Source organism: Hydrogenophaga sp. (genome assembly GCF_018780385.1).
GTDB lineage: Bacteria > Pseudomonadota > Gammaproteobacteria > Burkholderiales > Burkholderiaceae_C > Hydrogenophaga.
Window position 1 is genome coordinate 1 of record NZ_JADMJO010000010.1, and the last position, 48,523, is coordinate 48,523.

The 48,523-nt window shown below is 66.9% G+C and carries 40 protein-coding genes and 1 pseudogene; 20 read left to right on the forward strand and 21 right to left on the reverse strand.

The genetic code is table 11. The annotated features are described in order from the left end of the window. Nucleotides 1-125 precede the first annotated feature (125 nt). Together IV113_RS06340 and IV113_RS06345 are read right to left on the reverse strand one after the other, a co-directional pair. Nucleotides 126-3,290 carry an efflux RND transporter permease subunit gene (locus IV113_RS06340; RefSeq protein WP_291081883.1) on the reverse strand — a complete coding sequence of 1,055 codons (3,165 nt, stop codon included), beginning with the start codon at nt 3,288-3,290 and terminating at the stop codon, nt 126-128. Between the two features lie 7 nt (nt 3,291-3,297). Continuing rightward, on the reverse strand, nt 3,298-4,416 hold the full coding sequence (locus IV113_RS06345) for an efflux RND transporter periplasmic adaptor subunit (protein ID WP_291081885.1): 1,119 nt from the start codon (nt 4,414-4,416) through the stop codon (nt 3,298-3,300). Nucleotides 4,417-4,537: 121 nt separating this feature from the next. Here IV113_RS06345 and hpnC point away from each other — a divergent pair, with 121 nt between their 5' ends. Beyond that, nucleotides 4,538-5,482 carry a squalene synthase HpnC gene (gene hpnC, locus IV113_RS06350; RefSeq protein WP_291081887.1) on the forward strand — a complete coding sequence of 315 codons (945 nt, stop codon included), beginning with the start codon at nt 4,538-4,540 and terminating at the stop codon, nt 5,480-5,482. Between the two features lie 30 nt (nt 5,483-5,512). Here the strand turns inward: hpnC and IV113_RS06355 are convergent, their stop codons facing one another. The 4 genes from IV113_RS06355 to IV113_RS06370 all read right to left on the reverse strand — a co-directional run bounded on the left by IV113_RS06355 (nt 5,513) and on the right by IV113_RS06370 (nt 9,256). Next, nucleotides 5,513-6,322, reverse strand: coding sequence for a DUF4198 domain-containing protein (locus IV113_RS06355; protein ID WP_291081890.1), 810 nt, complete (start codon nt 6,320-6,322; stop codon nt 5,513-5,515). A gap of 59 nt (nt 6,323-6,381) precedes the next feature. Then, nucleotides 6,382-6,624 (reverse strand): hypothetical protein, encoded by a 243-nt coding sequence (locus IV113_RS06360; RefSeq protein ID WP_291081892.1) that lies wholly within the window; start codon nt 6,622-6,624, stop codon nt 6,382-6,384. 29 nt (nt 6,625-6,653) lie between these two features. Beyond that, on the reverse strand, nt 6,654-8,252 hold the full coding sequence (locus IV113_RS06365; protein WP_291081894.1) for a DUF4331 domain-containing protein: 1,599 nt from the start codon (nt 8,250-8,252) through the stop codon (nt 6,654-6,656). 125 nt (nt 8,253-8,377) lie between these two features. Beyond that, nucleotides 8,378-9,256: an NUDIX hydrolase gene (locus tag IV113_RS06370; protein ID WP_291081896.1), complete on the reverse strand. Its 879-nt coding sequence runs from the start codon at nt 9,254-9,256 to the stop codon at nt 8,378-8,380. A gap of 205 nt (nt 9,257-9,461) precedes the next feature. Between IV113_RS06370 and IV113_RS06375 the strand changes: the two genes are divergently transcribed. The 5 genes from IV113_RS06375 (at nt 9,462) to IV113_RS06395 (ending at nt 14,153) form a co-directional block, all read left to right on the forward strand. Continuing rightward, a complete protein-coding gene (locus IV113_RS06375; protein WP_291081898.1) occupies nt 9,462-9,878 on the forward strand; it encodes a DUF4148 domain-containing protein in 417 nt (138 codons plus the stop codon). A 165-nt stretch (nt 9,879-10,043) separates the two neighbouring features. Then, nucleotides 10,044-11,237 (forward strand): Fic family protein, encoded by a 1,194-nt coding sequence (locus IV113_RS06380; protein ID WP_291081900.1) that lies wholly within the window; start codon nt 10,044-10,046, stop codon nt 11,235-11,237. A gap of 90 nt (nt 11,238-11,327) precedes the next feature. Next, entirely contained in the window at nt 11,328-11,864 is a 537-nt protein-coding gene (locus IV113_RS06385; RefSeq protein ID WP_291081902.1) for a chemotaxis protein CheW, read from the forward strand. A 6-nt stretch (nt 11,865-11,870) separates the two neighbouring features. Further along, nucleotides 11,871-13,640, forward strand: coding sequence for a methyl-accepting chemotaxis protein (locus IV113_RS06390; RefSeq protein WP_291081904.1), 1,770 nt, complete (start codon nt 11,871-11,873; stop codon nt 13,638-13,640). A gap of 45 nt (nt 13,641-13,685) precedes the next feature. Further along, nucleotides 13,686-14,153: an EVE domain-containing protein gene (locus IV113_RS06395; RefSeq protein WP_291081906.1), complete on the forward strand. Its 468-nt coding sequence runs from the start codon at nt 13,686-13,688 to the stop codon at nt 14,151-14,153. 15 nt (nt 14,154-14,168) lie between these two features. On the opposite strand, the gene IV113_RS06400 is transcribed toward IV113_RS06395, so the two are convergent. The 7 genes from IV113_RS06400 to IV113_RS06430 all read right to left on the reverse strand — a co-directional run bounded on the left by IV113_RS06400 (nt 14,169) and on the right by IV113_RS06430 (nt 22,005). Further along, nucleotides 14,169-17,363: an error-prone DNA polymerase gene (locus tag IV113_RS06400; protein WP_291081908.1), complete on the reverse strand. Its 3,195-nt coding sequence runs from the start codon at nt 17,361-17,363 to the stop codon at nt 14,169-14,171. Between the two features lie 189 nt (nt 17,364-17,552). Beyond that, nucleotides 17,553-18,854, reverse strand: coding sequence for a DNA polymerase Y family protein (locus IV113_RS06405; protein ID WP_291081910.1), 1,302 nt, complete (start codon nt 18,852-18,854; stop codon nt 17,553-17,555). Next, nucleotides 18,802-19,641 (reverse strand): translesion DNA synthesis-associated protein ImuA, encoded by an 840-nt coding sequence (gene imuA, locus IV113_RS06410; protein ID WP_291081912.1) that lies wholly within the window; start codon nt 19,639-19,641, stop codon nt 18,802-18,804. Before imuA ends, IV113_RS06405 begins: the two co-directional genes overlap by 53 nt. 96 nt (nt 19,642-19,737) lie before the next feature. Continuing rightward, nucleotides 19,738-19,980, reverse strand: a complete 243-nt coding sequence (locus IV113_RS06415; RefSeq protein ID WP_291081914.1) for a hypothetical protein — start codon at nt 19,978-19,980, stop codon at nt 19,738-19,740. Nucleotides 19,981-19,989: 9 nt separating this feature from the next. Further along, entirely contained in the window at nt 19,990-20,385 is a 396-nt protein-coding gene (locus IV113_RS06420; protein WP_291081916.1) for a nuclear transport factor 2 family protein, read from the reverse strand. A gap of 5 nt (nt 20,386-20,390) precedes the next feature. Then, nucleotides 20,391-21,287 carry an MBL fold metallo-hydrolase gene (locus tag IV113_RS06425; protein WP_291081918.1) on the reverse strand — a complete coding sequence of 299 codons (897 nt, stop codon included), beginning with the start codon at nt 21,285-21,287 and terminating at the stop codon, nt 20,391-20,393. Nucleotides 21,288-21,366: 79 nt separating this feature from the next. Further along, nucleotides 21,367-22,005, reverse strand: coding sequence for a DsbA family protein (locus IV113_RS06430; RefSeq protein WP_291081920.1), 639 nt, complete (start codon nt 22,003-22,005; stop codon nt 21,367-21,369). Nucleotides 22,006-22,085: 80 nt separating this feature from the next. Here IV113_RS06430 and IV113_RS06435 point away from each other — a divergent pair, with 80 nt between their 5' ends. After that, entirely contained in the window at nt 22,086-23,027 is a 942-nt protein-coding gene (locus tag IV113_RS06435; protein WP_291081922.1) for a LysR family transcriptional regulator, read from the forward strand. Between the two features lie 26 nt (nt 23,028-23,053). On the opposite strand, the gene IV113_RS06440 is transcribed toward IV113_RS06435, so the two are convergent. Then, nucleotides 23,054-24,040, reverse strand: coding sequence for a tripartite tricarboxylate transporter substrate binding protein (locus IV113_RS06440; RefSeq protein WP_291081924.1), 987 nt, complete (start codon nt 24,038-24,040; stop codon nt 23,054-23,056). A 104-nt stretch (nt 24,041-24,144) separates the two neighbouring features. Further along, complete coding sequence (locus IV113_RS06445; protein ID WP_291081925.1) at nt 24,145-25,236, reverse strand: tartrate dehydrogenase; 1,092 nt, start codon at nt 25,234-25,236, stop codon at nt 24,145-24,147. A gap of 117 nt (nt 25,237-25,353) precedes the next feature. Here IV113_RS06445 and IV113_RS06450 point away from each other — a divergent pair, with 117 nt between their 5' ends. The 4 genes from IV113_RS06450 to IV113_RS06465 all read left to right on the forward strand — a co-directional run bounded on the left by IV113_RS06450 (nt 25,354) and on the right by IV113_RS06465 (nt 29,831). Further along, nucleotides 25,354-26,277 carry a LysR substrate-binding domain-containing protein gene (locus tag IV113_RS06450; protein ID WP_291081927.1) on the forward strand — a complete coding sequence of 308 codons (924 nt, stop codon included), beginning with the start codon at nt 25,354-25,356 and terminating at the stop codon, nt 26,275-26,277. A gap of 185 nt (nt 26,278-26,462) precedes the next feature. Further along, nucleotides 26,463-26,912, forward strand: coding sequence for a FecR family protein (locus IV113_RS06455; RefSeq protein ID WP_291081929.1), 450 nt, complete (start codon nt 26,463-26,465; stop codon nt 26,910-26,912). A gap of 125 nt (nt 26,913-27,037) precedes the next feature. Further along, nucleotides 27,038-27,556, forward strand: coding sequence for an OmpA family protein (locus IV113_RS06460; RefSeq protein WP_291081931.1), 519 nt, complete (start codon nt 27,038-27,040; stop codon nt 27,554-27,556). A gap of 280 nt (nt 27,557-27,836) precedes the next feature. Then, complete coding sequence (locus tag IV113_RS06465; RefSeq protein ID WP_291081933.1) at nt 27,837-29,831, forward strand: TonB C-terminal domain-containing protein; 1,995 nt, start codon at nt 27,837-27,839, stop codon at nt 29,829-29,831. A gap of 123 nt (nt 29,832-29,954) precedes the next feature. Here IV113_RS06465 and IV113_RS06470 read toward each other — a convergent pair whose 3' ends face one another. Both IV113_RS06470 and IV113_RS06475 read right to left on the reverse strand, forming a co-directional pair. Next, nucleotides 29,955-31,076, reverse strand: a complete 1,122-nt coding sequence (locus IV113_RS06470; RefSeq protein WP_291081935.1) for a DUF2855 family protein — start codon at nt 31,074-31,076, stop codon at nt 29,955-29,957. Between the two features lie 366 nt (nt 31,077-31,442). Then, entirely contained in the window at nt 31,443-32,678 is a 1,236-nt protein-coding gene (locus IV113_RS06475; protein ID WP_291081937.1) for a multidrug effflux MFS transporter, read from the reverse strand. 134 nt (nt 32,679-32,812) lie between these two features. Here IV113_RS06475 and IV113_RS06480 point away from each other — a divergent pair, with 134 nt between their 5' ends. From IV113_RS06480 to IV113_RS06490, 3 genes are read left to right on the forward strand one after another with little or no spacing between them, the layout of a single operon-like run. After that, complete coding sequence (locus tag IV113_RS06480) at nt 32,813-33,550, forward strand: ABC transporter ATP-binding protein (RefSeq protein ID WP_291081939.1); 738 nt, start codon at nt 32,813-32,815, stop codon at nt 33,548-33,550. A gap of 7 nt (nt 33,551-33,557) precedes the next feature. Then, nucleotides 33,558-35,927 carry an ABC transporter permease gene (locus IV113_RS06485; protein WP_291081941.1) on the forward strand — a complete coding sequence of 790 codons (2,370 nt, stop codon included), beginning with the start codon at nt 33,558-33,560 and terminating at the stop codon, nt 35,925-35,927. After that, nucleotides 35,924-37,138 carry an HlyD family efflux transporter periplasmic adaptor subunit gene (locus IV113_RS06490; RefSeq protein WP_291081943.1) on the forward strand — a complete coding sequence of 405 codons (1,215 nt, stop codon included), beginning with the start codon at nt 35,924-35,926 and terminating at the stop codon, nt 37,136-37,138. Before IV113_RS06485 ends, IV113_RS06490 begins: the two co-directional genes overlap by 4 nt. Here IV113_RS06490 and garD read toward each other — a convergent pair. Then, a complete protein-coding gene (gene garD / locus IV113_RS06495) occupies nt 37,131-38,744 on the reverse strand; it encodes a galactarate dehydratase (protein WP_291081947.1) in 1,614 nt (537 codons plus the stop codon). The two genes, IV113_RS06490 and garD, sit on opposite strands and share 8 nt — an antisense overlap. Before the next feature lie 107 nt (nt 38,745-38,851). On the opposite strand from garD, the gene IV113_RS06500 reads away from it, so the two are divergent. The 5 genes and pseudogenes from IV113_RS06500 to glxR form a co-directional block, all read left to right on the forward strand. Continuing rightward, nucleotides 38,852-39,880, forward strand: a complete 1,029-nt coding sequence (locus tag IV113_RS06500) for a LacI family DNA-binding transcriptional regulator (protein ID WP_291081949.1) — start codon at nt 38,852-38,854, stop codon at nt 39,878-39,880. A gap of 213 nt (nt 39,881-40,093) precedes the next feature. Continuing rightward, the gene (locus IV113_RS06505; protein ID WP_291081951.1) at nt 40,094-41,044 is read left to right on the forward strand and encodes a tripartite tricarboxylate transporter substrate binding protein; all 951 of its coding nucleotides are present in this window, start codon (nt 40,094-40,096) and stop codon (nt 41,042-41,044) included. A 132-nt stretch (nt 41,045-41,176) separates the two neighbouring features. Continuing rightward, nucleotides 41,177-42,523: a glucarate dehydratase gene (gudD, locus tag IV113_RS06510; protein WP_291081953.1), complete on the forward strand. Its 1,347-nt coding sequence runs from the start codon at nt 41,177-41,179 to the stop codon at nt 42,521-42,523. A 25-nt stretch (nt 42,524-42,548) separates the two neighbouring features. Beyond that, nucleotides 42,549-43,337: an aldolase/citrate lyase family protein gene (locus tag IV113_RS06515; RefSeq protein ID WP_291081955.1), complete on the forward strand. Its 789-nt coding sequence runs from the start codon at nt 42,549-42,551 to the stop codon at nt 43,335-43,337. A gap of 25 nt (nt 43,338-43,362) precedes the next feature. Then, a pseudogene (glxR, locus tag IV113_RS06520) lies at nt 43,363-44,250 on the forward strand (2-hydroxy-3-oxopropionate reductase); the annotation flags it as partial. A 25-nt stretch (nt 44,251-44,275) separates the two neighbouring features. Here glxR and IV113_RS06525 read toward each other — a convergent pair. Together IV113_RS06525 and IV113_RS06530 are read right to left on the reverse strand one after the other, a co-directional pair. After that, complete coding sequence (locus IV113_RS06525; protein WP_291081958.1) at nt 44,276-44,830, reverse strand: glycine zipper 2TM domain-containing protein; 555 nt, start codon at nt 44,828-44,830, stop codon at nt 44,276-44,278. 110 nt (nt 44,831-44,940) lie between these two features. Then, nucleotides 44,941-45,798: a Crp/Fnr family transcriptional regulator gene (locus IV113_RS06530; protein WP_291081960.1), complete on the reverse strand. Its 858-nt coding sequence runs from the start codon at nt 45,796-45,798 to the stop codon at nt 44,941-44,943. A gap of 199 nt (nt 45,799-45,997) precedes the next feature. Here IV113_RS06530 and IV113_RS06535 point away from each other — a divergent pair, with 199 nt between their 5' ends. After that, nucleotides 45,998-46,483 carry an acyl-CoA thioesterase gene (locus IV113_RS06535; protein WP_291081962.1) on the forward strand — a complete coding sequence of 162 codons (486 nt, stop codon included), beginning with the start codon at nt 45,998-46,000 and terminating at the stop codon, nt 46,481-46,483. 34 nt (nt 46,484-46,517) lie between these two features. On the opposite strand, the gene IV113_RS06540 is transcribed toward IV113_RS06535, so the two are convergent. Beyond that, nucleotides 46,518-48,523 (reverse strand): copper-translocating P-type ATPase (locus tag IV113_RS06540; protein ID WP_291081964.1); only part of this gene is annotated, 2,006 nt, incomplete at its 5' end.

Sequence of the window (48,523 nt, forward strand, 5' to 3'; positions counted from 1 at the left end):
CCTTGATTTCGCTGCGCCGTGCCCCATGGCCGCCGATGACCTCGTTGGCACTCGGTCTGTGCGGACACCAACATCACTTCAGGCTCGTGAGCGCCATGCGTTCACGAGCCCGCGAGGTGCATCGCTTACAAAACGTCAGGCTCCCTCTTCACCCGAAACCAGGCCGCATACATCGCAGGCAAAGCCAGCAAGGTCAGCACTGTCGCAACGACCAGCCCACCCATGATCGCCACCGCCATCGGGCCCCAGAACACACTGCGCGACAACGGAATCATCGCCAGCACAGCCGCAGCGGCGGTCAGCACGATCGGCCGCATGCGCCGCACAGCCGATTCGACCACCGCGTCCCAGGCCGGCACGCCACGCGCGCGGTCCTGCTCGATCTGGTCGATCAGGATCACCGAGTTGCGCTGGATCATGCCCATGAGCGCAATCACGCCCAGCAAGGCCACGAAGCCGAACGGCCGGTTGAGCAACAGCAACGCGCCCGCCACACCCGCCAGGCCCATCGGGCCGGTGAGGAACACCAGCACCGAGCGGCTGAAACTCTGCAGCTGCAGCATGAGCAAGGTGAAGACGATGAACAGCATGAGCGGAATGCCCACCACGATCGACGACGAACCCTTGCTGCTCTCGGCCACGGCGCCCGCCACCTCGATGCGGTAGTCGGAGAGCCCGCGCGCCGCCCAGCCATCGCTGATCTGCTTGAGCACCGGCTGCAACTCGGCCGTGACGGTGGCACCCTGCAGGCCTTCCACCACATCACCCTGCACGGTGATGGCGTAGTCGCGGTTCTCGCGCCAGAGCACACCGGCCTCCCAGTCAAACACCGGCCTGGCAATCTGCAGCAAGGGAATGCTCTGCCCGCTGCTCGTGGCCAGGTAGGTGTTGGCCAGATCACTGATCGCATCGCGCTCGCTCAATGGCTGGCGCAGCACGATGTCGATCAGCTTGTCGCCGTCGCGGTACTGGCCCACGGTGCTGCCGGTGAGCAGGGTGCGGGCGCCCAGCGCGATCGACTGGCTGGACACACCCAGCGCACGCGCCTTGGCCTGGTCCACTTCCAGCCGCAAGCGCTTGACCGACTCGTTCCAGTTGTCGTTCACGCCGCGCATGTTGCTGTTGGCACGCATCGCCACTTTCACCTCGTCGGCCAGCGTGCGCAGTTGCGTCGGGTCGGTGCCGACCACGCGGAACTGCACCGGATACGGCACGGGTGGGCCGTTGGGCAGCAGCTTCACGCGGCCACGCAGCTCGGGGAACTCGGTCGCCAGCAAGGCCGGCAGCGCCTTGCGCAGGCGCTCGCGGGTCTTCAGGTCTTTCGGCAGCACGATCATCTGAGACACGTTGGTCTGCGGGAAAATCTGGTCCAGCGGCAAATAAAAGCGCGGCACGCCCGAGCCGATCCAGGTGCTCACGCTGGTCACGCCCTCTTCCGCCGTCATGCGTGCCTCCAGGCGCTTCGTCACCTCGTCCATGGCCTTGATGCTGCTGCCCTCGGGCAGCCACACGTCCACCAGGATCTCGGGACGGCTTGAATCCGGAAAGAACTGCTGCTGCACCTGGCCCATGCCGACGATGCCCAGCACGAAGGTGAGCACGGTGGCGCCGATGGTGATCCAGCGGTGCTGCACGCACCAGTCCACCACGGCGCGAAAACGCACGTAGAACGGACCGTCGAACACCTCATGCACTTCACCCACATGGGGTTTGACCTTGAGCAGACGCACGCCCAGGTAGGGCACAAAGAACACCGCCACCACCCAGGAGAGCAACAGCGCGATGACGGTCACCGCGAAGATCGCGAAGGTGTATTCACCGGTGGTGGAGTTGGCCAGGCCGATCGGCAGGAAACCGGCGGCCGTGATCAGCGTGCCGGTGAGCATGGGCATGGCCGTGGCCTCCCAGGTGAAGGTGGCCGCGCGCACCATGCTGTAGCCCTCTTCGAGCTTGCGCACCATCATCTCCACCGCAATGATCGCGTCGTCCACCAGCAGGCCCAGCGCAATGATCAGCGAGCCCAGCGAAATCTTGTGCAGGCCGATCTTGAAGTAGTTCATGGCCAGGAAAGTCATGGCCAACACCAGCGGAATGGTGATGAAGACCACCAGGCCGGGGCGCATGTCCAGCGTGTAGCCGCGCAGGCCCTTGCTGCCCGCGCGCCTGTGCAGTCCGAGCGCCAGAAAACTCACCACCAGCACGATCACCACCGCCTCGATCAGCACCGTCACGAACTCGTTCACGCTCCGGGTCACCGCGCTGGGCTGGTCCTGCACCTGCGCCAGCACCATGCCCGCGGGCAGCGTGGCCTCGATGCCGGCCACCGTGGTCTTGAGTGCCTCGCCCAGCGCAATGATGTCGCCGCCCTTGGCCATGGAAATGCCCAGGCCGATACTGTCCTTGCCGTTGTGGCGCACCAGAACCTGAGGGGGATCCACATAGCCCAAGCGGATGTCGGCGATGTCGCCCAGGCGGATCTGCGTGCCGTTGGCCGCGCGGATCGGCATGGCACCGAGCTGCTCCACCGAATTGAAGGCACCCGCCACACGCACCTGCACCACGTCCTGCGGCGCCTGCACCGCGCCGGCCGAGGCCACCGCGTTCTGCTGCCCCAGCGCGTCAAACACCTGCTGCAGGTTCAGCCCCAGCACCGCCAACCGCTTCTGCGAAATCTCGATGAACAGCTTCTCGTCCTGCGCGCCGAAGAGTTCAACCTTGCTCACATCGGGCACACGCAGCAATTGCTGGCGCACGTTGTCGGCCACCTCTTTCTTGTCGGCGTACGAGAAGCCGTCGCCCTGCAGCGCGTAGATCACGCCGAACACGTCGCCGAACTCGTCGTTGAAAAAGGGCCCCACCACACCTTGCGGCAACGTGGCCTGCATGTCGCCGATCTTCTTGCGCGCCGTGTACCAGATCTGCGGCACCTCCTTGGCGGGTGACGAGTCCTTCAGCTGAAAGATCACCAGCGTTTCACCGGGCTTGGAGTAGCTGCGGATCTTGTCCGCGTAGGGCACCTCCTGCAGCGTCTTCTCGATGCGGTCGGCCACCTGTTCGGCCACCTGCTCGGCGGTGGCGCCGGGCCAGTAGGCCCGCACCACCATGGCGCGAAAGGTGAACGGGGGGTCTTCGTCCTGGCCGAGCTGGAAGTACGCCGCCACGCCCAGCAGCATGAGCACGATCATCAGGTACCGGGTGAAGGCCTGGTGATCCAGCGCCCACTGCGAGAGGTTGAAGCGGGAGACCCAGGAGGCGGTCTGGTCGGGGGAGGAGTAGTCGGACGAACTCATGCCGACCTCACTTCGTGGCCGCGCCAACAAAGCGCGTGACCGTCTGCCCTGGCGACAACACATGCACGCCCGCAGCCACCACCTCGTCGCCCGGCTTGAGCCCCGAGACAATCACCATCTCGTTGCCGTCGGCACCGGCCACCACCACCGGGCGCGGCTGCACCGTGTTGCTGGCGGCGTCAAACACCCAGACCGCGCTGCCACTGCGGTCTCCCGCGTCCGAACGCATGAGCGCCGAGGTCGGCAGCTTGATCGCGGCTGTGGGCGCACCGGCGGGTGACGCCATGCTCACATAGGCGGTGGCCCCCAGCGGCGCGGCCGCGCCTTCGGGCAAAGCCAGCTTCACCTGGTAGGTGCGGGTGACCGGGTCGGCGCTGGCCGCGACTTCGCGCACCACGGCGTCCAGCGGCGTGGCCGCGCCCGCCGGTCCATTGGGAGCGCCGGCCCACAGGCGCACCTGCGCAGCCTGGCCCACACGCAGCAGCGCCAAGCGGTCTTCGGGCACAGCAAACACCACATCGCGGGCACCATCACGCGCCAGGCGAACCACCGGCGCACCGGCCGCCACCACCTGCCCCACTTCCGCCTCGACCGACACCACCACGCCAGCGCCGTCGGCCAGCAGGCGGGTATAGCCGGCCTGATTGCCTTGCACCGCGCCCTGGGCACGCGCCTGACGCAACGAGGCATCGGCCGACTGCAGCGTGGCCTGGCGGCGCTCGATCTCGGCACCACTCACGAAGCCCTGGGCCAGCAACTCCTGAAAACGCTTGAGGTCGGCCGCGGCCAGATCGCGCTGGGTCTGCGCCGCGCTCACCTGGGCCTGCGCCGCCTGGCTCGACAACGCAAGATCCTGCGCATCCAGCTGGGCCAGCAACTGACCCACCTGCACCCGTTGTCCCACCTCGGCCGGTCGCTGCACCAGCTTGCCCCCGACCCGGAAACCCAGGCGCGACTCGGTGCGCGCACGCACCTCGCCGGCGTACTCGGTCTGGGCCCCCAGTGCACTCGCACCCACGGTCATCAGCTTGACCGAACGGATCGGCTCAACAGGCGCGGGCGCGGGAGAACAGGCCACCAAGGCAAGCGTGGCGGTCACGATCAGGACAAAATTCGGCGTTTTCATGGTGATCTGGGCGAGGTGAAAATGGAGGGCACGCGGCGCATTCAGGCACCGCGGATGCCCGTATATTACTGACTGACCGGTTAGTAACCAAAATTATCGATCAAATCCGTTTTCATTTCTCATGACGCAGCGCCCCCCGTCGACTCAACCCCCCCCTCCTGACGACCGCGCCCACGGCCTGGCGCAGGCCGACGCACTGGGCGCACTGGGCGGCGGCGTCGAGCATTACGAAAATTTCCCGGTCGCGTCCTGGCTCTGCCCGCCCCAGCTCCGGCCCACGGTCGTGGCCATTTACCGTTTCGCACGCACCGCGGACGACATCGCCGATGAAGGCACCGCCAGCGCGGCAGAACGGCTGGCCGATCTGGCCGCGTACCGAGACGAACTGGCGCAGTCCATCCTCAAGGCCGAGGGCGGCGCGGTCGCCCCCTCAGTGCAGCGCTGGCCCGCCGTGTTCGGACCGCTGAGCCTGGCGATTGCCCGCCACGCACTGCCGAACGATCTGCTGCACGACCTGCTGAGTGCCTTCGAGCAGGATGTGCGCTACACCGAGCAACAACACCGCTACGCCAGCACCGAGGAGTTGCTGGGCTACTGCCGCCTCTCGGCCAACCCGGTGGGGCGCCTTTTGCTGCACCTGTACGGTGTGCACGACGCGCGATCGCTGCAGCAAAGCGACCAGATCTGCAGCGCCCTGCAGCTCATCAATTTCTGGCAGGACATCAGCCGCGATCTGCCCAACGGGCGCTGCTACCTGCCGGCCAACACCTTGCAACGCCATGGACTGCAGGTGAGCGATTTCGAGAGTTCGCAGCTGGAGGCCACGCCCGACAGACGCGCCGTGGTGGCCGAGCTCTGCGCCTACGCGCGCGCCCTCATGCAGCTCGGCGCACCACTGGCGCGCCGCGTGCCGGGGCGCGCCGGCTGGGAACTGCGGCTGGTGGTGCAAGGCGGCTTGCGCATCCTCGAACTCATCGAAGAGCAGGACCACCGCAGCTGGCAGACCCGCGTGAAGCTGCAGCGTGCCGATCTGCCCCGGCTGGTCTGGCGCGCGCTCTGGATGTGAACGCCGCTCCTTCGACGCCACAGAACCGGGTCACCCTGGCCTCGAGGGCATTTCGAATGTGAGGTTGCCCCAGTGGCTGTCCCAATCCTGGCCCTGCCCATCGGTGGTGGGCACCATGTGCACCACGCTGACCATCCAGACGCCACCCCACGGCAAGGTGGTGGAACTCTTTCCTGCAGCATCGGTGCGCGTGCGCAACACGTTGAGCTGCGACCCGCGCAGGTTCCAGACCTTCACCAGCGCGCCTTGCAGCGGCACGCCCATGAACAGAACCTCCACGGCGAGTGCGTCTCCGGGGTTCAGTAACTGTGGATTCGCCAGCGGCACGATCTCCAGCGTCTGGCCGGTGCGCACACCAGAAACCGCGTCGGTCCTGCCGCCCACGCTCAACAAGGTCTTCACGTGGCGGCGGTAGCGCTCGCGTCCGGGCTGCGCGCTCTGTCCGCTGGCCTTGCGCTGCGCGATCACGCGCTCCAGACCTTCCTCCCGCAGATAAGCAGTGAAGGTGTCGGCCGAGAGTTCGATGGTGAATGGCTGCGTGTCCAGTGCGATGAGCTGTGTGCCGGCTTGCTCGAACGCCAACGCCACGCTGCCCTGATCGAGGCTGTCCGGCAGTTGAGGGGTGAGCTGGACTTCCCCGCTCCGGCTGTACCAGCGCAGCGAAGCGGCCATGGGACGTCCGAACCCCACCGGGTCGCCCTGAAAGTTTTCACCCACCCACAGCGACAGGTCGACGGCGCCACGCACAGAGGGCGAGAAGCGGTCCGGGGTCATCCAGAATTCGTGCGCCTGCGCGGCCGAGGTCAGCCACAAGGCGCCCAGGAAAAACCATTTGTTCATCTGACAACGGGTCGACACATCCGATGCGCCGACCCGCCTCTTTTCGTTGAATGACGTGCTCAGACCGTGTCGTCCACCGGCAGCGGTGTGTTGTCCACCGGCTCCGGTTCGCTGGTCTCGCTGGTCTGGGCAATCAGCTGGTTCATGTAGTCCAGCAGCGACTGCACGGTGGTGCCCATGAAGGGTGTGGTGGCCTGGGGTTGGACGGGTGTGGGGTCGTCACCACCGCCCCCGCCACAACCGGCCAGGGCGGTGGTGGCAACGGCCACCACCAGCAGGGATGTCGCGAGATGTTGTCTCATGGTGTTTCCTTGGGTGAGGGTGGACGACATCACAGGTTCGTCGAGCCGGGGTTGGGCGTGTTCAGGTACGGGAAGCCCGGCAGGAACGGCACAGTGGCCTGGTCAACGGCATCGTGGATCTTGGCCGAATCGGCACCCAGTGGCACGCTCGAAGGCTGGCATGCCGAGGTGAGCGAAGGCACGCCCGGCACGTTGTTGAGGCCCAGCGCGTTGCCGTCGCCGTTGATCACACACAAACCACCGAGCACAGCCACCAGAGCGATGTCGACCACGTCGTCTTTTGGACGGCGGCCGTTGGGGAAACCGGCGTTGTCATTGACCTTGGCTGGGTCGGCGTTGAGCGCGTTGCCAGCCACGCCCAGGCGGTTCTGACTGGCGAACTGCACCGGTGGCACCGCGGTGTTCAGACGCAGCATCTCGGACGGCTTGGGGTTGACGGCAGGCTTGTTCACCCCCGTGATGCCGGTGAGGAACGTGGTGGCCAGGTCGGTGCGCGGCAGGTTGGTGGGCGCCAGCGCGGCGGCATTGCCAGCGAGCACGAGACCCAGCAACGCAGGCAGCGTGGGGTTGGTCACATAGGTCAGAAACTGGCCGTCGTCCTTGGGCTGCGAAGCGTTGAACTTGTCCTTGTCGCCCAGTCCGATCACCACTTCGTTGACCAGCGGATTGCCCAGGCGGGAGACCTGCGTCCAGGCACCACCGGCCTTTTCGCTGGCCTGATGGCCCGATGACGGATTGCCATTGAGCAGACGCGCCTGGCGCAGGCTTGCGGTGGTCCAGCCACCGATGACGGGTTCGCCGCCAGCGGTCAGGCAGTTCTTGTGCACTTCCAGCGCAATCGAGGTCACGTTCTGCTTCTGGATGTAGTGGGTGCCACCGCCGCCTTCTGCATCTTTGGCCGCTGGGTTCAGCAGCAAACTCGATGGTGCGTTGACCAGATCGAAGATGCGGCCGAGGTTCACCGCAAAGCCCTCCTGGCGCTGACCCACAAACACCTTGGCGGGCGCGCTGCAGCCGGGAATGGTCACGGTCTGGATGTGCTTGTCGGCGTAGGTCTTGTAGGCCGCGGCGTTGCCCAGGGTTTTCTCGCCGATGTAGTCCACCGGCTTGGGCAGATCGCTCGCAATGGTCTGTGCCGAGCCCTTGCGGCGGCCGTCGCGCACGACGGTCAGGCTGTAGCTTTCGTTGAGGTTGAGGTTGGGGTCGTTGACGTTGGACACGCCACCGGCCTGGATCAGCGGGATCGCAACACTCTGCGCGCCGATCGGCAGCGCAACGTTGTTGAGCTTGTTCTTGAAACGGAACTGGAACGTGATGTCCTCTTCCGCGTCGCCGTCGTTGTCCACATGGATCTCATACAGCGCGTTGGGATCCATCGAAAAGTAGTTGGGGCCGCCGTAGGGACCTTGCAGCGGCTGGTAGTTGGCAATCAGCGTGACGTAGTCGGAGCGCCCGCCCGTGCCGTCTGCGGCAACGCCTTCGTAACTGCGAAACATGTAGAAATCGGTGCCATCCACCTTGGGCGTGGTGGTGATGAAGGGTGCTTCACGGTGGCTCGACGCGATGGCCGCGCCGGCAACGGCCATCAACAAACATCCTCTGGCGATGGATGTGGGTTTCAGTTTCATGGGGTGCTCCTGGTTGGGTGGTGCAGACAACTGCATACCCAATACGTACCCAGGAGCGTGATGGATTCAACGAAATTAATTCCCGAGCAGCACCAAAGGACAAACCCGCCCCCGGCGGGCGCCGACTATCCCAACAGTGCCGCCAGACCACCCTCGGCCTCGAAGCGGTGGTTGCGGTAGGCCAGCCGGGTCGGGCCGGTCCACGCGCGCTGCGCGATGCTGTGGGCCGGGTCGCCGGGGTAACAGATCACGCGCACGCCGTCCTGGTCGAACGGCTCGGGCTCGATCAGCGCGGGTGGGCGGCTTCGGGCGGTGTCCATCACCTGGGCAGCAGTGCTCAGGTGACTGAGCTGCCCCAGGCTCATGATCTGGGGCGGCGCCAGATCGATCTCGCCCGCCCAGTAACGCTCCAGCCCCAGACGCGGCGCCAGCCACACCGCTTCGGTGGCCTCGAAGGTGCAGTGCTCGGCCTCCTGGCCGTGCGGAGCGGTCGCCACGAAGAAGCGCGTGTCAAAACGCTTGTTGGTCACCGAGGGCACGCGTGGCGTGACCCAGCGCGACCACGGCAACACGCTGGCGGTGGACACCGGGCAACCGAGTTGATGCAGGGCGGTGGCAAAGCCGGTGCCCGCGGCGGTGAGCTCGCGCACGCGCGGGACCAGATCGGCGCGATGCACCTGGCCCAGGAGCAGGCCGCATTCTTCAAACGTCTCGCGCAAGGCCGCCACATGCAGACCCAGCGCTGTCTCTGCGTCCAGTCCCGGCTCGTTCAAGCCCAACGCGCAATCGAGCGCCGAACGGTCCAGTGCCGCGGCATCCACCTGGCGATCGGCGGCATCGAGCTTGCCACCGGGAAACACGTGCACACCGCCGAGCACGCCCGAGTTGCCGTGCCGGCGCACCAGCAGCACCTCCAGCCCCTGGGATCCGTCGCGCACCACCATGACGGTGGCAGAAGGCACGGGCGGTGTGTGAACGGTGTCTGAATTGATCGTGAGGGCCATGCGCGCATTGTCGGCGAGGGCTCGCCCAGCGGGTGTCGCCATGAAGGCCCGACCTGCACAACCAGCTTCTGCGGGTTAACCCACCGTAAGAAAGTGTTCTTTTTGAAGCGAGGCTGAATCCGATCACGAACTTGCCCCGTATTCAGTGTGTCCCGCTCGAAAAGCCAGGCTCTCTGGCTCCTCCCAACCACTTCAAGGATTCCTCATGAAAAACGTTCGCACCTCCATCATTGCCCTCGCCCTGACCGCCCTTTCCGCTGGTTCGGTCTTCGCTGCCGACATGACCCCCAAGACCCGTGAGCAGGTTCGCGCCGAACTGATGCAGGCCCAGCGCGACGGCACCCTGATCGCCGACGGCCAGACTGGCGCCACCTTCCGCCAGGTGTTCCCGGGCAGCTACATGCAGCCTGCCGCAGCCGGCACCACCTCACGTGACCAGATCCGTGCCGAACTGATGGAAGCCAAGCGCAACGGCACCCTCGTGGCCGACGGCCAGACCGGTGCCACCTTCCGCGATCTGTCTCCCCAGCGCTACCCCACGAACACCATGCAAGCCATGGGCGCCAGCAGCGGCACGACCGTGGGCATGGGCCAGAGCACCAGCACGATGAAGTCGAACTGATCAACCGGGTCTCATGAACCCCCCGGGGCTGCGTGTCGGCCCCGGGGGTTTTGCATTCAAAGTCGCAAAATAAACCGCATTATTTGAATAATTTCCTTTGAAAGCATAAACTTAGCCATGGTTTCAAAGTCGCAAATTTTTCCCCTTTACGATAACCCTTCGCAGATGGAGCCCTTGCTGCCGGGCGAGCATCGCCTGGGCCCTCTGCTGGAACATGCGCACGACCTCATCCGTCGCGCCGACCAGCTCTCGGGCCTGTGCCAACCCGGCGCGCTGGGCGGGTTGCGCCGTCTGCTGAGAGCGATGAATTCGTACTACTCCAACAAGATCGAAGGGCAGCACACGTTTCCACTGGAGATCGAGCAGGCGCTGCGCAACGACTACGCACAAGACGCGGACAAGGCACGCCGCCAGCGACTCGCCCTGGCCCACATGGACACCGAACAACAACTCGAAACCCTGTGGCCCCAGTGGGACACGGCGCGCGTGTGGTCGCCACAAACCGTGCAGGACATCCACCAGGACCTGTTTGCCCGCCTGCCCCGGGCCGATCTGGCCATCCCCCCCGCCGAGTTGCCTCAAGGCGCCGCGCCCGCCTGGCTGCAGCCGGGCGAACTGCGGCTGCAACAGGTGAGCGTGGGCCGGCATGCCGCGCCTGCCGCCGAACACCTGCCCGCCTTCCTGGCCCGGTGGTCCCAGGCGTACGCTCAGGTTCGACGGGGTGAGATGCAGGTGGTGGCCATGGCCGCTGCGCACCAGCGGCTGGCCTGGATTCACCCGTTTCGCGATGGCAACGGCCGCGTGGCACGCCTGCACAGCCAACTGGTGCTCGGACACCTGGGCCTGACGAACGGACTGTGGTCACCCTTGCGGGGCTTTGCACGCAGCCACGACCGTTACTACGCCCTTCTCGCGGTGGCCGATGAACCGCGAGCGGGTGATCTGGATGGGCGCGGCAACCTCACCGAGCGCGGACTGGAGCAGTGGATCACCTATGTATTGACCCTCTGCCAGGACCAGGTGGATTTCATGGCGGGCGCGCTCGCGCTGGGCGGCATGAAAGACCGCATGGCCGCCTGCCTGAACTTTGAAGAGCACGTGGTGAAAGCGGGCGTTCGCACCGAAGCGCTGCGCGCCCTGCACTACCTCTTCGCCACCCAGGGCGAACTCGACCGCAACGACTTCAAGGCCATGCTCGGCTTGGGCGAGCGCCTGGCCACGGCGCAAGTGAGTGCATTGCTAAAGCGCGGCTTGCTGGAATCCGATTCCCCCCATGGCAGGCTGCGCCTGGGCGTGCCGCAGCACGCCTTGCGGTTTTATTTCCCCAAGCTGTGGCCCGAAGCGGAATCGCAAGACTGAAGCAGGGCAAGCCGCCCAAAGGTGTCAACCCAGGCTCAAGAAGCCGGGGCAGGTGTCGATACGCTGTTATCAACCCAACACCCTGGACCCATGGACGCCCTCAACACCCCCACCCCCGCGGTCGTTTCTCCCAGCGCGCCCACGCGCCGCCACGCTCCGGCACTGGCGGGTGCGGGTGAGTTCCTGAGCTTTCGCCTGGGCGCCGAGGAGTACGGCATCGACATCCTGCGTGTGCAGGAAATCCGCTCGTACGAAGAGCCCACCCGCATCGCCAACGCGCCCGAATCCATCAAAGGTGTGGTCAACCTGCGCGGGGTGATCGTGCCGGTGGTGGACATGCGCATCAAGCTGGGTTGCGCCAAGGTGGAATACAACGCCCTGACCGTTGTGATCGTGCTCAGCGTGCACAACCGCGTGGTGGGCCTGGTGGTCGACTCGGTGAGTGATGTGATCCGGCTCAGCCAGGAACACATCAAGGCCGCGCCACAGATCAACACCTCCCTGGACGCGGGCTTCATCACCGGCATCGCCAGCGTGGGCGAGCGCATGCTCATCCTGGCCGACATCGAAGCCCTGCTCGGCAGCTCCGACCTGGGCCTGGTCACTCCCACCGAAACCATTCAGTAAACCGCCATGAACTTCTTTCGCAACCTCTCCGTGGGCGCCAAGCTGTGGGCTGGTGTCATCGTCATCATCGTGGGTCAGTTCGTTGTCGTTGGCACCGCCGGATCGCGTTCGACCCAGCTCAACAAAACGTCTGAACAAACGCTGGCCAAGCTGGCTGAGAAGACCACGCTCGCCAGCGAGTGGGCCGCGCTGACCGAACTCGCGGTCACCCGCACCCAGGCCGCCGTGGTCAGCAGCGACCCCGCCGTGGCCGAGATGTACAAGGACCTGGTCCCCGCCGCCATCGCCACAATCAACGAACTTCAAAAGAAGCTGCAGGCGATGGAGCTGAACGACGCGGAGAAAGCGCAACTGGAGAAGATCGCCGAACTGCGCAAGAGCGTTCTAGCCTCACATGCCAAGGCAAACGAGATGAAGAAAGCCGGCGATGCCGCCGGTGCCGCCGAGGAGATCCGGGCGCGCTTCAACCCTGCCGTAACGCCCTACGTAGGCGGCTTGCGCGAATTCACGCGCATGCAATCCGACATCCGCGCCAAAGCCCAGCAGGGCTTCGACGAGCAACGTGCCACCAGTCTGAAGATCGCAACCATCCAGGTCGCTCTCTTGGTCGCGGGCATCGTCGCAGGCGCGTTCTTCCTGATCCGCAACATCCGCAACCCGCTGCGCGAAGCGATGGCATTCGCCGAGCAGATCGCCGGCGGCGACCTCACCGCCCGCATCAACAACGACCGCAAGGACGAGTTCGGCGCCATGATCGCGTCGCTCGTCGCCATGCGCGAGCGTCTGGTGAATGTGGTGGCCGACGTGAAGCGTGGCACCGACAACATCACCGTGGCCGCCAAGGAAATCGCCACCGGCAACCACGACCTTTCGGCCCGCACCGAGCAGACCGCCTCCAACCTGCAACAGACCGCTGCCAGCATGGAGCAGATGTCCGGCGCGATCCGCCAGTCGGCCGACTCGGCGCGCGTGGCCAACCAGCTCGCGGACGTGGCCGGCCAAAGCGCCCAGAAGGGTGGCGAGGTCGTCAGCCAGGTGATCTCCACCATGGAAGAGATCAACCAGTCCTCACGCAAGATCAACGACATCATCGGCGTGATCGACGGCATCGCGTTCCAGACCAACATCCTCGCGCTGAACGCAGCGGTGGAAGCCGCCCGTGCTGGTGAGCAAGGCCGCGGTTTCGCGGTGGTGGCCGCCGAGGTGCGCAACCTGGCCCAGCGCAGCGCGCAGGCCGCCAAGGAAATCAAGGTTCTGATCGGCACCAGCGTGGACAAGGTCACCGCCGGCACCGACCTGGTGAACCAGGCCGGCAAAACCATGGGCGAGATCGTTGACAACGTGGTGCGTGTGCGCGACATGATCGGCGAGATCGCCAGCGCCTCGGGCGAGCAGGCCGACGGCGTGAACCAGATCAACACGGCCGTGGCCAACCTGGACCAGCTGACCCAGCAGAACGCCGCCCTGGTCGAAGAAAGCGCCGCAGCCGCCTCCAGCATGAACGAGCAGGCAGACCGCCTGGCCGAGGTGGTGCGCGTGTTCCGCGTGGACGCACACGCCGCCGCACAAAGCTCGATCACACAGATCCGTTCGACCGACCTGCACAAACCGGGTGCCGCCAGCGTGAGCAGCACGCCCGCGAAAAAACCGACACCCGTCAAGACCGTGTCGACCGCCCCGAAAGCCACATCCGCTGCGCCCGTGAAGCCAGCGCCCAAGCCGGTGGCCAAAGTCGCCGAGAAGGCTGGCGCATCGGACGAGTGGGAGTCCTTCTAAAGGCCTGCTTGCAAAGCCTGGGGGTTGTCGTCGCAAAATAGCGCGATGACCCAATACTGGCTGATGAAATCCGAACCGGACGAGTGCTCGATCGACGATGCACTCGCCGCACCCGGCGCCACCGTGGCCTGGACCGGCGTGCGCAACTACCAGGCGCGCAACTTCATGCGCGACGGCATGCACATTGGCGACGGCGTGCTGTTCTACCACTCAAGTTGTCCGCAGCCCGGCATCGTCGGCATCGCGCAGGTCGCCTCCAGCACCCGACCCGACCCCACGCAGTTCGACCCCAAGTCGCCCTACTTCGACGCCAAGGCCAAGCCTGAGGCACCGCGCTGGCTGCTGCTGGATGTGAAGGCGCTGAGCAAGACGAGGCTGCTGGGCCTGCCCGAGTTGCGCGCCACACCGGCGCTGGCCGACATGACGTTGCTGCAGCGCGGCAGCCGGTTGTCGATCACGCCGGTGAGCGAGGCGCATTGGCGAATCATCACCGGCGACTTGCTCGGGACTTGAAACTCGGCTCCGTCCTCAATGAAAATCCCGGCTCACCGTCGACAGCCCGCGCAGGAGCGGCGTGAGGTCTTCGAGGTGGCCGGCGATCAGGTTCGTGGCTTCGCCTTCGCGCTGCCACACGCCGTGCACCGCCAGCAGGCGTGATTGCGTGAGCACCGTGCGCTGGCGTTCGCGCAGGTGTTTCCACACGATGACCTGCACCACGCCGGTCTCGTCTTCCAGGCTCACGAACACCACGCCCGAGGCGGTCTCGGGTTGCTGGCGCAGGGTGACGATGCCGCAGTGGCGCACCAGCCTTCCGTTGGGCGCGTCCTTGAGTTCTTCGGCACTCATGAGCCTTCGTTTCGTGAGCTCGGGCCGCAGCAGCGCCAGCGGGTGACGGCGCAAGGTCAGGCCCAGGCTGCCGTAGTCCCACACGATGGCTTCGCCCTCACTGGCCTCGGGCAAATGCAGCGGGGCTTCGTCGACCGGGGCGTCCTTCATCAGTTCGGGTGCGACCTTAAGCGCGGCGGCGTCCCACACCTGCTGGCGGCGGTGGCCGCTCAGGCCCATGAGGGCATCGGCGGCGGCGAGCGACTTCATCTGCGACTGGTCGAGGCCGGCGCGGCGGGCGAGGTCCTGGGTGCTGCTGAAGGGTTTGCTCGCGCGGGCGGTGATCAGGCGCTCGGCTGCTTCGGCTTTGAGACCTGAGACCAGGCGCAGGCCGAGGCGGACAATGGGCGGGGCTTCGACAGGCTCAGCCCGAACGGATGTGGGCTCAGCCCGAACGGATGTGGGCTCAACGCGAACGGATAGCGGCTCAGCGTGAACGGAAGATGGCTCTTCGAGCGTGCAGTCCCAGTCGCTGTGCACCACATCCACCGGCCGCACCTCGACACCATGGCGTTTCGCGTCCTGCACCAGTTGGCTGGGTGTGTAGAAGCCCAGTGGCTGGCTGTTGAGCATGGCCACCAGGAACTCGGCCGGGTGGTGGCGCTTGATCCAGCAGCTCACGTAGACCAGCAGCGCAAAACTCGCGGCATGGCTTTCGGGAAAGCCGTAGCTGGAGAAGCCCTTGATCTGTTCGTACACGCTTTGCGCGAATTCGGTCGTGTAGCCGCGCGCGGTCATGCCGTCGACCAGGCGCCGTTCGTACTTGTGCAGATTGCCGTTGCGCTTCCACGCGGCCATGGCGCGGCGCAGGTCGTCGGCCTCGCCGGGTGTGAAGCCCGCGGCCAGCACGGCGATCTGCATGCACTGCTCCTGGAAGATCGGCACGCCCAGCGTGCGGCCCAGGGCTTCCTTCAGGTCCTGCCCGCCTCGCGGGCCGGGGTAGTCCACCGGTATCAGACCGCGCCGCCGGTCCAGGTAGGGATGCACCGCGCCGCCCTGGATCGGGCCGGGCCGCACCAACGCGACCTCGATCACCAGGTCGTAGTAGCTGCGGGGTTTCAGGCGCGGCAGCATGCTCATCTGCGCGCGGCTCTCGATCTGGAACACGCCCACGGTGTCGGCCGCGCAGATCATGTCGTAGGTGGCCTCGTCCTGGGGCGGGATGTCCGGCATCTCGATCACCCGCCCTTCCTTGGCACCGATGAGGGCGAGCGCCTTGCGGATGGCGGTGAGCATGCCCAGGGCGAGCACGTCCACCTTGAGCAGACCCAGGGCATCGAGGTCGTCCTTGTCCCACTCGATCACGGTGCGGTCTTTCATGCTGGCGTTCTCGATCGGCACCAGACGCGAGAGCGGCAGCTGGGTGAGCACGAAGCCGCCGGTGTGCTGCGAAAGGTGGCGCGGAAACCCCATGAGCTGCGCGGTGAGGTTCAGCAGCTGGCGCACCGCCAGGTCGTCGGGGTCGAGCCCGGCCTCCAGCAGCCGCTCGGTCTCGATCGCGCGCCCGTCCCACCAGCGCGTGCTTTTGGCCAGCACCGCGAGCGCGCCGTCGGCAAAGCCCAGTGCCTTGCCCACGTCGCGCAGAGCGCTGCGCGGGCGGTAGCTGATCACGGTGGCGGTGAGCGCGGCGCGTTCGCGACCGTACTTGTTGTAGAGGTACTGAATGACCTCCTCGCGCCGCTCGTGTTCAAAGTCCACGTCGATGTCGGGCGGCTCGTTGCGCTCGCGCGAGATGAAGCGCTCGAACAGCAGGCTCGTGCGCTCCGGGTCCACGGCGGTGATGCCCAGGCAGTAACACACCACGCTGTTGGCCGCCGAACCCCGGCCCTGGCACAGGATGTTCTGCGAGCGCGCGAAGCTCACGATGTCGTTGACCGTCAGGAAGTAGTGCTCGTACTGCATGTCGGCGATCAGCTTGAGCTCGTACTCGATCTGCTTCGCAAAACGCGGCGGTGTGCCCTGCGGCCAGCGCCAGGCCGCGCCCGCCCACGCCAGGCGGTGCAGGTAAGAAGACGGTGTCTCGCCCTCGGGCACCACTTCGCTGGGGTACTGGTAGCGCAACTCGTCCAGCGAGAAATGACAGCGCGCAGCCACCGCCAGCGTCTCGGCCAGCAGCTCGGGCGGGTAGCACTGGCCCAGCGTCAGGCGCGAACGCAGGTGCTGCTCGGCATTGGGCTCGAGCGCCAAACCGCAGGCGGTCAGCGGCTGGCCGATGCGCGTGGCGGTGAGCACGTCCTGCAGCGGTTTGCGCGAGCGCACATGCATGTGCACGTCGCCCACGGCCACCAGCGGCACGGCGGTGAGCGCGCTGCTCTGGCGCAGCTTGTGCAGCAGCATCTCGTCGTCGAGCCGGCGCAGCTGCGTCACGCCCAGCCAGCAGCGGCCGATGAAATGCTGCAGCAGCCAGCGCGCCACGGTGTCCATCTGGTCCTGGTCACACGCGCGCTCGGGCACGGCGACCACCACACAGTCGGCCAGCGCCTCGGCTCGGATGGCGGCCAGCGTCAGGTGGTACGTGCCCTTGGGTGACGTGCGGCGCAGGCGCGTGATGAACTCGCACAGGTTTCCGTAGCCGTTGAGGTTGCAGGCCAGCACGATGAGTGTGAACGGCGCGTCGCATTGCACCTGGAACTGGCTGCCCACCAGCAACTTGAGCTGGTGTTTTTTGGCGGCCACGTGGGCCCGCACCACACCGGCCAGGGAACACTCGTCCACCAGCGCCAGCGCGCTGTAGCCCAGGGCCTTGGCCCGCTCCACCAGCTCTTCGGCGTGGCTGGCGCCGCGCAGGAAGGTGAAGTTGGAGATGCAGCGCAGCTCGGCGTAGTCGGGCAGGGTCATGGCGGGGGAGCCCCCATCCCTGCCTTCCCCCAGAGGGGGAAGGAGCAAGACACCTCACCGGCGTGTGTTCTGCAACGCACGAACCCACGCCCATCCAAGGACACCGAGGAACCGGCTTTGCCGGGCCTCAGGTGTCGCCCCCCTTCCAGGGGGGTGGCGCCGAAGGCGACGCGGGGGGTATTCATAGTCCTAGGCGAAGTGCCCATGCAGATACCACGCGGGGGTTTCTTCCAGCCGGGTCTGGAAGATCCACAACACCCCCGCCTTCGCCGACAGCGCGACCCAGTAGTCCCGCACCACGTTGCGCGTGGTGCCCACATCGTCCACCCGGTCCCACCAGCCGCCCTCCACCCGCTGCGGGCCGGCGAGCAGTTGCAGTTCGCCCTGGTAGATCGGCCGGTTGCCGCGCACCAGCAGCTTCAGCGGCTCGGGCAGCACGAAGGTGGGTTGCGGCAGGCCGGTGTCGGGCACTGGCTTGCGCGGCAGCGGCTCGGGCGCGCTCTGCCAGCGGCACATCCATTCCTGGCGATGGTCGGGCAGCACCACCGGGCGCAGCACGCGCCCGGGTCCCAGGCGCGCGGCCAGCCGCTCCAGCACCAGGTGCAGCGTCTCGCCCTGGCGCACGGTGTCGGGCAGCAGCGAGGCGCTCACCTCGTGCAGTGGGTGCACCTCGGTGGCCAGCAGTTGCAGGTCGCCCACGGGGGCGAGCAGTTGCACATGGGCCAGGTGCTCGGCGAGCAAGCGGCAGAGGTGTTCGGTGTCGCGCGTGGGCTCGGCCGTGCGCACCGTGATCTCGCCGCCCTCGCCCGCGTCGCGCGCACGCATGGCGTCGTGCGCCCAGCGCAGCGTGAAGGCCGTGACACCCGCGCGCCGCGCCGCCAGCCAGCCGCGCATCACCAGCAGCAGGCGCCGTGCGCCCCACAGCAGGGCCGGCGCCTGCTCCACCCGCGCCATGAGCTCCAGCCGCTCGTCAAAGGACTCGGGCAGCGCCACCCACACATGGGCCTCGGGCTCGGCGCCGTAGGCCTGGTCCAGCGCCTGCAAGAGCTGCTTGTCAAACCGACGACCCACACCACCACGCGGCAGCGCGCGCACGTCGCCCAGCGTGCGGCAGCCGATGTGCGCCAGCGTGAGCTGGTGTGGGTGCACGGCGTTCAACACGACCATGGGCAAGGCATCGAGCAGCACCGGCAGCGCTTGCCTGAAACCGTTTTCAAGTCCGGCGCGCGCCAGCGCCAGCGCGGCCAGGCTGTTGGGCGCCCAGGCCACCTGGGTCACACCGACTTCCGCGCTCTCGGCCACCACGCGGTCGCGCAGCGCGCGCCGGCCACCAAACAGGCGCACGCTCGCCGCCACCTCCATGAGCACCGCGCCGTCGGCCAGCGCCACGCGGGGCGTGAACTGCAACGCCCAGGTGGCCACGGCCCGGCGCGCCGCCTCAGTGGACGGCGCGGTGGGGGCGGTCGGGAGCAGGAGTGCTGACCACAACATGGTCGGCCTCTCGGGGCAACGCTGGGGGCAACAGGCGGCTGGGGAAACGCAACCGCGGCGTGAGGATGGCGCGCAGGCCTCCGGGCACCGAGCCCAGGCGCAGCGTGCCTTCAAGCGGCGGGCCCTTGCGTTTGAAGATGTCCAGGTGCAGTTCCCAATCAAGCCCCACGCGGGCCTGCAGCCGCAACGGCGCGGCCGACGATTCGCGCGCCGCCGCGCTGGGCCGGCAGAGAAACACCGGACCTTCACAGCTGGCGGCCAGCACCTGCAGGCGGCGCACCTGCTCGGCGCGCGCCTGCGGCAGCCACACCACCAGCGCACCGCAGGCGTTGGCCTTGATCAGTTGTTCGGCCGACCACAGGCGCTCTGCGGCCGTGTCGGCCCGCACCCACACCAGATGGCGCTCGTCGATGCCCTCGAAGCGCAGGCCCGGCAGGTGCGGCGCCTTGGGCGGGCCCACCACCACCACCGCGCGGCCGGCGGCACACACCTGGCGCAGCGCGGGCCCGAGCAGGCGCCACTCCAGCATGCCGCTTTGCGACGCGAGGATTTCAATGACGCCGTGGCACGGCCAGCCGCCGCCAGGCAACTGCGCGTCCAGCACCTCGAAGCCACTGGCCAGCACGGCCGAGACCGGGCCGCCGAGCTGATCGCCGCGCCAGATGGCTGCGGCCACGGCCATGGGCAATTCACCGGGCAGGCGGGCCGGCCGCGGTGGCCGGGGGGAAGGTGACGGCATGAAGGCGGAAGACAGATCGTCCTCCTGCCAGTCGAGGGCGGGATGCATGGCGGGGTGTTCGGGTGGGGTTTGAGAGATCAAACAAATACTGTATGCACGTACAGTATATGAAAGACCCACCCGTGTCCAGCGGTGGCTCCCCGCTCAGCGCCCGGACTCCAATGTGGCCTCGAACAGCGCCAGCTCCTCCTCCAGCGTCCCTCGGCTGCGAAAGTGCCGGTTGGCGTTGCCGTACCAGTACTCCGCGTCCTCCAGATCACCCTCCTGGATGTGCAGGATGCCGTGCAGCCAGGCGGCCAGCGGCGATCCGTCGTCCTGAACGAGGTCGTGCGCCTCCTTCCAGTGTCCCTGGCGCATGAGGTCCACGATGTGACGCAGGGTGACCATCACTCGCCTTCAGGCACCCTGGATCGCCAACTGCACCTTGTGGCTGTCCACGTACTGTTCCATGGTGGCGATCTTGCCATCCTGGATGCGGTAGAGATGCGCAAACGTCGCCGTCATGGCTTTGCCCGTTGCCCGGTAGGTGCCGGAGTAGACGCCGAAGGCGGCCACCCGGTCGCCATCGGCCAGGTAGGTGTGGACCTTGGCCTGGTAGCCCTCCCATTCGGTCGCCAGGCGCTTGAACACGCCGGCGACGATGGCCTCGGGTCCGATGTAGGTCCCGGCATAAGGGAAGCCGGCGGCCTCGGTCCAGCTGGCGTCGGGCGCCAGCACGGCCAGCAGGTTCCTGCCGTTTTCCTCCGACGGGCCTTCGTAGGTCGAGCGGATGATGTCCAGGTTGGTCGGCATCGCGATCAACCCCACTTCATCTCGCCCTTGGCCACCTTGGCGCCGATCTGCAGCGCAGGGGCCAGGCCGGCGTCGGGGTAGCGTTTGGTCATCGCGGCGATCAGGGCGGCAGCGTCCACGGCTTTGGCCAGTTCTTCTTCGAAGGCGAGCAGGTAGCTGCGGGTGTAGGCGATGGCGGAGACATCCAGCGCACCCTTGACGGCCATGTGCCCCGGCACAACCACGGCGGGCTTGCGCGCGGCCATCGAGTCCAGCGTCTTGATCCACGCCGCGCGGGCTTGTGGCGTGGGGGTGTCGGCGGTCCAGACGTGCAGATCCGAGAACACCACGCCACCGAACACGGCGTTCAGCGACGGCACCCACAGGTAGCGGCGGTTCTCCAGTCCAGCGGCGTCCACGATCTCGATGGTGTGGCCTTCCAGACTCAGCGAGGCGCCATCGAAGGCTTCGGGGAAAACGATGTCCGAGAGCTGTTGCGGGCCGTTCTCCTTCAACTGCGGCGCCCACGTGGCGATCTTCTTTTCCACGTTGCCCTTGATGGCCGTGATCGTGGCGGACGCCGCGATCACCTTGGCCGCCGGGAAGGCCGCCTTGATGGGGCCCAGGCTGAAGTAGTAGTCCGGATCGCTCTGGCTGATGTAGATCGTGGTCAGCGTCTTGCCGGAGGCCTTGATGGCCTCGGCCACGGCGCGGCCGTCGGGCAGGGAGAAGCCGGCATCGATGAGGATGGCTTCCCTGGCGCCGGACAGCAGCACCGGCGCGCGGAAGAAGCCGCGCTCGCCGGCGGGGAAGTGCTGCCATTGCAGCGGGGTGGCGGCCAGGGCGCTGGCGCCGGTGCCGGCGAGTGCTGAGGCAGCACCAGCTGCGGCGGCGGTTTGAACGAAGTCTCTGCGAGTCATCATGGTCTTCCTTGTGTGAGGTGGAGTGAGGTGAAGTGATTCAGCGAACGGGGAAAGCGGTGAAGGGCCAGCGAGCCAGCCCTCAGGCGGTGGCGAACTGGTCCACGAAGGCCTGGGGATCCGAATAGACCGAGCCGGCGGGCAACAGCTCGCGACGCCCGTCCTCCTCCAGGATGAAGGTGGGCACGCCGCGCGCACCGAACGTCTGCAGCAGGGCCTGCGCCTGGTCGATGCGTGCGCGGTTGGCCTGGAGCAGTGCCGCGTCGGGCATGGCCATCCGCGCTGCGGCTCGATCCAGACCGAGCGCTTTCAACACCGTGGCCAGCGTGTCCGCTCGCGTGACGTCCAGGCCATCGACGTAGCGGGCGCGCTGGATGACCTTGAGCGCATCCAGTTCGCGCTGCGGCGCCGTCAGCGCGACGGCGCTCAGGGCCACGGTGGCGGGACCGCTGTCGAACACCTGCTGGCGATCGGCCAGCACCTCGCTGCGGTAGCGATCGCTGAAGGTCTGGCCCGTCAGGCTCGCGATGCGCTGGTCATTGGCCCACGCGTAACTCGCGAAGTCCTCGTCCATCGATCGCGCGCCCTCGCCGCAGAACAGGCCGCTGGGCAACAGGCGCAACTGGATCCCGGGGTTCCTGGACAGGGCCGACACCGTGGCGCTGGCGCCGTAGCACCAGCCGCACAGGGGGTCAAAAACATAGTGGAGGGTCTTGCTCATGGGGCACCTTCGGTGGTTCGATGGCACGACTTTAGGCAAGAAGCATTGACAAATAAAGTCCGATGAAATAGATACACCGTATGTCAAAAGCAAACAATAACAATGAGCCGGTCCTCGGCAACTTCGCCAACCTCAAGCGGTTGGCGTACTTCGCCGCGGTGGTGGAAACGGGGTCGTTCACGGCCGCGGCCGATCGCATGGGCATCACCAAGGCCGTGGTCAGCCAGCAGGTGGCGCGGCTGGAGGGTGATTTCCGAACCACGCTGCTGACGCGCACCACACGCAAGGTGCTGCCGACAGAGGCGGGCAAGGCCTTCTACCAGCGCTGCGCGCTGATCCTGCGCGAGGCGGGCGACGCCTTCGACGAACTGGCCGAAACGGCGGAAGAACCCGCCGGGACCCTTCGGCTCACCGCGCCGCTGGACTATGGCATCAGCACCCTGGTGCCTGCGATCGCGGCCTTCACACAGCAACACCGCCAATGCAAGGTGGACGCCATCTTCACCGACCAGTCACTGGACCTGATGTCCGGCCAGGTGGAGCTGGCCATCCGCGTGGGCTGGTTGACGGAACTGCACTTGCAGGCGCGGCAGATCGGCACGTTCAGACAACTTCTGGTTGCGGCGCCGAGCTGGCGGGAGCGGGTGGCGCGGCTGGCCGGACCCGAAGACATCGCCACGCTGCCGTTCGTGGCCAACACCGCCTTGCGCGATCACTCGAACTGGAGCTTCAAGCGCACTGAAACCCAGCAGCGCCAGGTGCGTGTGCACCCCCTCATTTTTCTGGACGCGACACTCGCCGTTCGCGAGGCCGTGCGGGAGGGGGTCGGGCTGTCGGTGCTCCCGGACTTCGCCATCGCGAACGATCTGGCCACGGGACGGCTCATCCAGGTGTTGCCGCACTGGGGTCTGCCGTCGGGCGGCATCCATGCCGTGTTTCCAACGTCACGCTTTCGGCCGGCGAAGGTGCGGGCCTTCGTTGACTTGCTGGTGGAGCGCGTGAGGATGTCCGCAGCGGATTGAGCCGACCCTGTCTATGCCCCGCGGATTCAGTCGATCACGACTTTTGCTTCCCTCACCAGCTTGCCGAATTTTTCGGTCTCGCTGGCAATCTGCTGAGCCATCTGGGCGCTGGTGTCGCCAATCGGCTCGGCACCAATCTCCGCCATGCGGCCGCGGAACTCGGGCGACTGGATCACCTTGACCATCTCGGTGTTGAGGCGGGTCACGATGTCCTGGGGAGTGGCGGCCGGAGCCAACACGCCAAACCACGTGCCGATGTTGAAGCCCCTGAGGCCAGCCTCTTCCAGGGTGGGCACGTCGGGCAGGGCCGCCGAGCGCTTGGCCGTGGTCACCGCGAGCGCTCGCAGCTTGCCCGCCTTGATGTGCGACAGCACGGGCGTGATGGTGTCGAAACTCATCATGATCTGACCGCCCAGCAGGTCGGTCGACAAGGGGCCGCTGCCTTTGTACGGGATGTGGATCACGTCGGTGCCGGTCTGGTTCTGGAACTGGGTACCGATCAGGTGTTGTGCCGTGCCGTTGCCGTTGGAGCCATAGGCCAGCTTGCCAGGGCTGGCCTTGAGCAGCGTCACCAGTTCGTTCACGTTCTTCGCCGGCGTGCTGGCGTTGACCACCAGCACGTTGGGCACGAGGGCCACGGTGGTGATGGGGGCCAGGTCTTTGGAGAAGTCGTACGGCAGCTTCTTGTAGACGCTGGACGCAATGGTGTGGTGCACCGCACCCATCAGCAGCGTGTGACCGTCGGGCTTGGCCTTGGCCACAAAGTCGGCGCCGATGGTCGCACCTGCGCCGGGCTTGCTTTCCACCACCACCGGCTGACCCAGGCTTTGCGAAAGTTTGTCTGCCAGCGCACGGGCCAGCACATCGGTGGTGCCGCCCGCCGCGAACGGCACGATCAGGGAGATCGGCCGGGTGGGCCAGCTCTGGGCCAAGGCACTGGTGCCAGCCACGGCGAGGCTCAGTGCGAGGGCTTGCACGACACGGCGACGGTTGAGGGAATGAATGGCTTGCATGCTTGTCTCCAAAAACGGCGCGGTCTGCGCTCTGATGAACCGGACTCTGCGATCCGGTGGGGTCGCCGAATCACTTGGAAAGTGCATCCGGCATGAACGTCAGGTCAGGCGGCCAGGCGTTGTTGATGGCTCACGCAGACGAGATCGCACACCGCCTGGGTCACCTGCGCCGTGGTGGCCCGGCCACCCAGGTCGCCGGTGTGCAGCGCGGGGTTGGCGGTGACTTGTTCGATGGCGCTCATCAGGCGCCGGGCAGCGTCCATCTCGCCCAGGTGTTCGAGCAACATGACACAGCTCCAGAAGGTGCCGATCGGGTTGGCCAGGCCCTTGCCCATGATGTCGAACGCCGAACCGTGGATGGGCTCGAACATGCTGGGGTAGCGGCGCTCCGGGTCGATGTTGCCGGTGGGCGCTATGCCCAGGCTGCCCGCCAGCGCGGCGGCCAGATCGGAGAGGATGTCGGCGTGCAGGTTGGTGGCCACGATGGTGTCCAGAGTGGCCGGGCGGTTCACCATGCGGGCGGTGGCGGCGTCCACGATTTCCTTGTCCCACTTCACGCCGGGGAACTCCCGGGAAATCTCCAGCGCGATCTCGTCCCACATCACCATCGCGTGGCGCTGGGCGTTGCTCTTGGTGATCACGGTCAACAATTTTCGGGGCCGCGATTGCGCCAGCTTGAAGGCAAAGCGCATGACGCGCTCCACCCCCACGCGGGTCATCATGGTCACGTCGGTCGCGGCTTCAATGGGGTGGCCCTGGTGAACCCGGCCGCCCACGCCGGAGTACTCGCCTTCGGAGTTCTCGCGCACGATGATCCAGTTCAGGTCTTCGGGCTTGCAACGCTTGAGTGGTGCGTCGATGCCGGGCAGGATGCGCGTGGGGCGCACGTTGGCGTATTGGTCGAAGCCCTGGCAGATTTTCAGGCGCAGGCCCCACAGGGTGATGTGGTCAGGGATGTCCGGGTCGCCCGCGGAGCCGAACAGGATGGCGTCCTTGTTGCGCAGCGCGTCCAGACCATCGGCCGGCATCATCACGCCATGTTCGCGGTAGTAGTCACCGCCCCAGTCGAAGTCCTCGAACGCAAATCGGAAGCTGCTGCCGGATGCGGCGATGGCCTCCAGCACCTGCTGGCCGGCAGGCACCACTTCCTTGCCGATGCCGTCTCCGGGAATCGTTGCGATGGCGTAGGTTTTCATGGCTTGTCTCCTCATCGGGTGTTGGGTCAATGGAAGTGAATGTAGGTCTTGCACGGCGTGTTCATTCACCGCTAAAGTGAATCCATTGTTTACTTTCATTCAACAATTGAGACCCCTATGAGCAACGCCATTCAACCCGCCGACCTGGGCTTCTTTTCCGTGCTGGCGGGGGCGGGCAGTCTGAGTGCCGCGGCCCGCGAACTCGGTGTCACCACGCCCGCGGTGAGCAAACATCTGGCGCAGATGGAGGCGCGCCTGGGCGTGGTGCTGGTCAACCGCACCACCCGGCGCATGGGCATGACGCCCGAGGGTGAGCTCTACCTGGAGCATGCGCGCCGCATCCTCGGCGAGATTGACGGCATGCAGGAGCTGCTGGGTGTGTCCAAAGGAACACCCAAAGGCTTGCTGCGCGTGAATGCGACGCTGGGCTTCGGTCGCAGTCATGTGGCGCCACTGATCTCACGCTTCGTTCGCAAGCACCCGCAGATGGAGGTGCAGTTGCAACTCTCGGTCAACCCGCCCGCGCTGACCGACGACTCGTTCGATGTCTGCATTCGCTTCGGCGCGCCGCCCGACGCACGCGTGATCGCCCGCCACATCGCACCCAACCGGCGACTGCTCTGCGCCTCGCCCGCCTACCTGGCCAGACACGGCACACCCAGGGTGCCCAACGATCTGGTCAAACACAACTGCATCGGCATCCGCCAGGGTGAAGAGGCCTACGGGCTGTGGCGACTGAGCAGCGGACGCGGCAAGAACGTCACCACCGAAGCCATCAAGACACGCGGCAACCTGACCACCAACGACGGCGAGATCGCGGTCAACTGGGCACTCGATGGCCACGGCATCCTCATGCGGGCCGAGTGGGACATCGAGCGCTACCTGGCCAACGGGCGCCTCATCCAGGTGCTGCCTCAGCACGCCACACCCGACGCCGACATCTACGCCGTCTACCCACAACGCCACCAACTGGCGGTGCGTGTGCGGGCGTTTGTTGATTTCGTGGCGCTGTCGTTCAAGAAGCAGGCGGGCGCAGCGTAGGTGGACGGATCGCCATCATGGCGCTGGGCGAGTGTGGATTTCCTCACACTCTTCTCTGAAGAGATGCGCTTGAGCATCCCTATGTTGGACACCGAACATACGAGCAGCGAGGGGGTCCGTACTGTCCGCCGCAGACCAGGGTGCGCCGGGTCTGTTTTTCGACAACGCAAAACAAGGGGGACCTGATGAAGCGCTTGATCTTTGCCTCGCTGCTGGCGGTGGTGGGGCCGTTGGGGTTTGTCGGGTCGGCTGGCGCGAATGGCGACCATGTCGCCACGTTCAAGAATGTGTCCGGGGAGATCGGCATCGCCCGCAATGGCTCCACGCTGGACGCCGTGTCGGGCTCGACGCTGTTCGTCTCGGACCGCATCGTCTCCGGCACCGGGTCTTCCGCGGGCGTCGTGTTCAAGGACGGAACGACGCTGACGGTCGGGCCTTCCACCGACATTCAGGTTCGCGACTACGCCTTTGAGCCCAAGCAGGCGAAATACGAGTTTTTTGTCTACCTCGCCAGAGGGGCCCCGATCTATTCGTCCGGAATGATCGCCAAGCTGGCGCCGGAATCGGTCAAGGTGGGCACGCCCACGGCGACCATCGGCGTTCGCGGGACACGATTCATCATCGAGGCGGACTAGTCTCGGCCATGAGGACATCACAAACCCGGTGCGTCCGGTTCGCGGCGCCGCTCCTGCTCGCCATCGCACTTCTCGGCGGATGTGCGACACAGCCGCCCACCAGCACCAGAACCACCGTCGTTCTGATGCCCGATGAGGACAGCACGGTGGGCGCCGTCTCGATTTTGACGGCCTCGGGATCGCAGCGGCTGGACAAAGCGTTCAGCTACACGTCCGTCAATGGGAGCCACGCGGCACCGTCCAAAGCCAGGGCGCTTGGCCGCGACACGATCGACACGGCTTACGGCGCCCTGCTCAAGGCACAACCGCCCAAGCCCACGACCTTCATCCTGCAGTTCCTGTTGGACAAGACCGAGCTGACCGAAGAGTCGAAGGCCATGCTTCCCGCCCTCTTTGGTGCGGTGCGCGAGCGCAAGCCCACCAGCATCACGGTTTTCGGGCACGCCGATGCCAGCGGTTCGAAGGAATGGAATTTGAAGTTGTCGGCCGATCGAGCCGAGACCGCTGCCAACCTTCTCAGAACGAACGATCCCTCGCTCAAGGACATCGAGGTGCAATTCTTCGGTGAAGCCAAGCCTCTGACGCCCTCCGGTTCGCGTGCTTCGGAACCGCGCAACCGGCGTGTCGAAATCCTGATTTTTTGATCGCGAGCCGCCTGGAACAGGCTCGCCAAGACCCCGCACACGGACCCGACAGTTTGGATACGACAATCGGCCGGATGCTGCTCACGACACTCTCCCCAGCGCTTGGGTCCGACCCGGCCCGCCTGGACCGTGCCTGCGCAACGACGGCGGAGGACCTTTGAGCTCCACCGGTCCCAGCGTTTCCCCCACACCCGCCTCTGCCCCGAAACCCGCGGGATCGCCCTGGGGTGCCTTCCGTGGGCGGCCGCGGGGCGAACGCCTGACGCCCGAGCGCAGGCGCATGTCCTTCGCTCTGCTGTTCTCCCTGCTGTTCCATGCATTGCTGCTGGGCCTGACCTTTGGTGGCCAGGGCATCGGGCTGCCGGGTTTCGGATTTCCCTGGCAGGACCGGCGGATCGAGGTGCCCAATCTGCGCGTGCTCCTGACTGCTGCGAAGGGCACGGCGGCGGCGCCTGCGGAGGCGCCAGTCGTGGAGCCATTGCCACCCGCGCAGGCGACGCGCTCTGTGGCTGGGCGGTCTGAGCCAACGCCTGCGAAGCCTTCGGCGCCGACTGCTGAGCCGGCACGGGAACCGGCAGAAAGCGTGCCGCCGACCCAGCCTGAGCCCGTCATCGCGGCAGCGCCGAGCGAACCCGTTCCAGAGGCCGCGTTGCCTCCGGCTCAAGAGGCTGGCAAGCCTGCGGTCGCACCGGTCGCACCGGTCGCCCCGCAAGCACAAGAGCCACCCGCCGAGGTGGCTCTGCTCAACCGCGCCGAGCCGCAGGCACAACCGCAGGAAGCGGCGCAGGAGCTTGAGCGTGTGGAAGCTGCGCGGCAAGAGGCAGCGAGATTGGAAACAACACAGAAAGAGGCTGCGCGGGTAGAGGCCGCGAAGCGGGAAGAAGCGCAACAGGAGACGGCCCGGCAGGAACTGGCGCGCGTCGAGGCCACGCGGCTGGAGGCTGAGCGCCAGGCCGCCGCTCGACAGGAAGCGGCGCAGGTCGACAGCGCACGGCTGGAGGTCGAGCGCCAGGGCGCGGCTCGCCAGAAGGCAGCGCAACTGGCCGCGGCACAGCAGGAAGAAGCCGAGCGTCAAGAGGCGGCACGGCAGGAGGCCGCCCGCGCGGACGCAGCCCGACGCAAAGCCGCGCAGGCCGACGCCGAGCGCGTGGAGGCCGAACGACAAGCCAGGGCCCAACAAGAGGCAACGCAACAAGAGACTGCCCGCCAGGAAGCGGCGCGCGTCGAAGCTGCACGCCTGGAAGCCGAACGCCGGGAGGCTGCACGGCAAGCGGCGACTCAGCAGGAAGCCACTCGCCAGCAAGCGGAGCAGGCCGAAGCCGCGCGGCGGCTGGAAGCCGAACGCCAGGAGGCAGAGCGACAGGCGGCTGCAAGGCAACAAGCGAGCGAGCAGGAAGCCGCCCGCCAGCAAGCGCAACGGGTTGAAGCCGCGCGGTTGGAGGCAGAACGCCAGGCGTCGGCCCGGCAAGCGGCAACTCAGCAAGAAGCCGCTCGCCAGGAGGCGGCACGCGTCGAAACGGCTCGGTTGGAAGCCGAGCGCCAAGCAGCGGCACAACGCGCGGCCGCGCAACAGGAAGCCGCACGCCAGCAAGCCGCCCAGGCCGAAGCCGCACGTCAGGAAGCCGGACGCCAGGCAGCCGCGCAGCAAGAGTCCGCGCGGCAGGAAGGGGCCCGCCAACAAGCCGCCGAAGCCGCACGGCAAGAAGGCGAGCGCCAGGCGGCCGCGCAGCAGGCGGCTGGTCAGCAGGAGGCTGCCCGCCAGCAAACGGCTCAGGGAGAAGCCGCACGCCTTCAGGCCGAGCGGCAGGAGGCGGAAGCGAAACGCGAAGAGCGGCTTCGGGCCATCGGGCGGCAGCTGAACGAAGAAGCCGACCGGCGGGAGGCGGCCGAAGCGGCCGCACGCCGCTCGCCCTCGGCAAGCACCTTGCGTCGGGCCCGGCTCTTCGGGCGCACCGATCCCAACACCGAGCTCATCCTCTATGCGGAAGCCTGGGCCCGCAAGATCCAGATGAACATGACCATCGACATGGTTCGCGAAGCGGCGAAGCAGCCCCACACCCAGCCCGTGGTGACGGTGGCGATCCGAAGCGATGGCACGGTGGAGTCGGTGACCTTTGTGCGCTCCAGCGGCGTGGCGGCCATCGACGAGGCCATACCGCGCATCGTGCACAGCCAGGCGAACTACCCGGCGTTTCCGCCCGGCCTGGCGAGCGAGTACGACGTGATCGAGATCCGCCGCACCTGGCATTTCGACACGGCCGTGCGGCTGTACTGAGCCTGCGGTCAGCGCCCTATTTTTAAGCACCCTCCGCCAAGCCAGGCGGGCGGCGGGCTGCGGCGGTTGTCCACCTTGTTATCCACAGCGTAGGGCACAGTCTCTGTGCGTAAAGTCACGCGCTCACGGCATCGACAGCATGTGCCCCACGCGCGCGTCGCCTCGCCCGCCCAGCACCAGCGCGTGAGCGGCTTGCACGGCGCTGGGGCCTTTGTGGTGCTCCACCACCACCCAGGGCGCCCCCGGCTGGCTCACCAGGGCCATGAAGGCGTGCCAGGCCTGGCCCATGCGTTCGTTGAAACCGGCGGTGCCCCAGTCACCGTGGCGCTTCTTGGCCTGGGCGGGCGCAAAGAACAGCACCGGGCGCGGCCCGGCCAGATCGCGCCCCCCGGCGAGCTGGTCCACATGGGTGCCGCCGATGGAGCAGCTGTAGGCCAGCGCGCTGAAGCGGCCGTGGATGGCCTTGCGCAGCGCGCCGTTGCCCGCAAAGTCCACGTACACGCAGGGTGTGTCCTGCGGCAGTTGCTCGAGCTGGTCGTAGGTGAGCACGCGGCTGTACACGCCCAGGCTTTCACAAAACGCCACGTTGCCCGGCGAGGTGAGGCCCACCACCTCCACCTCGGGCCGCTTCGCCAGCTGGGCGGCCGTGGCGTAAGCCGTCTTGCTGCTGGCCGAGGACAGCAGCATCACGCCGCGCCTCCCGCCTTGATTCGCTCCAAAGAAGTCGTTGTCGGCCAGGAAATCGTCGATCAGCCAGGCGGTGAGGAAGAGCGGGCGCAGCAAGGCCTGCAGCGGCTCGGTGGCGGAATCGTGCAGCGGGTCCACCGCGCAGCGCAGATAGTTGTTGTAGACCGGGTGCAGCGTGGCGCGGTGCGGCGCGCCGTCAAAGAACCCTTCGGGCGAAAGGCGCACGGGCTTGAGCACCGCGTGTGAGGCCATGGGCCAGTAGCCGTACAGGCGTTCGCCCACGGCCACGCCCGCGCACCGCGTCTCTTCCACCACGCCAAAGCCCCACACCGGCACCAGGCCCCAGGCCACCGTGTCACCGCCCTCGGGCGCGACCGGGAAAAACTGCCAGTAGTTCATCGCGTCACCAAACGCGGCGTAGGTGATGTTGTTGGAGGTGTAGGCAAAGTGCTCGATGCGCACACGGATCTCGCCGTCAGCGAGTGGCGCGTCGGGCAACTGCACGGTGCGGGTGGTAGCGAGCTGGTCCTTGCGGACCTGGAATTGCTGTGTGGTCATGGTGCGGGCGCGCGGGTAGTGACGGCAACGCCATGGTGCACCGATCTGGCGCTCACGGTTGTCACGCACGTTCGCGGGCCCGTCTCAATGACTCAGGGCGCACACACATTCAGCGGGCCCAGCCGCACGAGGGCCCACACACGGATGTGTGCGCCCTCGCACCAGGATTCAACGGAACACGAGGAACAGGATGATGATGAGCAATAAAGCGCCGCCGCCGATGTACATGTGATTCTCCCGAGCGTTGCCGGCCCTCGGTGAGGGGCGTCGGCATGTGCCTGCAGGATCATCTGACCACTTGTGCCAGGCGGTGGTCTGTTCGCCAGCGAACCCATCGCCTCCAGCTTGCTCAGGCCAGCCAGGACGTCAAGCGTCGTCGGGAGCGCAGCGCACTGGCGCGGCCTTGGTGACGCGCCGACGGTTCAGTACCACCTGCCCCACCAGCGCCATGCTGCCCAGGCCCAGCATCAACCAACCCAGGTTCACAGCGCCGTGGTGCGGCACCAGGCCCACCGTGTAGCCGCCCACCGCGCCCATGAGTTGCTGCGCCAGACCCGCCACCGCGGCGGCCGAGCCGGCCAGCGCCGGCACCAACCCCACCGTGCCGGTGAGTGCCGGGGGCACCAGGAAACCGTTGCCCAGGCCCATCAACATGAGCGGCAGCGCAAAGGCCAGCGGGGTGTCCACGTTGGCCAGGGCAAGCCCCAGCATGAGCGCAACGCCACCCACCGTGCACACCTGGCCGAGCATCATCATGGCGCGGTCACCGGTGCGGTGCACGAGGTGCGTGGTGAGGTAGTTGCCCAGGATGTAGGACAGGGGCACGACCATGATGTAGTAACCGATGCCCGCGGGCCCCACGCCATAACTGCCCAGCACGATGGGCGCGCCCGCCAGAAAGGCGTAGAAGTTGGCGGTGGTCATGGCCAGGATGAACACGAACAGCAGAAACGAAGGCTCGCGCGCCAGCCGCGCGTACGACGACAGCATGGCGCCCAGCCAGTGCGGTTGTTCGGTGGTGGCCGGCGTGTGGTCTGGCAGACCCTTCCACGCGGCCACGAACAGCACGACCGCGAGCACGGCGATGAGCACGAAGTTGGCCTGCCAGCCCAGGCGCACATGGATCTGCCCGCCCAGGATGGTGGCGGTGGGCGGGATCAGGCCCATGGCCATGCCCACATAGGCCATCACACGCGTGCGCTCGGGGCCGGTGAAGAGGTCTTGCACCATGGCCCGGCCGACCACCATGCCGGCCGCGCAACCCGCGCCTTGCAGCACGCGCGCCGCGGTGAGCCAGGCCAGGCTGGGAGAGAGCGCCGCCAGCACCGAGCCCAGGCCGGCGAGCGTGAGGCCAAACATCAGCACCTTCTTGCGCCCCAGCCGGTCGGACCACGGGCCGTAGAGCAACTGCAGTCCGCCGTAGGCCACCACGTAGCCACTGAAGGTGAGCTGCACGCTCGCCTGATCAGAACCGAACATGGCGCCCCACTCCTGCATGGACGGCAGGCAGATGGTCATGGCGAGCAGGCCGAAAGCCAGCTGCGCGATCAGGTTGGCGATCAGCGGGCCGTGGGAGGGGGTGGCGGATGAAGAAGCGGACATGAGGGGAGGCGGCAGTTTAAGGCTGTTGTGCAGAACACCCTGGACGCAACGCTCATGACTTGACCGGCATCAAGGCCACATGGCGGCCCGGGTGGTCGAATCGACGCGGGTCATCTTTTTGCCCGACAACCCCGATGAATGCCGCATCACCCGACGCCCAACCCGTCTTCATCGCCGAGGGCCTGACCAAGGTCTATGGCGAAGGCGAGACCGCCGTGCACGCACTGCGCGGGGTGGACCTGTCCATCGTGCGCGGCGAGTTCGTGGTGTTGCTGGGGGCCTCGGGCAGTGGCAAGTCGACCTTGCTCAACATCCTGGGCGGGCTGGACAGCGCGAGCGCCGGCACGGCACGCTGGGTGCACGCGGGCGAATCGCACGAGCTCACCGGCGCCAGCGACGCCGAGCTCACACGCTACCGCCGCGAGCACGTGGGCTTCGTGTTCCAGTTCTACAACCTCATCCCCAGCCTGACCGCGCTGGAAAACGTGGCGCTGGTGACCGACCTGGCAGACGACCCGATGCCCCCCGAGGAAGCACTGGCACTGGTGGGGCTGAGCGAACGCAGGAACCACTTCGTCTCGCAGCTCTCGGGCGGCGAGCAGCAGCGCGTGGCGATCGCGCGGGCCATCGCCAAGCGACCCGCCGTGCTGCTGTGCGACGAACCCACCGGCGCGCTCGACTGCGCCACCGGCGTGATGGTGCTGCAAGCCATCGAACACGTGAACCGCGCGCTGGGCACGACCACGGTGGTGATCACGCACAACGCCCCAATTGCCGACATGGCCGACCGCGTGCTGCGCCTGGCCGACGGCCGCATCGTTGACACGCGGGTCAACGCACACAAGGTGGCAGCGTCCACCCTGCACTGGTGAGCACACCATGAAAGCCCTGGACACCAAGCTCTGGCGCGATCTGAAACGGCTGCGCGCCCAGGTGACCACCATCGCGGTGGTGGTAGCCATCGGCGTGGCCGGTTTCGTGGGCATGTTCTCGGTGCACGAGTCGCTGCAGGGATCGCGCGACAGCTTCTACCGCGACAACCGCCTCGCCGACGCGTTTGTCAATGTCAAGCGCGCGCCCGTGCACCTGGGCACGCGGCTGGCCGCCATCCCCGGCGTGGCCGAGGTGAAGCTCGACGTGGTGATGGACGCGCAGATCGCCCTGCCCGATGCCGACGCGCCCGTGACCGGACGCTTCATCGGCCTCGACCTGGCCCGCGTGCACGCGCAGCGCCAGGGCCTCAATGCGCTCACGCTGCGCAGCGGCCGCTGGCCCGAGCGCGGCCGTGCGCTGGAGGCGGTGGTGAGCGACCGGTTTGCGGTGGCGCGGGGTCTCAAGCCCGGTGACCGGGTCAACGCCATCCTGAATGGTCGGCTGGAGCAGGTGCACCTGGTGGGCACCGCGATTTCGCCCGAGTACGTGTTTGCCTCGCGCGGTGGCGCGCCCGACGACCAGACCTTCGGCATCTGGTGGATCGACAGCGAGCGCATGGCGCACGCCTTCGACCTGCAGGGCGCTTTCAACCAGGCAGCGCTGCGGCTGGACGCGGGCGCATCCAGGCCCGCCGTGATCGAGCAGACCGACCGCTTGCTCGACGCCTACGGCACGCTGGGCGCCGTGGGCCGCGACAAACAGCTGTCGGCCAAGATCGTGGCCGACGAACTCTCGCAACTCAAGGTGATGGGCACGGTGCTGCCGTCGATCTTCCTGGCCGTGGCCATGTTCATCCTCAACGTGGTGATCAGCCGCCAGGTGGCCACGCAGCGCAGCCAGATTGCCGCGCTCAAGGCGCTGGGCTACAACGACGCCGCGATCGCATGGCATTACATCAAGCTCTCCATGGTGATCGCCGGCCTGGGCGTGGCGGTGGGGCTGTGCCTGAGCGTGGTCATCGGGCAACTGATGCTCGGGCTGTACGACGAGGTGTTCCGCTTCAACCAACTGGCCTACGTCACCACGCCATGGCTGGTGGTGGCGGCCACGGCGCTGGCCTTTGCCGCTGCCGCCGCCGGCACCTGGGCCGCCATCCGCGCGGTGGTGCGGCTTCGGCCCGCGCAGGCCATGCAACCCCCTGCCCCACCCCATTACCGCCAGACGCTGATCGAACGATTGGGCCTGGGCCGGCGCGTGAGCACCGGCACGCTCATGGTCATCCGCAACTTCGAGCGCCGCCCGCTGCGCGCGGCCTTCACCGTCACCGGCATCGCGCTCTCGGTCGCGCTGCAGATCTCTGGGGCTTTCTGGCTCGACGCCATCGCCCACATCGTCGACGTGCAGTTCCGCCAGGTGCAGCAGGGCGACGTGCTGGTGAACTTCGACCGACCGGTGCCGCTGTCGGTGGTGCAGGACCTGCAGCGCCTGCCCGGCGTGATGAGTGCCGAGCCCTACCGCAGCGAACCGGTGCGTGTGCGCTTGCGCGGGAAGACCGAAGACGCGGCGCTGATGGGCTTGGTCGACGATGCCCAGCTCATGCGCGCGGTGGACGACGCGCGCGGCCACGTGGCCCTGCCCGCCCGCGGGCTGGTGATGTCCTCCCTGCTGGCCAATGCCGTGGACGCGCGCGTGGGTGACCGCGTGGAAGTGGATTTCCGCCTCTGGAGCCAGACCCGAACCACGGTGGAGGTGGTCGACATCGTGCACACCCTGATGGGCAAACAGGCCTTCATGAACCTGGACGCCATGAACGGATTGGCGCGCGACGGTGCCGGCGTGGCCGAGGCCGCGCTGCGGGTGGACCCCCTGGCCATGGGTGAGTTCTGGGCGGCGGTCAAACGCGCGCCGGTGATCAACGCGGTGTTCGACAAGGCCGGCTCCATGGCCAGCTTCAACGAGACCACCTCGCGCAACATGGGTGTGTTCAGCGGCATCCTCACTTTGTTTGCCGTGGCGATGGCGGTGGGCATCGTCTACAACGCCGCGCGCATCACGCTGTCTGAACGGGCCTGGGAGCTCGCCAGCCTGCGCGTGCTGGGCATGACGCGCGCCGAGGTCTCGGTGCTGCTGCTCGGTGAACTCGGTGCCGAGCTGCTGCTGGCCCTGCCCATCGGCGCGGTGGCGGGGTGGGCGCTGGCGTCCCTGATGATGCGGCTCATGTCCTCGGACAACATCGATTTCCCCGTGGTCATCGAACCCGCCACTTACGCCTGGGCCGCACTGATCGTGCTGGCCGCCGGCATCGTCAGCGCCTTGATGGTGCGCCGCCAGATCGACCGGCTCGACCTGGTCGCTGTTTTGAAAGTCCGCGAATGAACAAGACCAACCACAACAACCGATGGCGTCGCTGGGCGCCCTGGGCGCTCGGAGCCCTGGTGGCCACCGCCCTCGCCTTCTGGGCCTTCCAGCCGCGCCCTTTGCTGGTGGAGGTGGCGCCGGTCACCACCGGCCGTTTCGAGCAGGTGATCGAGGAAGACGGCCAGTTGCGCCTGAAGCACCGCTACCTGATCTCGGCGCCCACCCAGGCCGAGCTGGCCCGGCCCACGCTCAAGGTGGGCGATACCGTGCGTGCGGGCGACGTGGTGGCCTCACTGACCCCGGTAGCACCGCAGATGATCGACGCGCGCACACGGCTGGTGCTGCAGCAGCGCGTGGGCAGCGCCGACGCGGCGCGGCGCGCGTCAAGCGCACAACTGCAACGCCTGGACACCGCGCTGGCCCAGGCCAGCCTGGAGGCCGAGCGGGCGCAGAAGCTCGCGCGCGACAACTTCATCGCGCCCTCCGCGCTCGACCAGTCCGTGCTGGCGCGGCGCTCCGCGCAGCAGGCGCTGGACGCCGGCCGCGCCGAGCTGCGCGCGGCCGAATTCGCGCTGGCCGAAGCACAGGCGGCGCTGGCGCGGTCCGAACCCGGCGCAGGCGCTCGCCTGGAGGGCCTGTGGGCGCTCAAGAGCCCGGTGGATGGCCAGGTGATCAAGCTGCACCTGGACAGCGCCGCCCCCGTGACCGCGGGCCAGCACCTGCTGGAGATTGGCGACATCGCAGCGGTGGAGGCGGTGATCGACGTGCTCTCCAGCGAGGTGCAGCAGATCGCGCCGGGTGCGCCCGCGCGCCTCACGCTCACCACCGGTGCGCCCGCCCTGGCCGGCCATGTGGTGCGCATCGAGCCGGTGGCCTTCACCAAGGTGTCGGCCCTGGGCATCGAGGAGCAGCGGGTGAACGTGATCGTGGACCTGGACACCACCGCCGCCCCGCCCCAGCGCCTGGGTGATGGCTTTCGGGTCGACGCGCGCATCACGGTGTCGTCCCAGGACGGCGCACTGCTCGTGCCCAGCGCGGCCCTGGTGCGCGACGGCACGGCGTGGGGCGTGTTCGTGTTCGAGGGCCAGCGCGCCGTGGCCCGCGCCGTGACGCTGCGCGAGCGCAACGCCGACCTTGCGTGGGTGAGCGAGGGTGTGCGCGAGGGCGAGCAGGTGCTGCTCTACCCGGGCAGCACCATCACCGACGGCCAGGCCGTGAAGATCAGGTGACCGGCGCGGGGTTGAACAGCACCAGGGCGTTGTGCAGCTTCCAGTGCTCGGCCCAGGTCTTCTTGCGGCCGCTGGCCACATCCAGCATGAGCCGAAACATTTCCCAGCCCACGTCCTCGATGCTGGCCGATCCGTCGGCGATGGTGCCGGCGTTGATGTCCATCAGGTCGTGCCAGCGGCGCGCCAAGTCGCTGCGCGTGGCGACCTTGATCACCGGCACGGCCGCCAGTCCGTAAGGCGTGCCGCGCCCGGTGGTGAACACGTGCAGGTTCATGCCCGCGGCCAGCTGCAGCGTGCCGCAGATGAAGTCGCTCGCGGGCGTGGCGGCGTAGGTCAGTCCTTTTGACTTGAGCTTTTCGCCGGGCGCGAGCACGTTGGAAATCGGCGCACTGCCTGACTTCACGATAGAGCCCATGGCCTTTTCCACGATGTTGGAGAGGCCGCCCTTCTTGTTGCCCGGCGTGGTGTTGGCGCTGCGGTCCACGCTGCCGCGCTTCAGGTAAGCGTCGTACCAGGCCATCTCGCGCACCATGGCCTGCGCCACCTCGGGCGTGGTGGCGCGCGCGGTGAGCTGGGCGATGCCGTCGCGCACCTCGGTGGTTTCGGAAAACATCACGCTGGCGCCCGCGCGCACCAGCAAATCGGTGCAGAAGCCCACCGCGGGGTTGGCCGTGACGCCGGAGAACGCGTCGCTGCCGCCGCACTGCACGCCCACCACGAGTTCACTCGCCGGTACCGTCACGCGGCGGCGCGCGTTCAGGCGCTCCAGGTGTTCCTCGGCCTGGCGCACGATGGAATCCACCATGCTCATGAAGCCCACGTGCGCGTCGTCCTGAAGACAGACCACGTCGAGCCGGGTCTCGGCGCTGGTGCCCACGTCGGCCACGTTGCGCTCGTCCACGAGCGGGATGGAGCCCGGTGGCAGCAGGCGCTCGGGCTGCAGCTTCTCGCAGCCCAGGCTCACCACCATCACCTCGCCACCAAAGTTGGGGTTCAGGCTGATGTGGCGCAGCGTGCGGATCGGAATCACCGCGTCGGGCGCGTCGATGGCCACGCCGCAGCCGTAGCTGTGCTCCAGCGCCACCACGTCATCCACGTTCGGAAAGCGCGGCAGCAACTCGGCCTTGATGCGCTGCACCGCAAAGTCGGTGACGCCGGCCACGCACTGCACGGTCTGGGTGATGGCCAGGATGTTGCGCGTGCCGACCGAGCCGTCGGCGTTGCGGTAGCCCTCGAAGGTGTAGCCCTCCAGGGCGGGCAGCGACTCGGGTTTGACGGTGGCCATGGGCAGGTTGTCGAGCTCGCGGGCATCGGGCATCTGCAGCAGGCGCTCGTGCACCCAGCTGCCGGCGGCAATGTCGTCAAGCGCGTGACCGATGGGCACGCCATAGCGCAGCACGACCGAGCCCTTGGGCAGATCCACCAGCGCCACCTTGTGGCCTTGCGGCACCTTGTCGCGCAGCACCAGGCCGTCGGGCAGTTCGGTCCCCACGGGCAGGCCACCGTCGTTGGCCACGATGGCCACGTTGTCGCTGGCGTGCATGCGGATGGTCAGCGGTGCTGCTGACGACCGTGTCGGGAGGGGTGTTTGGAGGGCTTGTGACATCCCTGTCTCCTAAGATTGCGGGGTTCGGCGAGCGTGGGGGGCCATTTCGGCATACGATCGCCATCAATCTGGTACCGGTACCATTTCAAGCCTCGATTAAGCCTCAAATGAAAGAAACCGACAACTCCCGGCGCGCCCGGCGTGGCAGCGGCGCCATCACCCTGCGCGACGTGGCCAAGCTCGCGGGCGTGGCGCCCATCACCGCCTCCCGGGTGCTCAACACGCCGGAACAGGTGTCGGCAGAGGTGCGGCAGAAGGTGCTGGACGCGGTGCAGCGCACGGGCTATGTGCCCAACCGCATGGCCGGCGGCCTGGCTTCGTCGCGCAGCCGGCTGATTGCGGCGGTGGTGCCGAGCACGGTGATGTCGGTCTTCATGCCGACCATCGAGGCGCTCAACGACACGCTGTTCGACGCCGGCTACCAGCTCATGCTGGGCCAGTCGAGCTATTCGGCGGCGCGCGAGGAATCGCTGCTGGAAGCCATCATCGGCCGCCGGCCCGACGGGATCTTCCTCACCGGCATCCTGCGCCCCGGCCAGGGTCGAACGCGCCTGATGGCCTCGGGCATTCCAGTGGTGGAAACCTGGGACCTCACGCCCACGCCGATCGACATGCTGGTGGGTTTCTCGCACGCCGACATCGGCCGCGAGGTGGCGCGCTTCCTCATGGCCAAGGGCCGACGCAAACTGGCGCTGATCCGAGCCGAAGACGAACGTGCCGACCGTCGGGCCAGCGCCTTCACCGACGCTGTGGTGCGCGCCGGTCTGGGGCCGGTGGCGGTGGTCAACGTGGGTGCATCGCGCTCGTTGCAGAGCGGGCGTGAGGGGCTGGACCGCCTGCTGGCGCAGGCGCCCGATGTGGACGCCGTGTTCTGCAGCTCGGACCTGTTGGCCCTGGGTGTGTTGACCGAGGCGCGCGTGCGCGGCATTTCCATTCCCGAGCGGATGGCCATCATGGGCTTTGGCGACGTGCCTTTCGCCGCCGACATGGCGCCCGCGCTGAGCACTGTGCACATCAACGGCGTGGAGATCGGACGCCTGGCGGCGCGCAGCCTGATCGACCGGGCCGAGGGGCGCGAGGTGGTGCAGCGGGTGGTGGATGTGGGGTTTTCGATCGTCGAGCGAGAGACTTCCTGAGTTTGGTGTTCGCCGGCTGATCCGGTCATCGGCGACCACGGGGCACCGATGAACTCGTTGGCACTCGGCAGGGCTCACTCCAACAAAACCACCCGACAAACGACCGTTGACGCAAAACAATGGTACCGGTACCATGCGATCCGACAATCATTGGTACCGGTACCAATTCGCGGCGACGACACCACCCGATTCCACACCTGAAGGAGACATGCAATGAAGAAACTGCTTTGCGCACTCGGCGCATCCATGGTCATGACCACCGCCATGGCCTGGCCCGACAAGACCGTCACCCTCGTGGTGCCGTTCCCGCCCGGCGGCTCGACCGACGTGATCGCCCGCACGCTGCAGCCCCGCCTCCAGGAGAAACTCGGCGGCACCTTCGTGGTTGAGAACAAGGCCGGCGCCACCGGCACCATTGGCGCCACGCATGTGGTGCGCTCCGCGCCCGACGGCCACACGCTGTTCGTATCGTCGCTCGGCCCCTTCGTGATCGCGCCGCACCTGTTCAAGGTGAGCTACGACGCGCCCAAGGACTTCGACTACATCTCGGTCGCGGTGCAGGCGCCCAACGTGCTGGTGGTGCCCGCAGCTTCACCGCACAAAAGCATGGCCGACGTGCTGGCATTCCAGAAAGCCAACCCCGGCAAGATGACCTTTGCCTCATCGGGCAACGGCAGCAGCGACCACCTCACCGCAGAGCTGTACTGGCAACAAACCGGCACCAGCGGCGTGCACGTGCCCTACAAAGGCGGCGGCCCGGTGATGACCGACCTGTTGGGCGCCCAAGTGGATTCGTCGTTCATGAACATCAACACCGCCATGCCGCAAATCGTGGCCGGCAAGCTGCGCGCACTCTCCATCACCAGCGCCCAGCGCTCGCCCCTGCTGCCCAACGTGCCCACGCTCGACGAACTCGGCATCAAGGACGCCAACGTGTATTCGTGGCAGGCCGTGGCAGGCCCCAAGGGCATGCCGGCCGACGTGAAAGCCAAGCTGCACGCTGCAATCAAGGACGTGTTGAACGACCCGGCCGTCAAGCCGAAGCTGCTCGAAGTGGGCTTCGAAATCGTGGCCAACACGCCTGAGCAGTTCACCGCTTTCCAGGCGGCCGAGTTCGCGCGCTGGCAAAAGCTCATCCAGGCCCGCAACATCAAAGCCGACTGACAGGTTCACCCCCGCCGCGCTGCGCGCGACCCCCTTCCAGGGGGCGATGCCTGGGACCGGCAGAGCCGGATCCGTGGCATCCCTGGGTTGGGTCACCTCGCGCCGGCAACGCCTCTTCTTTTTGAGCCCTTCATGCTGAAACCCGTCACTGTGTCTTCCACACCCCGCGTCACCGCCCTGCGCGTCATCCCCGTCGCGGGGCGCGACAGCATGTTGCTCAACCTGAGCGGCGCGCACGCGCCCTTCTTCACCCGCAACCTGCTCATCCTCACCGACAGCGCAGGCCACACCGGCGTGGGTGAGGTGCCCGGTGGCGAGAAGATCCGCCAGACGCTGGAAGACGCGGCCGAACTCGTGGTGGGCCAGTCGCTGGGCAACCACCAGAAGCTGCTGCAGCAACTGCACACCCGTTTTGCCGACCGTGACTCGGGCGGGCGCGGGCTGCAGACCTTTGACCTGCGCACCACCATCCATGCGGTGACCGCGGTGGAGTCGGCCCTGCTGGATTTGCTCGGTCAACACCTGGAAGTGCCGGTGGCCGCGCTGCTTGGCGAAGGCCAGCAACGCGACGCGGTGGAGATGCTGGGCTACCTGTTTTACGTGGGCGACAAGTCGAAGACCGATCTGCCCTACGCGAGCGAGCCCGACGCCGACAACGCCTGGAGCCGCCTGCGGCATGAGGTGGCGATGACGCCCGAGGCCGTGGTGCGACTGGCCGAGGCCGCGTATGAGCGCTACGGCTTCAACGACTTCAAACTCAAGGGCGGCGTGCTGCGCGGCGACGAGGAAGTGGACGCCGTCACTGCGCTGCATGAGCGCTTTCCCGACGCCCGCGTGACGCTCGACCCCAACGGCGGCTGGTTGCTGAAAGATGCCATCCGCCTGGGCCAGCGCATGCGCGGCGTGGTGGCCTATGCCGAAGACCCCTGCGGCGCCGAAGACGGCTTCTCGGGCCGTGAGGTGATGGCCGAGTTCCGCCGCGCCACCGGCCTGCCCACCGCCACCAACATGGTCGCCACCGACTGGCGCCAACTCACGCACGCGCTGTCGCTGCAGAGCGTGGACATTCCGCTGGCCGACCCGCATTTCTGGACCATGGCCGGCAGCGTGCGCGTGGCGCAGACCTGCCGCGACTGGGGACTGACCTGGGGTTCACACTCCAACAACCACTTCGATGTGTCGCTCGCCATGTTCACCCACGTGGCCGCGGCCGCGCCCGGCAAGGTGACCGCCATCGACACGCACTGGATATGGCAGGACGGCCAACGCCTCACGAAAGATCCGCTCACAATCCGGGGCGGCCACGTGCAGGTGCCCAAGACCCCGGGGCTGGGCGTGGAACTCGACATGGTCGAAGTGGAGAAGGCCCACCAGCTCTATCTGCAGCACGGCCTGGGGGCGCGCGACGACGCCACCGCCATGCAATTCCTGATTCCGAACTGGACCTTCAATCCCAAGCGCCCTGCGCTCGACCGATGACCTCCACCCTTGTCAAGGAAGCCCCATGAGACCCAACCGCCTGCGTGAAATCTGGGCAGCCGGTGGCGCCGTCGTCAACGGCTGGCTGGCGATTCCCAACAGCTTCTCGGCCGAGACCATGGCCCACCAGGGCTGGGACTCCTTGACCATCGACCTGCAGCACGGCGTGGTCGACTACCAGGCCATGGTGACGATGCTGCAGGCCATCAGTACCACCGAGACCGTTCCCGTGGTGCGCGTGCCGTGGCTGGAGCCGGGCATTCTCATGAAAACGCTGGACGCAGGTGCCTACGGCGTGATCTGCCCCATGGTGAACACGCGTGAAGACGCGCAGAAGCTGGTGGCCTACACCCACTACGCGCCGCGCGGCACGCGCAGTTTCGGCCCCGTGCGCGCCCTGCTCTACGGCGGCGCCGACTATCCCCAGCACGCCAACGACACCATCGTGACCTTCGCGATGATCGAGACGGCGCAGGCGCTGGACAACCTCGAGGACATCCTCTCGGTGCCGGGCCTGGACGCGATCTACATCGGCCCGTCCGACCTGTCGCTGGCGCTCGGCTGCAAACCCACTTTCGACGACCTCGACTCCAAGGCCGCAGAGGCCGTGGAGCACATCCTGGCGCGCGCCAAGGCGCACGGCCTGGTGGCCGGCATCCACAACGGCTCGCCCGAGGCCGCGCTCAAACGCATTGCCATGGGCTTCCAGTTCGTCACCGTGAGCTCGGACGCCCGCCTCATGGCCGCCGGTGCTCAGCAGGTGATGGCCACCATGCGCGCCGCCCAACTTCCCAAAACCGAAGGCGGCTACTGAGCCCGCCCGCACACCAGAAGGACAACACATGAAGATTGGATTCATTGGCCTGGGCATCATGGGAACCCCCATGGCCCTGCACCTGGCCTCAGCCGGCCACCAGCTGTACGTGCACACGCGCAGCCAGGTGCCCGAAACCATTCAAGCCGCGGGCGGCGTGCGTTGCGACAACGCCGCCGCCGTGGCGCGCGAGGCCGAGGTGGTGTTCACCATGGTGCCGGACACCCCCGACGTGGAAGCCGTGCTGTTCGGCGAGAACGGCGTGGCGCAAGGCATCGGCAAAGGCAAGGTGGTGGTCGACATGAGCTCGATCAGCCCGATGGCCACCAAGACCTTCGCCAAGAAGATCAACGACCTCGGGGCCGACTACATCGACGCGCCGGTGTCGGGTGGTGAAGTGGGCGCCAAGGCCGGCTCGCTCACCATCATGTGTGGTGGTGACGAAGCGGTGTTCGAGCGCGTGCGTCCTCTGCTGGAGCTGATGGGCAAGAACATCACGCTGGTGGGCGGCAATGGCGACGGTCAGACCACCAAGGTGGCCAACCAGATCATCGTGGCGCTCAACATCGCGGCGGTGAGCGAGGCGCTGGTGTTTGCCAGCAAGGCCGGCGCCGATCCGGCCAAGGTGCGTCAGGCGCTCATGGGCGGGTTTGCCGCCAGCCGCATTCTGGAAGTGCACGGCGAACGCATGATCAAGCGCACGTTCAACCCGGGCTTTCGCATCAAGCTGCACCAGAAAGACCTGAACCTGGCGCTGCAAGGTGCCAAGGAAATCGGCGTGTCACTGCCGCAAACCGCGAACGCCGCGCAGCTCATGCAAGCTTGCGCCGCGCACGGCATGGGGGATCTGGATCACTCGGCCCTGGTCAAGGCGCTCGAACTGATGGCCGGGCACACCGTTTCGCCAGACTGACGCTGGCGAAACAGCCCCGGCCGACTCAGGATTTGGCCGCGGGCGCCGGTGGCGTGGTCACCACCTCGCCATCCTTCACCGGCAGCGTGGCACCCGGCTTGAAGGAGGTGCGCACCGTGCCGTCTTTGCCGTCGAGGCGGTAGGTCACGTTGTAGCCCACCAGCTTCTGCGACTTTTCGTTCACGGTCTTGCAGCGCTGTTCGGACGTGGTCACCACGTCTTTTTGCTGCATGTTCTTCTGAACCTGGTTGCCGGCATAACCGCCGGCCGCGGCACCCGCCAAGGTCGCCACGGTCTTGCCTGTGCCGTTGCCGACGGCGCTGCCCAGCAGGCCCCCGGCCAGACCACCCACCACCGTGCCGGCAATGCGGTTCTGGTCTTTCACTGGCGCCGTGCGTTGCACCGCCACGGTCTCGCAGCGTTCGCGCGGAGTCACCACCGTTTCGTTGATCTCCTTGACGGCGACCACGTCGGCGAACTTCGGCTGCGTCAGCGCCCTATAGCCGGTGACGCCGCTCGCCCCCAGCACGACCATTGCCAGACCACCCACGGCGATACCCTTGATCATTGACTTGTCCATGTGCTCATCCTTTTTGAAGTTGAGGCAATCTAACCGGCTTTGACAACCCTTTGACGACTGCTTGTGACAAAAGGTGTTTCCTCCGGTATCCCCCGCCCCATCACCCGATGTCAGCCGATTCGCATGCCGGTATGGCGAATCGTCCATTGCTCAGACTCGTCAACGGGCGCCGGTGGCAGAAGCCGGTCGCATTCGAGCTTTACCACGGCATAACATTCGCAGGCACGGTCCTCCAGACCTTGACGGTCGAGCACCTCGATGCGACCGCGCGCGTAGCGAATGAGGCCGTCGCGCTGCAGCGCCAGCGCCACCAGCGTGACGCTTTCGCGTCGCACGCCGAGCTTGCTGGCCAGCAGCTCCTGTGTCATCTGCAGGCAATTGCCCTTCACCCGATCCAGGTTCAGCAGAATCAACCGGCAGACCTGTTGGTCGACCGAGTGGTGCCGGTTGCACAGCGCCGTCTGCGCCACCTGTGTCAGCAAGGCTTGCGTGTAGCGCAGCAGCAGTTGCATCACCGCGCCGCCCGCGTTGAGCTCGTCAATGACGACCTGGCGATTCATCCGGTAGCCCTGCCCGGCGCTTTGCACGACAGCGCGGCCGTTGGTGGAGATGCCGCCCATCAACAGGGGCACACCCACCACACCGTCGTTGCCAACCGTGGCGAACTCTGCACAGGCGCCACTGGCTGTGAGGTTGAGCAAAGAGACGATGGCCGACGTGGGGAAGTACACGTGGTTCAGGTCACTGCCCGATTCGTACAACACCTGGCCCAGTGGCATGTCGACCAGTTCCATCTGATGGGACCAGCGTTCCCAGTCGCTGGCGGGCAGCGCGGCGAGCAAATGATTGGTGGGTGTACCTGACGCGAACCGCTCATGCGGCGCGCAGCAATGGTGCGACGACAGGCCTTGGCGGGCAGGTGTGATGAACTGCAGGGGTGTGTGCAGGGTGGTAGAGAGGGCGTGCATGTGAACTTGCTCCTGAATGGCTGATGACTTCAGTGTTCAGTACCGCACGCAGGTGGTCTGTCGGCGCGCAGGGCAGATGCGGGTAGGACAGGGCCTACACGACCGCCGCCATTGGTCGTGAGGCATTTCTAACCAGCCTGCCGATCCGGGCACAATCCGCGCCTGCAGCACCTTGCTGCGCCGCAACGAGAACCCGACCATGGATCTGCCCACCCACCAACTCGCCATGACGGTGCTCATGACGCCCGACATGGCCAACTTCTCGGGCAATGTGCACGGCGGCACCATCCTCAAGCTGCTCGATCAGGTGGCCTATGCCTGTGCCAGCCGCTACGCGCGCAGCTACGTGGTCACGCTGTCGGTGGATCAGGTCATGTTTCGCCAGCCCATCCACGTGGGCGAACTCGTGACCTTCATGGCGTCGGTGAACAACACCGGCACCTCGTCCATGGAAATCGGCATCAAGGTGGTGACCGAAAACATCCGCAACCAGGTGGTGCGCCACGCCAACAGCTGCTTCTTCACCATGGTGGCCGTGGGCGACGACGGCAAGCCGGTGGCGGTGCCGCCGCTGGAGCCCGCCACACCCGACGAGCGCCGCCGCAACGCCGCGGCCAAGGTGCGCAAACAGCTGCGCCAGGAGTTCGCGAGCCGCTTCGACGAACTGCGAACCACGCCGGGCTGAGCGGTTCCCCTGAGCACTCAGGCTGCGCGCGATCTCAGGATTCCCGGATGGACGCGGCCCGCAAGCGCAGCGCATTGCCGATCACCGAGGCCGAGCTCAGGCTCATGGCCAGGGCCGCGATCATGGGTGAGAGCAGCCAGCCGGTGAAGGGGTACAACAAACCCGCAGCCAATGGAATGCCCAGCGCGTTGTAGACGAACGCGAACGCCAGGTTCTGCTTCATGTTGGCCACCGTGGCCACCGACAGGGCGCGGGCCGTGGCGATGCCACGCAGGTCGCCTTTGACCAAGGTCAGCTGTGCGCTGTTCATGGCCACATCGGTGCCCGTGCCCATGGCAATGCCCACGTCGGCGCGGGCCAGCGCTGGCGCATCGTTGATGCCGTCGCCTGCCATCGCCACCACGCGGCCCTCTGCCTGGAGCTTCTCCACCAGTTTGAGTTTGTCGGCCGGCTTCACTTCACCATGAACCTCGTCAATGCCCAGGCGCTGGCCGACCGAGCGCGCGGTGGTCAGGCCATCGCCCGTGGCCATGATCACGCGGATGTTGGCCTGGCGCAGCGAGCCGAGTGCGTCGGCCGTGGTGGCCTTGATCGGGTCGGACACGGCCAGCAGACCGGCCAGCACCTTGTCGGCCGCGAGATACATCACGCTGGCGCCCTGTGCACGGAGTGCTTCGGCCTCGCTGGCCAGCGGTGACACGTCCACACCCAGTTGCTGCATCAGCGCCGTGTTGCCCAGGGCCAGGGCCTGGCCACCCACCCTGCCCCGCACCCCGATGCCGGACTCCGAGTCGAACTGCTCGGGCTTGTCCAGCGCAAGCCCTTGTTGCTTCGCCGCGGTCACGATGGCGGCGGCCAACGGGTGTTCGCTGCCCTGGTCCAGGCTGGCGGCGAGGCGCAGGACCTCGTCTTCGGCAAAGCGCCCGAAGCCGATGGCGCGCTCGAAGGTCGGCCGCCCTTCGGTCAGGGTGCCAGTCTTGTCGACGATGAGCGTGTCGACCTTGCGCAGGTTCTCGATGGCGGCGGCATCGCGAAACAGCACACCGTGGGTGGCGCCACGACCGGTGGCCACCATGATCGACATGGGCGTGGCCAGCCCCAGCGCACAGGGGCAGGCAATGATGAGCACGGCCACCGCATTGATGAGCGCATGCACCCAGCTCGGCTCGGGTCCGAACCAGCCCCAGACGAAAAAGGTGAGCAACGCCGCCACCACCACACCCATCACGAAGTAGCCCGCCACCTGGTCGGCCATGCGCTGCATGGGCGCGCGCGATCGCTGCGCCATGGCGACCATCTGCACGATCTGCGAGAGCACGGTGGCCGATCCCACATGCTCGGACTTCATCACCAGGGCACCGCTGGCGTTGAGCGTGGCGCCGATCAGCTTGTCGCCCACCCGCTTGGTCACCGGCAACGGCTCGCCGGTGAGCATGGATTCGTCCACCGCGCTGCTGCCTTCGACCACCGTGCCATCGGTGGGAACCTTCTCGCCCGGGCGCACGCGCAGCAGATCGCCCACATGCACATGGGCCAGCGGCACGTCTTCCTCCTGCCCGTCGGCCGTGATGCGCCGCGCGGTCTTGGGTGCCAGCCCCAGCAGCGAACGAATGGCCGCCGAGGTTTGTGAGCGCGCCTTGAGCTCCAGCAGTTGCCCCAGCAAGGTGAGCGAGATGATCACCGCCGCCGCTTCGAAGTACACCGACACCCGCCCCATCGAGACAAACGACTCGGGGAACACCTCGGGAGCCACCGTGGCCACCACGCTGTAAACGAACGCCGACCCGGTGCCCAGGCTGATCAGCGTCCACATGTTGGGGCTGCGGTTCACCACCGACTGCGCGCCACGCACAAAAAACGGCCAGCCGGCCCACAGCACGATGGGCACGGTGAGCACCAGTTCGACCCAGCTCTGGGTTGCCATCTCGAACCAGCCAAGGCTGTGGCCGAACATGGCCAACACGGTGACCACCACCGTGAGCGGGAGGGTCCACCAGAAGCGGCGCTGGAAATCCAGCAGTTCGGGGTTCTCGGCCTCGT

What these genes read in the sequence shown, in the direction of transcription:
- IV113_RS06340 (WP_291081883.1), bottom strand. Translation starts at nt 3,290, where the DNA reads ATGAGTTCGTCCGACTACTCCTCCCCCGACCAGACCGCCTCCTGGGTC.
- IV113_RS06345 (WP_291081885.1), bottom strand. Translation starts at nt 4,416, where the DNA reads ATGAAAACGCCGAATTTTGTCCTGATCGTGACCGCCACGCTTGCCTTG.
- hpnC (WP_291081887.1), top strand. Translation starts at nt 4,538, where the DNA reads ATGACGCAGCGCCCCCCGTCGACTCAACCCCCCCCTCCTGACGACCGC.
- IV113_RS06355 (WP_291081890.1), bottom strand. Translation starts at nt 6,322, where the DNA reads ATGAACAAATGGTTTTTCCTGGGCGCCTTGTGGCTGACCTCGGCCGCG.
- IV113_RS06360 (WP_291081892.1), bottom strand. Translation starts at nt 6,624, where the DNA reads ATGAGACAACATCTCGCGACATCCCTGCTGGTGGTGGCCGTTGCCACC.
- IV113_RS06365 (WP_291081894.1), bottom strand. Translation starts at nt 8,252, where the DNA reads ATGAAACTGAAACCCACATCCATCGCCAGAGGATGTTTGTTGATGGCC.
- IV113_RS06370 (WP_291081896.1), bottom strand. Translation starts at nt 9,256, where the DNA reads ATGGCCCTCACGATCAATTCAGACACCGTTCACACACCGCCCGTGCCT.
- IV113_RS06375 (WP_291081898.1), top strand. Translation starts at nt 9,462, where the DNA reads ATGAAAAACGTTCGCACCTCCATCATTGCCCTCGCCCTGACCGCCCTT.
- IV113_RS06380 (WP_291081900.1), top strand. Translation starts at nt 10,044, where the DNA reads ATGGAGCCCTTGCTGCCGGGCGAGCATCGCCTGGGCCCTCTGCTGGAA.
- IV113_RS06385 (WP_291081902.1), top strand. Translation starts at nt 11,328, where the DNA reads ATGGACGCCCTCAACACCCCCACCCCCGCGGTCGTTTCTCCCAGCGCG.
- IV113_RS06390 (WP_291081904.1), top strand. Translation starts at nt 11,871, where the DNA reads ATGAACTTCTTTCGCAACCTCTCCGTGGGCGCCAAGCTGTGGGCTGGT.
- IV113_RS06395 (WP_291081906.1), top strand. Translation starts at nt 13,686, where the DNA reads ATGACCCAATACTGGCTGATGAAATCCGAACCGGACGAGTGCTCGATC.
- IV113_RS06400 (WP_291081908.1), bottom strand. Translation starts at nt 17,363, where the DNA reads ATGACCCTGCCCGACTACGCCGAGCTGCGCTGCATCTCCAACTTCACC.
- IV113_RS06405 (WP_291081910.1), bottom strand. Translation starts at nt 18,854, where the DNA reads ATGTTGTGGTCAGCACTCCTGCTCCCGACCGCCCCCACCGCGCCGTCC.
- imuA (WP_291081912.1), bottom strand. Translation starts at nt 19,641, where the DNA reads ATGCATCCCGCCCTCGACTGGCAGGAGGACGATCTGTCTTCCGCCTTC.
- IV113_RS06415 (WP_291081914.1), bottom strand. Translation starts at nt 19,980, where the DNA reads ATGGTCACCCTGCGTCACATCGTGGACCTCATGCGCCAGGGACACTGG.
- IV113_RS06420 (WP_291081916.1), bottom strand. Translation starts at nt 20,385, where the DNA reads ATGCCGACCAACCTGGACATCATCCGCTCGACCTACGAAGGCCCGTCG.
- IV113_RS06425 (WP_291081918.1), bottom strand. Translation starts at nt 21,287, where the DNA reads ATGATGACTCGCAGAGACTTCGTTCAAACCGCCGCCGCAGCTGGTGCT.
- IV113_RS06430 (WP_291081920.1), bottom strand. Translation starts at nt 22,005, where the DNA reads ATGAGCAAGACCCTCCACTATGTTTTTGACCCCCTGTGCGGCTGGTGC.
- IV113_RS06435 (WP_291081922.1), top strand. Translation starts at nt 22,086, where the DNA reads ATGTCAAAAGCAAACAATAACAATGAGCCGGTCCTCGGCAACTTCGCC.
- IV113_RS06440 (WP_291081924.1), bottom strand. Translation starts at nt 24,040, where the DNA reads ATGCAAGCCATTCATTCCCTCAACCGTCGCCGTGTCGTGCAAGCCCTC.
- IV113_RS06445 (WP_291081925.1), bottom strand. Translation starts at nt 25,236, where the DNA reads ATGAAAACCTACGCCATCGCAACGATTCCCGGAGACGGCATCGGCAAG.
- IV113_RS06450 (WP_291081927.1), top strand. Translation starts at nt 25,354, where the DNA reads ATGAGCAACGCCATTCAACCCGCCGACCTGGGCTTCTTTTCCGTGCTG.
- IV113_RS06455 (WP_291081929.1), top strand. Translation starts at nt 26,463, where the DNA reads ATGAAGCGCTTGATCTTTGCCTCGCTGCTGGCGGTGGTGGGGCCGTTG.
- IV113_RS06460 (WP_291081931.1), top strand. Translation starts at nt 27,038, where the DNA reads ATGCCCGATGAGGACAGCACGGTGGGCGCCGTCTCGATTTTGACGGCC.
- IV113_RS06465 (WP_291081933.1), top strand. Translation starts at nt 27,837, where the DNA reads ATGTCCTTCGCTCTGCTGTTCTCCCTGCTGTTCCATGCATTGCTGCTG.
- IV113_RS06470 (WP_291081935.1), bottom strand. Translation starts at nt 31,076, where the DNA reads ATGACCACACAGCAATTCCAGGTCCGCAAGGACCAGCTCGCTACCACC.
- IV113_RS06475 (WP_291081937.1), bottom strand. Translation starts at nt 32,678, where the DNA reads ATGTCCGCTTCTTCATCCGCCACCCCCTCCCACGGCCCGCTGATCGCC.
- IV113_RS06480 (WP_291081939.1), top strand. Translation starts at nt 32,813, where the DNA reads ATGAATGCCGCATCACCCGACGCCCAACCCGTCTTCATCGCCGAGGGC.
- IV113_RS06485 (WP_291081941.1), top strand. Translation starts at nt 33,558, where the DNA reads ATGAAAGCCCTGGACACCAAGCTCTGGCGCGATCTGAAACGGCTGCGC.
- IV113_RS06490 (WP_291081943.1), top strand. Translation starts at nt 35,924, where the DNA reads ATGAACAAGACCAACCACAACAACCGATGGCGTCGCTGGGCGCCCTGG.
- garD (WP_291081947.1), bottom strand. Translation starts at nt 38,744, where the DNA reads ATGTCACAAGCCCTCCAAACACCCCTCCCGACACGGTCGTCAGCAGCA.
- IV113_RS06500 (WP_291081949.1), top strand. Translation starts at nt 38,852, where the DNA reads ATGAAAGAAACCGACAACTCCCGGCGCGCCCGGCGTGGCAGCGGCGCC.
- IV113_RS06505 (WP_291081951.1), top strand. Translation starts at nt 40,094, where the DNA reads ATGAAGAAACTGCTTTGCGCACTCGGCGCATCCATGGTCATGACCACC.
- gudD (WP_291081953.1), top strand. Translation starts at nt 41,177, where the DNA reads ATGCTGAAACCCGTCACTGTGTCTTCCACACCCCGCGTCACCGCCCTG.
- IV113_RS06515 (WP_291081955.1), top strand. Translation starts at nt 42,549, where the DNA reads ATGAGACCCAACCGCCTGCGTGAAATCTGGGCAGCCGGTGGCGCCGTC.
- IV113_RS06525 (WP_291081958.1), bottom strand. Translation starts at nt 44,830, where the DNA reads ATGGACAAGTCAATGATCAAGGGTATCGCCGTGGGTGGTCTGGCAATG.
- IV113_RS06530 (WP_291081960.1), bottom strand. Translation starts at nt 45,798, where the DNA reads ATGCACGCCCTCTCTACCACCCTGCACACACCCCTGCAGTTCATCACA.
- IV113_RS06535 (WP_291081962.1), top strand. Translation starts at nt 45,998, where the DNA reads ATGGATCTGCCCACCCACCAACTCGCCATGACGGTGCTCATGACGCCC.